We start from the raw sequence: 54,582 nt of genomic DNA on the forward strand, positions 1-54,582 counted from the left end.
TAAGGGAAAAAGTGTTTATTTTGAGGGAGATTTTCGGGCGTTTTCATCAATAGCAAGAAGAACAAGTTTTATTGGCAAATGTAAAATGCTCTCAAAATAATGATAATAGAATACTTCATCCCAAGAATTTGTCGATGCAATCAAAACACTAGCGTTTTAACCTTTCTAAAATTTGTGCTGTTTTTATAAACAAAATTTACAAAAAACAATCTAAAAATACACAAAAAAGTAGCGAAAAAAATTTTAGTAATTATAATTTATTTGATCAAAAAACGGATCGAACAAGCGATATTATACGCAGAAGTAGTAATTAATATAAAACAAAATATTATGTAATAGGAAAAACGTAATGAGGTGTTCTTTTAGTCCTCAGCTTGGTCTTCAATCTTTTCGCTAGCTTCAAAAATTACTTTTATATATGCAATTCAATTAAACCCACAAAATCAAACTTTTCGTTAAGGCAAAAATGGTTATTGTTACCGTGGCTGTTGTTATGTTCATTGACTGCACAGGCACTATCGGCAAAAAGCACGAACATTATAGAGGGTAGTGCGCCGTATTTGACATTCGACGGTGGGCGGACAAAGGCCACAAATATGGATATGTTGTTAAGTATCAAGTTATCAGACGATCGAGTTTTACCCCTCAAACAAATACTTCAAGTGCCACGAATCCTATCATGTTACCTAATATTGGTGAGAGTTTTGCTAACATTGACATGTTTGTGCCAGTTAATACTAATTTAATCGCTTTAAACTCACTTATCGGTCCGCCTAATAATTATTGGCGTGATGATGGTGACGGTCAGGGAGTTAATGAGGTTAGTGCGACTGGAGCGCTAACCGTCTCAATTACGGATAAAAATAACCAATTAGTAGTGCGTAATAAGGTATTAACAGTGCATGATGCTCCTTATAAAGTAATATTAGCCCAAAGGTATCACCGCAGGTGAGCTTTGTACGTCCTTATTTAAAATATGGTAATGGAGAGAATGCGGGGCCGCCATCCATATGGAATCCTGATAAGGGTTTTCTCGTCCAGTCTACTAACCCATCATCTTATGATTTAAACTTTCCTACTACTGGGGCACATTATTTGTTCTTTGATTTAGATATTGTTGGTAGTGAACCGTTATCATGGGATTCTGTCACCCATAGTGGCATTACTGCAATAATGACGCCTGATCTATCAGGTACAAGCGTACGTGTCACTTTAATTGGCCCTCACGCTACTTCAACGGAGTGGAATTCAAGTTCTCCAGGTAATATACTTCGCCCGTCTTTACCTGCAACATTCGAGTTAGTCGGCCGAGATAGTGGTGGTAACGCCGTTATCAAGTATGGATTTGTATTAAAGCAGTGGTTCGTCAACCGTGGAAGTAAATATGATTCGGCTTCTAATCAAGAAGCTTGGTGTAATAGCATAGGTTATAGTCTGCCTAGGGTAAGAGATTTAACTAATGCGAGTGATTTGTATGGTGATGGCTTCATTGGTGCTACTCCTTCTTCTTCAGATAATTATTACCAGCGCCACATTAATGCTGGCTTTTTCACCGAGTGGGGTAGCATGGGCTCTTACCCGAGTGCTCGTTTTACCTACTACGGTTGCTGGACTAGTGACACGGCGGGTAGCTCTCAGTTCGATGTGTTATCGAACATTGGTGAAGTCAGCAAGGGCGAACCGAAAAGCAATCGTTTTGTTGTTTGCGCTTCGTCCCTTAGACCTTAGTCCTTATTTTTTAATCCTTGGACGTGAGGAGATAGCGCAAATAGGGTTAAGTCGCTAGTGAATAATTGCATCGTCAAAAGTAAATTTTGAGCTTAAGCTTACGAAGCTGGCGAGTAAAATAAAGCATTTGGTTGCGTAAGCGACCAAATTGCGCAACCGATAATGCAATTTGGCTGTGTTGGCTTGGGGAAAATGGATTATTAGGTTGATATGCGCACTTCAATTGCCGTGGATAAGAATGTGGTTGAGGATAATACCTTTCTGAGTGATTACAGAAAGTGGATAAACCGTCCTGTTGGTAAGCTGATTACAATATCAATATTTACCCTTTTTATTTTCATCATAGAGAAATTTTTCCTTTTTAACTATACTATTTTATAGGAAGATAGCTATTCAATCATTACTAAAGGGAAAAAGACCAAAATAGCTAATAAGGTGAAATGTATGAAAGAATATAGTTGGGTTTGGGTTTTTAAGAAAGACGGAGTATCAACGGTATCTGCTGTTTTTTCATCACTTGAAAATGCGGACAATTGGATAAAATTTAATAAATTAACGGGCATGTTAACTAAGATGCCAATAGATATTGGTGGTTATGATTGGTGTATTGAAAATAATGAGCCAATGCTTGAGCACTACCATTACCAAAAAGGTGTTAGATAATCGTCATGTTAAGGTTATTTAGGTCATTGTTATTTAGGAGATTGTTATTTGGGAGATTGCAATTTAAGCCATTATAGGCATTAGCAAATATGATAGCTAGTGTAAATATAGCTGGTGTAAATGTTGTAAGGAAAATAACATGCAAGAAGAGCAACGTGTTGATAATATGTTGAACTGTGAAGTAAGGTTTTTAGCAACAACCGTTAATTGCTATACCGAAGATGAAGTGCTTATTATTGGAATGGGTAACGATCCTGTATCACCAGATCATTATTTGATTCTTTCTAGATTTAATGATGGTGAAGTAGATAAGTCAATAGGCATTCAAACACATCTAACTGAAATGGAAATATCTAGTGCAATTAACAGTATTGTGTTGAAAGCCAATATACTTACTATAGCAATAAATAAGCATAAAGTTGATGAAGTGAAAGCCAAAAAAATAGTGATTGAATTTGGCCAAATAGATCAAACTTTGTTAATAAAATATATTAACGATATTTTTCTTAATAGTTCAGTAAAAGTAATGATTAATAGATAAAAATTAATAGTTTTTTGGCAAATTTTATTGGTATTAAAAAAATAGGTATTAACGATAATTGCTGGAAATTATTCTTTATTGTTCAATATTCACTCAATACTATTAATAATTATAATCATGTTTGTATTTCGCTGAATTATCAATCACGTTATTTTTAGGTAATTGAGGCGCTTTATCATATAGTTTGTAATCAATAAGATAAGATCCCCAAAAATTACTTTTAATGGTTACCAATAATTTTTTAGGGTAAATATCAGCGTCATTTTTTGTAAATGGTAGAAAAAATTTTTTTGATGTATATGGATCATGAATTTTTATACCGTTAGCGTAGCGATGATAGTGCCGTTTTTGGGGCCCTGGTGTTGTAATTTCATAATCTGTCAAATACTCATATGTATTTCCCGGGTAGAGATGAACTAAATTGATTGGTAGGCAAATTGTAATAAAAAGCGAGCATAGAAAAAATTGAAAAAAATGCCCTAGCAAGAATTTAATTCTTTCCCACCGTGGTATTGGAACTTTCACCGCAATTAAATTTGGTTTAGTCATTAAATAAAAGAAGAGAGCGATAATAAAACTAATTACTATCGAAAAAATGCAGTAACTAGTATTAAAAAAATCTGAAAGAATTGTTTCCCTACCTACTTTGAATGAGCAATAAATCCAGTTAATGACTAGTAAAATATAAAAAGCAATCATTATAATTTTATATACAGCATTATATCGAAATCGAATATTTCCATCGCTGGAAAGTGGCTTAAAGGTTTTTTTTTGAATGTTATCAATAGCATCAATACGATAATTTTTAAATTTTTGTTCCATAAATTTTCACGACTTATTTTAATCTATGTATTTTAATCTATGTTTATTCAGCTAAATTTCCATCATTTTCCATTTCTAATTCAATCTTGTTAATGGCTTGTTCACAGCGGTAGATGCGATTATCAAGTGCAGCAATTTTGCTTTGGTTGATCACATCAGGTGATAATTCTAGTTCATATTTCATCTCTTGTAATCGACGTAAATAATCTAAATGGCGCATGTGTTTTTGGGCTAATGTCTCTTCAAAAATGATTTTTAGATCTTTGCGACGTAAGTTGTGGGTAGCAAGTTCGCGTGTTAGAGCGGCAATTTGGTTGACTAATGTGTCTGATAAAAAGGTGATTTGTTCAACTTTTTCTGATTTGATATTAGCCATTAACGCTCGATATGTTTGTTTGATCTTTGCAAGATAAAATGCTTTGTCTGTGACAATGTTATTGGTTTGAAATAATTGTTCGTCAAAATAAGGCTCTTGATATTGTTGTTCGTTGGCTAAACTGATTTGTTGTTCAAGTCGGTCAATTTGATTTTGTAGAGTATTAATTAAATCTGCCATGGATGTTAGCCTTTATCATAAGGTGAGTTATCATTATCTTGACCAAAATAATCACCTAAATGTTCTTTTGCAAGTTTGATCAGTTTCATAAATTCTTCAAACGTTAATTTGTTGACTTCAGGGCTATTCTCAGCGACGATTTTTTTCGCAACTAATTTCGCTTTTAACTGGTTGTAGCAGTCAATTAAATTAAGTGGAAGTGGTGATAGCGCTCGTTTACCTAGCCAATATATCCCTTGTAGCGGTAAGCTTAAAGTAAATAGTACGGTTATTGCTGTTACCGCAATTTGTGCTGGCATGTAATATTGCCAAACTAGCAAACCAATAACGATTGGTGGTAAGTATTTGCTTGTAGTTTTTATGTAGTTAATGATTTTTAATTCAGGAAATGAATATGCTAATTGTTTATCTGTCGGGCAAAGCTTTATATATCGTTGACCTGCTTTAAATGTGCTTATTACATTCATATTTTTCCGACTCCTCGACATTCACTTGTTATTATCTTAAAATAGTACCATTCAAATTGGGGACTCTCATTATTCTATCTCAAAAAGTAAGATACCAGAAGTCACCTTAGCGTAGTCACATTGATTTTAAATCATGTGCTTAGTTACCAATTTTGATTGGTATATATCTTTTTATTCAATCTATAGGAATTACTATGTCATCAAGTAATAACGCTCTTGTTCTTAATTGCGGAAGCTCATCATTAAAATTTGCTATTATAAACCCTGAAAACGGTGATGAGTTTCTTTCTGGATTAGCCGAATGTTTTAACCTGCCTGATGCACGCATTAAGTGGAAACTTGATGGTGTTAAAGGTGAAGCATCTTTAGGTGCAGGCGCTGCACATAGTGAAGCAATTAAATTTATCGTTAATAGTATCTTCCCACAAAAACCAGAATTATTAGGTAGTATTAAGTCTATTGGTCATCGAATTGTTCACGGCGGTGAAAAATATACACAATCAGTTGTGATTGATGATTCAGTATTAAAAGGTATTGAAGATGCAGCAGCTTTTGCTCCGTTACATAATCCAGCTCATTTAATCGGTATTCGTGAGGCATTTGAAGCTTTTCCACACTTAAAAAATAAAAATGTGGCTGTGTTTGATACCGCATTCCATACAACAATGCCAAAAGAAGCTTATTTATATGCTCTTCCTAACGAGCTTTATACTAAACATGGCGTTCGTCGTTATGGTGCGCACGGTACTAGCCATTATTATGTTAGCCGTGAAGCGGCAAGATTATTAAATAAACCTGTTGACCAAACGAATGTGATCACTTGTCATTTAGGTAATGGCGCATCAATTACTGCCGTTAAAAATGGCGAATGTGTTGAAACTTCAATGGGGTTAACGCCACTCGAAGGTTTAGTTATGGGTACGCGCAGCGGTGATATCGATCCTGCTATTATGTTCTTCTTACACGACAATTTAAAAATGTCAGTTGCCGATATTAACAATCTTTTAAACAAAAAATCAGGTTTATTAGGTTTGACAGGTGTAAGCAGTGACTGCCGTTATGTCACCGATAATTATGATACTAATGAAGATGCCAAAAATGCTTTAGATGTTTTTGTTCATCGTTTAGTAAAATATATCGGTGGTTATGCAATGTTATTAGACGGTCGTTTAGATGCTATCGTCTTTACTGGCGGTATTGGGGAAAATTCTGAAGAAGTTCGTCGTATGGCATTACAAAAATTAAGCATTCTTGGCTTTGAACTTGATCAAGAGCGTAATCTTGCTGCTCGTTTTGGCCAAGGTGGTACAATTACTAAAGAGGGTTCTGCAATTGCGATGGTTATTCCAACCAATGAAGAACTTGTTATTGCTCAAGATGCTGCGCGTCTAACCGCGTAATAAATATTTAAAACCGCCTAAATGGCGGTTTGTTTTTATATAATGAAGAATTAAGAGGTAACAATTATGTCTCGTACAATTATGCTCATTCCAACTGGCACCAATGTTGGTTTAACTGGTGTGAGCCTTGGTGTTATTCGAGCTATGGAGCGTCAAGGTATTAACTTAAATGTATTTAAGCCCGTTGCACAGCCAAGAGCTGGTGGTGATGCGCCAGATAATACGACAACTTTAGTTAGCCACAACACATCAATTCCAGCGCTAAAACCGCTTAAAATGAGCCATGTTGAAAACCTATTAGGTTTAAATCAACAAGATGTATTAATGGAAGAAATCGTTGCCCTTTATGCTGAAAACACGAAAGGTGCTGATGTTGTTTTAGTTGAAGGTATTGTGCCAACATCGGATTATCCATTTGCTAACGAGCTTAATAATAATATCGCTAAAACCCTTGGCGCCGAAATTATTTTTGTCGTTAATATGGGTAAAGATACACCAGAACAGCTTAGAGATCGTATTGAAATTGCGCGTTCTAACTTTGGTGGTATTAAAAACGAAAAAATCGTTGGTGTGATTGTTAATAAAGTGAATGCGCCAGTTGAAGAACAAAATCTTGCTCGCCCAGATGTTGCCGAAATTTATCATACCCCTAAATTTGACGATAAAAAAATCACCATTAAAGATTTAAGTGCGCATAGCCCACTTCCTGTTCTGGGTTGTATTCCTTGGAATATAGATTTAAGTGCTTGCCGTTCTATTGATATTGCTAAACATTTTGATGCAAAAATTATTAATGAAGGCGATATCAAAAACCGTCGAATCAAACATATTTCTTTCTGCTCACGTAGTGTGCCTAATATTATTAGCCATTTACAACCTAATGCACTGTTAGTGACTTCAGCTGATCGTGCTGATGTATTAGTTGCTATTAGTTTAGCTGCCATGAATGGTGTGGCTATTGGTGGTGTGCTTTTAACGGGCGGTTATGATATTGATGAAAAGATCGCAAAATTATGCCAACCAGCTTTTGATACAGGTTTACCAGTATTTACTGTGCAAACTAATACTTTCCAAACATCTATTAATTTACAGCAATTTAATTTAGAAATTCCAGTTGACGATAAAGAGCGAATGGAAAGCACACAAAATTTTGTGGCTGATCATATTGATGCAAATTGGATCAAATCATTAAATGAAGTGATTAATTCTGCTCGTCGCTTATCTCCACCAGCTTTCCGTTATCAATTAACAGAGCTTGCACGTAATGCTAAGAAAGTGGTTGTATTGCCAGAAGGGGATGAACCCAGAACGGTTAAAGCAGCCGCAATTTGTGCTGAGCGTAATATCGCTAAATGTGTATTAATAGGGAATCCGGACGAAGTGCGTAAAGTTGCCGCTTCACAAGGCGTCACTTTAGGTCAAGGTGTTGAAATTGTTGATCCTGAATTAATTCGTGAAAAGTATGTACCTCGTTTAGTTGAATTACGTAAAAATAAAGGTATGACAGAAGTAATTGCTCGTGAGCAATTAGCTGATAACGTAGTACTTGGTACAATGATGCTTGAAGCAAATGAAGTTGATGGTTTAGTGTCAGGTGCTGTGCATACAACCGCTAATACTATCCGTCCACCATTACAATTAATTAAAACTGCCCCAGGTAGTTCACTTGTTTCATCAGTATTCTTTATGTTAATGCCAGATCAAGTGTATATTTATGGTGACTGTGCAATTAATCCAGATCCAAATGCACAAGAATTGGCTGAAATTGCGATTCAATCAGCTGATACAGCAATCGCCTTTGGTATTGAACCACGCGTTGCGATGATCTCTTACTCAACAGGTAGCTCGGGTCAAGGTGCTGATGTTGAAAAAGTGAAAGAAGCAACTCGCATTGCTCAAGAAAAACGTCCAGATCTTATGATCGATGGTCCATTGCAATATGATGCCGCGGTAATGCCAGATGTAGCAAAATCGAAAGCGCCAAATTCACAAGTAGCAGGTAAAGCAACAGTATTTATCTTCCCTGATCTTAATACCGGTAATACGACTTATAAAGCTGTACAGCGTTCAGCGGATCTTGTTTCGATTGGCCCAATGTTACAAGGTATGCGTAAACCAGTTAATGACTTATCTCGTGGTGCATTAGTTGATGATATTGTTTACACTATTGCTTTAACTGCGATTCAATCAGCTCAAGAACAAAATGCGACAAAATAAGTTTAGCAAAACGTTCTAACTATAGATAAAAGGTGATGTAATATCACCTTTTTTAATTAAATTTAGTCAAGTAATGAGCTTTAACAGCTTGAGTTATAACGATTTAGTTTTAAAGTATTTTGTTCTAGAAATTTGAGACAAAGTCTTCAAAAACTTATTTTAAGTCAAGTTGATGCATTCAAAGTTGATAAAAACAATAAATAATAAAAATTTATAAATGATTTTATCCCTTCATGTTGGTTTTTAATAGTGTTAATAACATTTCCATAAATTGTTCTTTATCACCTTGTAATGTTGAAAAAAAATCTTTATCTATTTGTTCAACCAAAGGTACAGTTTCATTTGCTTTATTCAATCCTTTTTGTGTTAATTGAATGGATTTTGCTCGACTATCTTTAATTGAGCAAGAGCGTTTTATATAATCTTTTTTTTCTAAATTCTCTAATATTTGGGAAATTGTCATCACATCGATATTTGTTTTATTTGATAAAATAACTTGTGTTATTTCGTCTGGTTGCTGTGATAGATAAGCAAGCGTTGCAAGCACTATAAATTGAGGATGAGTGATAGACTGTTTTTTCAAGCAATTTTTGATATTCGTATGCCAGGACGAATAAGTTTTCATAAAAATAAAACCAATAGATTCAGAATCAGTTTGGAATTGAGTCAAAAACTTATTGTCCTTTGTCATAATTTACCCTTCAACTAAGCCATTTAATTTGTAAGTTTTATCTATAATATCATCTGAAATCTGTTTTATAAAATCATAGGATGCTTTAGTATCCATTTTTGGATCCGGTTTTAGAGAAATTTCTGATTTTAATGCATATTGATTATGCGATATTTCAATAATTTGATGTGAGAAAAACAGTAAACCTATTTCAGGCATATCAAATTGTTCTGTAAATTCTTGCTCATCAATAATCTTTGATAAAGTCACTTCCATTTCCGGTATATTTTGTAATTTGAAAATACCTTTAGACCCTGTTTTTAAGTCACCAAATATACGAAAGTCTTCAAGATCAGTTTCCCATAATTTTCTTAAATTAAGATCAGTATAGTATTGCCAAATTTGAGTTGGCTTAGCTTTGGTTGGTAATATGAAAGAAATTGAAATGGTATTCATAGTGTCTCCTTTTAATAAGTTATCTTGTCATAAGTTTGCTTATTATAAGTTTACTTATTAATTAAGTAAAGAAAATTCAAGTTTTTGATTTGTTGACTTATTACAAGGTTAATTTGATGACTAGATATTGGACTTTGTAATAAGATGATTTCAAAATTATTAATAATATAAAATATTTATAATTGTTTTTAATTAATACTCTCAATTTAATTGGTAAATGGTACAATATCAGCCTAATTTTGTATTAGTTCATAGTTTAGGAATAAAATTGATGAAAAAAGACATCCACCAGCAGCGTATTTTAATTCTTGATTTTGGTTCTCAAGTTACTCAGTTAATTGCTCGACGAATTCGTGAAATTGGTGTGTATTGTGAACTTTGGCCATGGGATGTGTCAGAAGAAAAAATTAAAAAATTCAATCCTAAAGGTATCATTTTATCAGGTGGACCAGAAAGCACGACCGAAGCTAACAGCCCACGAGCACCTGAATATGTTTTTAATGCTGGCGTACCTGTACTTGGGATCTGTTATGGTATGCAAACGATGGCAATTCAAGTAGGGCAGGGGGGACAAGTTACCGCTTCTAATCAGCGTGAATTTGGTTACGCGAAAGTTGATCTTGTTGCAAAATCTAAATTAACTGAAGGCATTTTAGATAGTATAAGCGATGTGGGTACTGAGCAACTTGATGTTTGGATGAGCCATGGTGATAAAGTCACATCATTACCCGATACTTTTACCTTAATCGGTCAAACAGAAACTTGCCCATATGCGATTATGGCAAATGATGAAAAACAGTTTTATGGTGTGCAATTCCATCCAGAAGTCACTCATACGGTGAAAGGTTTTGAACTATTGCAACGTTTTGTAATTGATATTTGCCATTGTGAAAAATTATGGACGCCATCTTCAATTATTACCGATGCTATTGCTCGAATTAAAGAACAGGTTGGTAATGACAAAGTCTTACTCGGTTTATCGGGTGGGGTGGATTCTTCTGTTACAGCATTATTATTGCACCAAGCGATTGGCGATCAATTAACTTGTGTATTTGTTGATCATGGCTTATTACGTTTGAACGAAGCGCAACAGGTTATGGACATGTTTGGTAATAAATTTGGCTTAAACATTATTGCCGTAAATGCCGAAGATCGCTTTTTAGCTGCACTAAAAGGTGAAGCTGATCCTGAAGCTAAACGCAAAATTATTGGACGTGAATTTGTTGCTGTATTTGATGAAGAAGCAGCAAAATTAAAAGATGTAAAATGGCTGGCTCAAGGTACTATCTATCCTGATGTTATTGAATCGGCCGCTGCTGATACTGGTAAAGCCCATGTGATCAAATCACATCATAATGTTGGTGGCTTACCCGAAGATATGAAAATGGGCTTGGTCGAACCTTTGCGAGAACTATTTAAAGACGAAGTCCGCAAAGTGGGTTTAGAACTTGGTTTACCTTATGACATGCTTTACCGCCACCCATTTCCAGGCCCAGGTCTTGGCGTTCGTGTGCTTGGTGAAGTAAAAAAAGAGTATTGTGACTTATTACGCAAGGCCGATGCTATCTTTATCGAAGAACTTTACAAAGCCGAGTTATATCACAAAGTAAGCCAAGCGTTTACCGTATTTCTACCGGTACGCTCTGTTGGTGTGATGGGCGATGGGCGTAAATATGATTGGGTTGTTTCACTGCGTGCCGTTGAAACTATCGACTTTATGACAGCTCATTGGGCTCATTTACCTTATGACTTCTTAGGACGCGTATCAAACCGTATAATCAACGAAGTCAACGGTATATCGCGTGTTGTGTATGATATAAGTGGAAAGCCCCCTGCGACGATAGAATGGGAGTAATTGCAATCCATCTTATAGGATCTTATTATAGTCTTTTTTATTAATATTAAGCCTTGTATAACAAGGCTTTTTAGCCTCAATCAATCTTATATCTTCTTATTTTAGCTTATATTTTTTGTCAGTAATTTTGATAGTATTAACGTTTGATATAAACATCTTATCAAAAGTACCGACAATGCTGACGGTATCCGAGGTGTTTTATGTTAACAGAAACAAAGCTAAAATGAATAAAACCTAAAGATAAGTAGTATAAAATTCCAGACCCTGACTGTTTGTATGTTGTAGTATTAAAAACGGAGACAATAGTGCTTCGTTATGATTATCGTATTAACGAAAGAAGAGAAATAATGATGTTTGGAAAACAGGGTGAAATTTCACTATCTGAAGCTAGAGATAAATTACTAGAAGTTAAAGAATATTGGCAAATAATATTTCTCTGCGAGGGAAAGCAACTTAGAAAACCATCATGAATAATGACGTGTTTGGTTATTGACTAGAACGTTGGTTTGCGGATGTTGATTATACAGATAGAACGCATGATGTTACTAGCGGGATAATTAATAGAGATGTTGCACCGAAATTCGAAAAGTTATTATTGTCGGAAATAACGCTTGATGTATTACGGTAATATTGTGAGAAGTTAAAAGCAAGAGTGCTAGTTACGACAGTAAGCGCGCGATATTAATTAGTATATTTTTTACATATGCAAAGGCGAGAGGGGCTCTAATTATGAAAATTCTGCCGATCATGAGAAAGGGGCATCAATAGCTACTTTTTTGCTGTACTATTTTAGGTGGTAGTTACACTGCTTAAAGTTATTTGATAACATAAGGAATATTTTCTAATTTTTATTATTTACATCATTGTTATAAGGCTGTAATTATTATTAATTAACTTTGAAGATTATTTTTATTTAAATGTATTGAACCACTAAATTTTTTGCCACGCATAATTAGGTTATAAAAAATAAGTTAAAAACAACGTGACTGCTGTAATTATAATCTATTTAATCTTGACGATTATTTAAGGCAGTGCTACTATTTACAGCCTATTCAGACAGACCACTAAGGCGCGTTGGCAGAGTGGCCATGCTGCGGATTGCAAATCCGTCTACCTCGGTTCGACTCCGGGACGCGCCTCCATATTTCATCAATAAAATCAAAAAGATAAAATCTTGTCATTTTAAAACAATCAATACTTAGAATTGACTTAGAATATACAGTTAGAATAAATCTTCTTTTTTTTGCGGGTTTAACGTCGGGGTTACTTTCACTTTTCGATCGTATGTATTAACCTGAGCTTCTGTCTTATGACCACTAAATAGCTGTTTATCTTTAGTTGCTCCGTCATAGTCCGAAATGGCTTTGGCTTTTATATCATGAAATGTGCAGTTGATTTTTCTACCTAGCTTCTCTTCTGCTTTTCGTTTTGCATCCAACCAATACGAGTTAAACGTTTTTTGGATTAGTTTGCCTCCTGATTTATTTTGTAGCACGAGAGAGTCGGGGGAGGATGGGGGGAACAGTTTTTTAGCTAAATTAATTGCGTCCGTTAGTCGTTCTGTCCATTGTTTGATTTGTCGTTTTCCTGTTTTACCTTGTTTTATGTAAATACCCTCTTTAAGTATTTGACTGTGCTTAAGTTTAAATATATCACCCTCCCGAACTGCGCACAGATACGATATTTCCATGGCCACTTTTAGTATATCGATCGCTTCATCATAAATTGTGTAATACTCTATGTCTTCAATATATTTATCTCTCGCTTGAATGCTGAATTTTTTAACCCCAGAACACGGATTTATTTTGCAATACCCACGCTCATAGCCCCAGCCAAACGCCACCGACATATAAGATAATTCGTGATTTGCCTGTACTTTGCTTTGCTCACCCCTGATATCCATGTAGCGTCTTATATGTTCAGGTCTAATATTGTTAACGTTTATATGTCCAAAAACGGGTAATATTTTTTTTGCTCCTCGTAATTTATCCTCTTGTGAGCGTGATGACAGTTTATGAAAAGCAGCGCTATTTAAGTGCATGCTCCACAGCTTGCTAAACGTCATTTCCTCTTTTTGTTCAGCAATAACCCCTTCATACCTCGCCCATAACTCGACCATGCTCATATTGATCGAGCCTAGTGTGACGGTTTTGTTTTCTCTTGTTTTGAGGTAGTATGAATATTTATTTTTTGATACGCGAGGAGGGAGGATGTTGTCTTTTTTATCTTTACGGTTCCTTGCCATTTAAAGCTCCAAAATCAGGCTCTTGCTGTTGTTTTTGCTCAATGCTTACTTTTTGATTCAATGATGAACGTAAGATTACTGGTTTACCAAGCAAATTGATATGAAAGCAAAATTTGTTTTCTTTTAACCATTGTATTTGTAAATTTTTTCTTTTTTTGCCTGTTAAAATATGTAATTCATCATCTGTTAATATAATTGATTCCGCCATGCTTACACCTCTCTATCAACCACAATAATGCCTCTTGCTGTCCCTTTGATGATTTTTATGTGCCCCTTTTTCTGACATCGAGCAACGTCCATAAAATACTCTGATTTAATTTTTAATTCGTGTGTAGTCATTATCTTTCCTAATTCTGTTTTATAAATGTCATCCAGTGCGTATTTGAACGTTTTCCGCTAATGTGGCCAAACACCGGTTTATACTCTGTTAGCGCTAAAATAGATTTAACCGGTATATCTGTTTCATTCCATTTGAATATTAGTGTTCCGTTGTTTTTTAGCACGCGAAAACACTCACAGAATCCCATTTTTAAATCCTCTTGCCACGTTAATTTATTGAGTTGGCCATATTTTTTAGCTAGCCAACTATTGCGCCCAACTTTAACTAAATGCGGCGGGTCAAAACAAACTAGATGAAATGATTCATCTGAAAATGGCAGTGCTGTAAAATCAAGTTCCACGTCAGGATTAACCTCTAGTACTCTACCGTCACATAAAATGTGACGCTCATTCCGCTTATCACAAAACAAAACTCTGTCATCGAGTTTGTTAAAATAGAACATTCGAGATCCGCAGCAGACGTCTAGTACTGTTTTTGGATTATTCATTGTAAAACCTCAGTTAATAATTTATTGCTCGTAAAATATGTGCTATAACGTCAACCGTCCAACCGTTGCCCAGACATTTATAACGCTGTGAATTACTAATGCCTGCTGTGTAATTATCCGGTAGAGTTTGCAGACGTTCGCACTCAACTGGCGTTAGTTTTCTGAATGTTTTATCATCAATTTGATAAAAATTACCGTTCCAGCTAGCGTACTGCCGAGCTGTTAGCGTGATAGACTTTGGTTCATCATTGCATAATTGAGAATATTTTTTCTGTTGTTGATGCTCTTTATTTTCATTCCACCATTTAATCCAACCAGCGGAGCAAATAACATTATTATGCTCCCACGATCTGCTGGTCATGGATGAGCTTTTTTCTGTTAGAATTGAACCCTCGTTTTTACCTCGTGGACGTTGAAAAATCGCTCGTGATTTATCGGTTAACGCCGTATCATCAATAATGTCTTTTAATAAAATTAATTTATCTTCGGGTTGTTCAAACGCCCAATTTGCCCAATATAAACGTTTGCGATTCTGTGCGGAGACTAACGCACTATTAATTAGAACAGGTTCAACGCCGACGACTGATGTAATTACATGTTCAAACTCTTTTTTCATTCTGACGTTCTCGAGTAAAAATTTGACGTTTTGATTTAGTGATTGAACATGCGATAATATTTCTGCAAATCTAAAAAATAATGCAGATCGTTTGTCGTCAAATGCTAGCTGTTTGCCAGCAAATGAAAAACCCTGACACGGTGAGCCAGCTAATATTAAATCGATACTGGACCAATCTATATCCCAGTTTTCCCAGTTATTTATATCGCCTAGTCTGATAATATCTGGGTAATTATTTTGGCTAACCTGTATTGCGTATTTGTCAATTTCGCTAGCGTAGTATTTTATTACATTAATATTTGCACGTTCGAGCGCAACACGACCACAGCTTATGCCGTCGAATAGTGATAGTACGTTCATGATTTTTACCAATAGAACAGGGTGGTTGTTCAGTGAGTTGTTAACAGATTTTGTGGGTAAATGTTATGCAGCTAGTTGTTTGAAAAAATTGGCTAGTTCATTTTCCTCTACTTTATAGTCAAACCATTTGCTCTTTCCTGATTTTGGTATTGATATTGTAGTCGCATTTGTAACTATCTCATTTGGCATGAGGAATACATGCTCAGTTTCTAAATCATCATTTAATGCGTAAAAAACGAATAAATCGGCGATATCTTTTTGTTTATTTACGCAGTACGCCCATCTTTCCGATGATCTGTTGTTTGGTTGTTTATGTTGTAATTTTGATGTTTTTACGTCAACAGTTAGATTGTTAATGCTAAAATCAACCGACGCCTGAAATTGCAAATCATTATTATCTATGGCAAATGGTACGGCTTTTTTAAAACGTTGCTCTCCAATAACAGCAACTCTATCTGTAGCTGAACCATATCTAGCCTTGTCGCCAGTCACGGCGACTCCTGAGCGTTTTAGATATACATAAACTGTTTGCCACGGAATACCAACCTCAAGACCAACTAATTTTAAATTTTTTAACCTTGAGTATGATTCAATACACTGTTCAATTATATTTTGTTTATTCATAAAATACCTACCAAGGGATATCATCATCAAACGTATCTTGATGCTGTGTTGTTTGTTGCTGTTGTTTTTGCTGTGTCTGACTAGCGTTATTATTGTCACGACCGCCTAAAATTTGCAATGTACCACCAATTGGGTTAACTACAACTTCAGTTGTGTAATGATCTTGTCCTGATTGATCTTGCCATTTTCTTGTTTGTAATTGACCTTCAATATACACTTGAGTGCCTTTTTTTATGTACTCACCTGCAATTTCGGCTAATTTACCAAAAACAACAACTCGATGCCATTCAGTGCGCTCACGAGTTTCGCCAGTTTGTTTATCTTTCCAGGATTCTGATGTCGCTAAACTAAGATTAGCAACCGCGTTACCATTCGGCATGTAACGAACTTCTGGGTCTTGTCCGACGTTGCCGACTAAAATTACTTTATTTATTCCTCTACTTGCCATTTTTTTTGCTCCAGCGTTATTTCCGTTTTTTCTATTGTAAAATCATTATTCATGGATTGTAATATTGACAAAATCACCTCATTCTCCGCCTCTGTTGCCGTGTTCATTCCGTCAATTTTGAAATTGACATCACCATCTTGTTCTTCAATTATTAAACTAATCACAATAACCTCTCTTATAATTAATTATCACATTACCACATTTAAACGGTACAATTAGAACTAAACACGTTTCAAAATTACAGCTATTCGCTGATTTTTTGCCGTTCGGCAATAAATATTGATAACGACCATCTGGTACGTAAATAATACAGTTTTGCCCGTGTATATTGTCGTGCCACGCTTTTGTTACAGGAGTGTACGGTAGCACCATTAAAACTTGATTCTTCCATTTATTAACTTGTTCTACTGCTTTTTGGAAAAACTCCCATTTTTTAGAAAATGGTGGATTACAAAATGAGGTGTTACTTGGGTTACCAGACAAAAACCATAAATTACTCTCTAACGCATTGTCAGATTCTGTTATATAACAAGTGGCGTTATTTATTTTCACGCTCTCATTCGAGCAACACACATCAGTATCAAAACTTTTTATATTCAGCAATTTTAACGCATCATTGATCAATAATTCTGATGTTCGCCAGTAATCTTTATTCTGCTTCTCTGTTTGTGATTTGTTTAGAATAGCCATTTTAAAACTCTCTGATGTAGTGATTTTGGTAGGTGCCACTCTGTCGCCAACGGCGTGGCTACCGCCTGTCAAATAATCGGCTTGCATATTTCAAATTAGTGGGCTAACTGTAATTGCGGACAGCATCTCTGCTAACACTAATTATCGGCGCATATACCAGACGCTATTTTGTTATTCTTTCGTTATGCCAAGTTTTTTGTTTAAATCGTCAACAACAACGGCAGGTAAATTAGTTTTAATAACATCTGCTTGTATACCGTCTAAAAAGTTGACTGACTCTGGCCATATTTCTTGTAATTTTTTGAGAGTTGAACAGCTATTCAGAATGGCCATAATCTCATGATTTAAATCTGTTTTTTGTTTTTCTAGATTTTCCCGCTGACTTTGTAATGATAAATATTGTTTTGAAAACTCATGATCAGCTGGATATGCTGGCTTTTCGTCTAATTCATAAAAATCCCGATCCGGCGGCAATGCTAGATATGCACTGAACCCATTAAAGTAACACCGCACATCACGGTTAATTCGAAAAGAGAAATAATAATTAAATGGCAAGCTCTTACCTCTAGCTCTTATCTCATCCGCTTCTTTGAGCTGTTCAGCAGTTACGTTATCGTTATAAACGTCAAGAGCTAATTTGGATAAATTTTCATTCGCTATTTCTAGCTCTTTAGTTACTGGCGATTGTTTAATTGCATTTTTACAAATTTGTTCTTTGATAGTTTTAGTTAATCTAGTCATAATTATTCCCAACAAAATTGTCACTTGAACGGTTGTAATTAACTTGCATTCTGAAATGTCATGCGCTTATGTATTAATCTAACTTTCTCAACGTCGGCAGCACAATAATCTGCAACCTGTTTTATTTTCCCTTCTCGCACCAAATCCCAGACTTTTGAGCCATCGACATCATCGGATTTTGGCTCTATACCAAGCGCCAAACAAACTTCATTTAATGACGCATAATTACGTTTACCCGCCCACTCTGTCATAGAATCAAATATGTACATATTGTTATATGATTTGTTATTTAGCGGTAAAAATGCCGGAGGTATAACATCTAAAACGATTGCGCGCTGATAAATAAATCGAAGATCGAAATTTTCGATATTATGCCCAATAAAATGCGGGGTTATATCTGAACTGGGTCTATAACGCTCAATTAAATCATTAAAAAATGATTGCAATATTTGTTTTTCAGATGATACCCAGTCATCAAAATAAATTACTCGCACATTCTCATCATTGATTGCATAACCAATACAAACAATTTGACCAAAACCGCCGTTTAAAGCGGTTTTTCGGTAAACAATATCTTTGTGCTCTTCAATCCACGCATCAATCGCCTCTTGTTTCTTGTAATTACTAGGTGGAGTTAAATTATTTTGAATATGAGTTTTTAACTGCTTGGATTGCGTCGGAATAGTTTCTATATCAAAATAGATGTTAAATTTCCTCATTGCTATTTACTCTCTAGTTTGTATTTATATTTATCACTCAATGACTTAAGCCGATCATCCGCACCTATTACAACGCAGCGATTGTAATATTTTGTATAAATCGCTTTTAATTCATCCATAGATTTGCAATTAATAGCGTCACTCTCGAATAGTGATAAAATATACTCAACTGGCAACGCCCAATCTGGGAGCGTTGGAGTCTCCCACCAAATATACTTACTATCTTTTGTTTTCGTTCTATTCCAGCCATCAACCTTTTCCAGCGAAGTTTTAGCAAAACCCTCTTCTAAATCATAAAGATATCTGCCAATTCCCCATTGGACGCCTGCTCGTTTCATTGCTCCAGATATACCGCCTTTAACAGCTTCTATCTGAGTGTTTTCTGCACCATCTTTTTTCGTTATCCACTCGCCATTAATTTTGATTTTAATGCTGCACATAACCCCACCATCTGGCGCAGGGTGATAATCGTTTTGCCAGTTTTCTTTTCCGCAAACTTCATCAAGTCGTTGCTGAATAGCTCTGTTTGTTACATACGCTAAAACCATACACCATGGCTTGTTATTAGAGATACCGCACTGTTGTACTCTCCACTCAATGTCTTTAGGGTGGAAAGGCGCGTCTAATTTAGCTAACTCCATGAATCACCTCATTTAAATGTGTGTTACTCTCTTGTTTTTGAACTTGTAAATTTGCTAATTCAGTTAAATCAACACGATATGCTTCTGCTATATCAATGATCATTCTTGATTGAATTGACAGCGAACTATAAACCTCTTCCCATGTCATAATTATTACTCCGTAGCAATATGTAACATCCAACGGAATAGCATAAATAATCCGCCGAACGATAAAATTAGGGTACAAAAAAAGGCGTATATTTTTTCGCCTTTATTTAGTGTGTAATTAATGTTAAATCGGTCTGTTTCATGTACATTACAGCCGACGCGATCAATCGGTATTTTGTTCATTTAGACGTCCTTTGGACGTTTAGTTAGCGACTGTTTCCAGTTAATACCCTCGATATTAATAGCTAATGCACACCCGACAGTGTGTGCACTGTCATTGCCCCATGATTTAAAGACCATATCGATGTGCGGTTTAATATTATAAAAAAACACTCTGCCATCTTTATCCATTGCTGCATAGTTCCATTTTTTATCAATCATCGCCCACATCTCACGTGAGAGAGATAGAGGAGTTAGCTTTGGTGCAATGCGATACTCTGAATCTAAAAAAATGTCACTAGGGTTTGACCATCCCCAAATATTTTTTATTTTGCTTTCAACAGTTAATCCTTGCATTTTTGCTAATAAAATCTGCACCATGTGCTCTTGATGTTCATTCTGCGGTGTTAATTTTTCCATTATTCATTCCTCAGCTCTTCGAAAAACCAATCTGTTATGTCTTCGTTATTTTTACTAATGCGAAATGGTTCCAGATCATCCCAACACAAACCGCACCCATATTCCGCATCGTGCCCAATAAATAAAGGCTTTTCCTGTAACATCAGATCAGGTAAGTACGACGCAGACGCTCCATGAGACCAGTTAACTTCTGCATCCAAGCAAGCGTTTAATACTAATGCCACTTCGTGCTCAGTTTCACATTTAATAAACCAGTTTTGTTTTTGTAATCGTTCAATAATTTTTTGACTTGTCATTGTTTAATCCTTAGTTTTTGTATTGCTATTTACGTTAGTTGCTGTCGTAATTTTCATCACAAAATGTCTCGTTAACCAACACATTACCTCGATTATTGAGGTAGGTATGAGTAAAATTAACACTACAATCGACACTAGAACAAACGACATAATCATGACTAGATTAACTACCACATCTAAAACTTGATCAGCCGCTGACGCTAGCACTATGACTAGCAGTATTACTGTAATCATCATTATCATTGATATCTCCGCAAGATTATTAATCTATTCAGATAATTCATAAAAAAGCCCTCTTTTGAGGGCGAATGGATATAGATGCCCGTCTTTCCGAGCTGTCAGAATTTATCCCCATAACTGATTAGCTAATTCGTAAAGTTTTTTAAATTTATTGGCTTCTTTTTTTGCATACTCTAATGAACACATATGAGCGCGAGGAATTTTCCCGCTTTTCATGTCTGCGTGAAATTTTTCAGTCTCTTCAAATTTATATTTATATAATTCAAGTGATTCAGGCATTGATATATTGATATCATTTTCACGACTGGCCCAATATTCGGCTTTTTCTTCGTGTCGTTCTGCTTTTTTTCTAAGTTCCGATGATTTTCTCATTCGCTCATGATTTCGCTCAATTAGAGCACGATGTCGTCTTCCGCTATAATGATCTGTTTTGATCGGTTCGCCTAATGCTAAAAAATCTTTACCTTCATTTGCTTCTTGCTGTAAATATCTGCTTTGACCGATAGCAGAATTCGCCCACTGTGTATATCTATTAGCCCTTGCTTTTGCTCTCTCCTGTACGTTAAAACCATCAGCACGGATTATTGAATAATAAAAAAATCCGTCTTTTTCGAATACTAAATTATAAACAATGCTTTCATTATCTTTCCCGTATTTCGTAGTAACTTCTATAACATCGCCTTTATTGTGTTTTTCTGTGCATTTTGCTAAAAATACGTTTGATGCATATTTGTGATATGTATTCATAAAAGTATCCTTATTTGTTAATTCTAAATAACGCAGCAGCCCGTCTTTCCGAGCTGTTAAAATTCGTTAGCTTAATAAAATGATTTTTTATTTTTTTCATTAAAATGGAATTCAGCTTTTTCATAACATATGAGCTTTAATGCTTTTTGAACTGAATCAGTGTCAACATCATCCCAACCAAACACTTTCATTATTTTTTCTTCAATTTCTAGATAATCATCATCGCTGAGCTTGTCATAAAGTTCGTTTGACTGAGCTTTGATTTCTGCTTCTTTATCGTCTTGCATTTCGATATTGTTTATCATGTTGCAATAAGCATTTTCGTAACTATTTTCTACAGCTCTATGTAACATCATCTATCTCCTTTCTTATTTCAAATTCAAGCGCACTTGTTTAAATGCGCTTTGATTTGAATGCTGGTACATACCCCAGCAGGTAATGCGCTCCCTTACTCCGTGCTATCTTTTCATCAGCTTAGAGGGAGCTAGGCATTTCGTTCTAAGATGAGCTTTGCTTTCACACTGTCTACTTGAATAACACTTTATAAGTTGTTCCGACTTTCCGAATTTTTAAAGAGCTTCAACTTTTGGTAAGTTGATTTGTTTTGATGTGATAATAATAACTTTAGTTATCAAATTAGTCAATAACAAAAGTTATCAATATTTAAATAAAAGTTATCGTTTGGTTGTTTTTTAATCTGTTTGGTGGGTTTTTTTGGGGAGGTATAAAAAAAGCCCTTATTGGGCTTTGAAATAAATTAAAATAAAAGTTTATTTTCTTTTGAAATTTTCATCATTTTTTGTGTATTCATATGCGTCAAGAATCAATCCAGATATTCTTAATACGTTTTCAGGTTTATCAATAATAATTTGATCTCCTGAGCCAATTTCTAATCCAGCTCTCTTAACTTCGTCTTTTATGTTGTCTGTTAGCTCAATGGGCAATTGAATTGATGGGCGTTGTTTATTATCAAAATATCTGACCATCCATCTGTTGGATTTATTTTGATAAAGCACGCTAAAATATGATTCGGTATCTTTGTATGTTAATTCATCGTCATTTGTTATCGAATGTATGTGATCGAACAAAACTCTTTCAGAGTAAGTTGTGATAATTTTATTATTTTCAGGATCTACAATATCGGCTTTTTCATCAATTATTGTTGTTTGTTCTTGGTCGCTTGGTGTATCGTCTGAAATTTCTTTTTTTCCTGTTAGACCCACAACCACCATATTGCTTACAGCTCTTTCAATTGCATTTTTTACAATTGGTGTAATACTATCAAGAAATTTTTGATTTAGTTGTCTTGATATGTTTGATTTGTTTGCTACATATTTAACAAAATCAATCGGAGCTTCTCTCAAGGTTGAAGTTATTGTTTTAGTGAATAATGAAAAATAAATACTTTCTTCTGCTAATGTTCTTAATGCTTCTGGTTTGAATTGATCGTATCTAAATTGATAAAGTTGTTCATAATCATTATCTTGTAATTCTTCGATCTTAATTTTTAAGAAAGGGCTTGAGTCCATAATGTTTTTTTGTTCTAAATCTGTAAAAAATCTCCATTCTCTACCATTTGTTATTGCCGCCACAGCTACTTCTGGGGTTGCATTAAAATATCTTGAAAGTTGTGGGCAGTGATTTGTTAATTCTTCATTCCATGATTTTGCCTCTATGAACATTACAGGTAAATCTTGGCAGAAAAGAGCATAATCAACTCGCTCATTAGCTTTTTCTCCGGGAAAATCAGCTTTAAATTCTGCTTTTACTTTTGTTGGGTCGTATGGTGTAAAACCTAATATATCCAAAAGTGGTAATATTAAAGCTTGTTTTGTCGTTTCTTCTGTAGTGCAGTGATTGCCAACTTTTTTTACATGCTCCGAGTGATTATTTAGTTTACTTTTGAAGGTATTCATATTTATTGCCTTATATTATGGGATTATCTGTTTTATTTTTATAAAAATTTTAAATTACTTCTATAATGCTAATAATTATTATTGTTTTCACGTAAATATTCTATTTTTAATAACCGCTTTATAGGCGGTTATCTATTATACTTACTTTTAAGGTTAGATATCATGAACATCAATAAATCTTGATGATTTAACAATTGCGGCTACATACATAACTTTATCTACTAATTCATCACTAATTGTAATTGGAGGGTGATCTTGGTTGATGCTAGTGAAACGATATTCAGAATCTCTATGATACTCAAGTTTTTTTATCATATTTCTTCCATCTTTCAGCCTGACAAAAACTTCATCTCCTGACGCTGGCATGACTTTTGGTTCGATGACAACAAACTCTCCAGAGTTTATTCTAGGAAACATTGAATCGCCCTTTACTCGTAAGCCGAACGCGCTAGGATCGTCACTATAAAATTTTAAATAACCATTTAAAGATTCGTCCATTTCAAAAGCTCCATTAGCTCCCATTACAGCCTCTCCTTTAACTTTTACTGCTCCATTCTTAACTGTGCCTACAAATTCAAATTGTTGATCATCTAGTCCAGAATCGCCCGTTCCAGCTGACAACCATTCTAAATTTACTTTTAGAGCCTGAGCTAACTCAGATATTTTTCTAAAACTTTTTGACTCACCTGCCACCAACTTTCTGATTGCTGGTTGAGAAACATTAACTGCCTTGGCTAAATCGTGCTGTGATAAACCAGATTTATCAAATGCAATTTTAAAACGTTCATTAAATGTATTCATAACGACTCCTTATGTTTTGATTATATAACTTTTGTTATAAAAAATAAAAAAACATAAGTTATCACAATGTTGACTTGATCAATAACTTTAGTTATCATTAATTTAGTTTTAATTAAGGAGAAAAAAATGGAGCCTTTAAAAAAAGCAATAACTACAGTTGGAGGGCAGAGAGAGCTAGCTCGAATCTGCGGAGTTAGTCAAGTAGCGGTAAGTAAATGGCTGAATGGGGTTAGTAAAATCGGAGAAGATAAAGCTATTTTGCTGGAGCAAGCACTGAACGGACTAGTAACGTGCGAAGAGCTGCGTCCCGATGTCAACTGGTCAGTAATTAGAGGTCGAGCATGAGCACATTAAACAATGAAACGTGGAGGTTAATGTGAATCCAACTGATTTTATTTTTAAAAATATCACTGATCTTTTAGTAAAAGATGGTTACAGCAGGGAAATAGCATTAGCGTCTGCAAATGTTGGGGTTGATGAATATTATCGTCGCCCATGTCCAACACAAAAAGGAAAGATTTTTGATGATTGTTTGGATAGAGCAAAAAAACACGCTAAGGGATTAATTAAATCGACTCACTAGTTGCACCTAGTGAGCGTAACGATTTAAGGAATAATAACATGAGAAAGAATAAATCATATTACAGAACATGTCAACGGGCTGAAAAACCCGACGAGTTAGCTATGGTCGCATTACATAATCGAGGATTTGGAAAGCGATTTGTAGAAGTGTTTCAAGCAGCTAAAGAGGGTAAATCATGTCCACGGCAAAAGTAATCGATTTTCAGCCTAGAGAGGGGCGTATGGCTAATTTAGATGATGGCTATACCAGAATTGCTAACGATTTATTGGAAAAAATAATCTCTTTTCCGTTCACTTTGCGCCAGCAAAATTTATTGTTATCGATTGCGCGTAAAACTTACGGTTATAACAAAAAAATAGACTGGATAGGTAATAAACAATTATCAGAATTAACAGGTTATCCAGAAACGAGATGTTCAACCATAAAAAACGAGCTGATCAAGATGGATGTTCTAGTAACAAAAGGGCGTGAAGTGGGAATAAATAAAAATCTTGGTGAGTGGAAAAGTGATATTACCCAAACCAGTAAAACATTTACCAAATCAGTAAAGAAAACCTTTACCAAAACGGTAAATCACTCTTTACCAAAAGAGGTAAACACAAAAGACAATACTACAAAAGACAATAAAGACAATAATATATTGCTCGATTCTGCATTTGAAATTTTTTACAAAGCAGGGCTACCAAAAGTTGGAAAATCAAAAGCAATTACCAGCTTCAAAACAGCATACAAAAATTGGAAATCAGAAAATAAAACGCCTGAGGTGTTTGCTCAAATGTTGGCAGGTGACATCCAGTGCAGGCTAAAAGCCAATATCTTTGGGTTTGCTAATTTGCATCCAACGACCTACCTAAACCAATCCCGATGGGAAGATGAGTTACCAGCTAATGCAAGGCGATCTCAATCGCAAATGACACCCGAACAGCAGCGTGAATATGATCTGTATATGTTTATGCAGGGCGATAGTTAATGCGTAGGCAAATAAAAAAATTGCTCATTGTTGGGTATGGGTACGGAGTTTTTAGTCAGTCATTTGTTGATTATTGGTTTAAAAAATTGGAGTTAAAAGCGCTATGAACATCAAAGAATTATCAAATAAGTTATGGGAGCGTGCGGAAGATGTGGCTAGGCATTTGTTGCCAAATGGTAAAAAAATTCATGGCGAATGGTGTGTTGGCGATCTGCAAGGCGATAAGGGACAAAGCCTAAAAATCAACGTCAATGGCAAACGAGTTTGGTGTGAATTTAATGGTGGTTTAGGCGGTGATTTATTAGATTTATGGGTTGCTGTTAGAAGCGTATCAATGCACATAGCTATTCAAGAAGCTAAAGAATTTTTAGGAATTCGTGATGAAAATTCTTATTTTGAAAAACCTAAAAAACAATTTAAGAAACCAGAGAAAAAAGGGATTTTACCAAGCAGGCAGTGTTATTCGTATTTAGCTTCAAGGGGTATTTCTGAGGCAACAGCACGAGCATTCAAGGTTGTTGACGCTAAGGTATTTAATCATGAAAGCAAGACGGAAGTTGATGCGATAGCATTTCCATATATTCGAGATGGTGAAACGTTGCAAATCAAACGACTAGGCTTGGAGCGTAACGGGAATAAAAAAATAATTATGGCTGAGGCAGATTGTGAACCGTGCCTATTCGGTTGGCAGGCAATTAGCAATAGCGAAAGAAACATGGTTGTTTTATGCGAGGGTGAAATCGATGCAATGACCATTAATCAATATGGACTACCTGCATTATCCGTGCCGTTCGGTGGTGGCTCTGGAGCAAAACAACAATGGATAGATTACGAATATGAAAATCTTGAACGATTTGAAGAAATATTTATTTGCATGGATGACGACGAAGCGGGGCAATTAGCTACAAAGGAAATTGCAACAAGACTAGGTTATCACCGTTGTAATTTTGTTCATTTACCAAAAGGGTTTAAGGACGCTAACGAATGTTTAATGAAAGGTGTGTCACGAGACGAGTTTATTCAATGCGTTATCAGTGCTGAAAAGTTAGATCCTACAGAGCTAAAAAGAGCAGGTGATTTCAAGCAAGGTGTTATTGATGCTTTTTTTGCTCCTGAACAATACATGTTCACATCAAGCATTGAGGGATTAGCTGAGAAGCTAAAGTTTCGTAGCCATGAAGTGACAGCGGTTAACGGTGTTAATGGGCATGGTAAATCTCAATTAGTCGGTAATTTCTCACTAGATGCCATCAAATCAGGGTTAAGAGTTTGCATTGCATCATTAGAGCTTAGACCTGCAATACTGTTAAAAAGGCTGGTTCGCCAAGGTATTTGCACACCAGAGCCAGAGCGTGAAGATGTTGAAAAAATCATGGACAAGCTTAACGACTCTTTGTGGGTATTCAACGTAACAGGTAAAGCTAAAACAGAAAGGCTGCTAACTGTATTTAAGTACGCACACAAACGATATGGCGTAAAAGTTTTTATCATCGATTCATTGATGATGTGCGGCATGGCAGAAGATGATTATAACGGTCAAAAAGCGTTTATCGAGCAATTGTGTGATTTTAAAAATCAAAATGATGTACATGTGTTTTTAGTTACTCACCCAAGAAAAGGGGAAAGCGAAGAAAAACCAGTAGGCAAAATGGACGTAAAAGGGACTGGGGCAATTACAGACTTATTAGACAATCTAGTAACAGTTTGGCGCAACAAGAAAAAAGAGGAGCTTAACGAAAGGATTAACAGATTTCCTAATATTGAGCTAAACGAAAAAGACGAAAAATTATTAGCATCTCCAAACACATTGCTATCAGTTGATAAACAAAGAGAGGGTGAGGGTTGGTGTGGAAAAGTACCAGTTGAATTTAATGCCTATACAAATCAGTTTTTATCTAGTGATAAGCACACTCCATTTAACTATTTATATAACCGACCTCAAAACGAGGTGTTATCACTAAAAAAACAGAGTAAAGCATGCGAAAGCCGTTAGTTAACCACTGCCCACTCGGTATTAATCACATGCTCGACAAAATAGCGTATGACTATGTGAGAGCGATAAGAGAACCAGAAGCAAATACGGCAAAGATTAAACAGCAGTTAGCAGAACGAGTTAAAAAATATTCAGAAGAAGACAAGGAAAAATTACGGGAGTTAATACAAAAATGGCTTACAAAATAACAGCAGAAGTTAAAAAAGGTTGGCAAGAGTGGGGAACAATCGTATTGCATCGTGATTCAAAACTCACAGAAAAAGGTTTAATTAAAACGCTGGCTACAGTTAAAAACTCATTCGGCAATACTAAAGTTGATGTGTTGGTCCGTAATTTTGAGTGTGTGAGGGTTTAGGGATGTTTGAAGATTTTACTAGACGCTCTAAAGCGGTTATTAACGGTCTAGTTTCTTGGTTAATCGTTATTGCGTTAGCTGTCAACGTTTCAGTAGCTAGCATTAACATCATTAATTCATTTTTTTCAAACAATGAGTTGATACAAGCTGGAAAATTTCTTGACTCAATAAAAAACAGGGTTAACGAAAACGGGGTAATTTTTTATGAAACAGCTAATCATCGCATCATAGTTACAACAAAAGAATGATACGAAAATAATCATAGGTAATTAATAAATGAATAACAACGTAAAAAATCCAAAACATTATCAAATAATTAGCGGTATCGAATCAATCGATATCATCGCACGTAGCATGACAGTTGAGCAATTCCAAGGTTTCTGCCTCGGAAATATTCTGAAATATAGAATCAGGGCAGGCAAAAAAGATGCGTTAGAGCAAGATATTGCCAAGGCTAACGAGTACGAGAAGATTTTTGATAATAAAAAACATCTATGTATAGGTGCGTAATGGAAGACGTTTGCTTACATAAATCAAACATTAAAGTCGTTTTTAAATTATTGTCCGATCTTGTTTTAAGCGATAAACGATATCGGCTAATAATAAAAATTTGGAAAGACAAGCGGAGCATTGATCAAAACTCGCTATCTCACATGTGGTACGACGATATAGCAAAACAGGCCAACAGGAGATCAAAAAAAGATGTTTACACACTGGAAAGTGTGAAAGCGGACTTTAAAAAAATGTTCTTAGGTTATCAGGAGGTTGAACATAAAAACGTTATAACAGGTGAAATAACTACAACTCAAGAGTTGGTTAAAACATCTGAATTAGATGTTGGCGAAATGCATTTTTATTTACAGCAGATTGAAACATGGTCATATCAAAACGGGTTTGAACTGAGAATACCGCGAGATAGTGAATATCAAAAACTAAAAAACAAACAGGTTGAATAACAATGAAATTAAACGAATATTTGGAACAACTGAAACGATACGATGATACAGAACAAGCATTAGAGCGAGCAATAGCAGTAGTTAGAGAACAACGCAGAGAATACATTAATCAGCATAATTTAAATAGAGTTAATGATGCCGAGAAAACACAAATTAATTAAAACTGATTTTAAATGCCCAGAATGCGCTGGGGCATGTTTATATAACGTCGATTTAGATTTATTTGTCTGTAACAGACCGTTAGTCGGCGTTAGCGGTGAGGTAAAAGGCTCTTGCGGTAGATTCTATGCTAATAAAAGGAAGGCGAACAAATGAGTAAACTAACTAGAGAGGCGCGAGGTAGAGAGTGTCAAATACGGTTGCCATGTTGCAATCATAATCCAGAAACTACAGTGTTAGCTCACTATCGATTAGCAGGAACGTGCGGTGTAGGTATGAAACCAAACGACTTACAAGGCGCATGGGCGTGCTCAGCTTGTCATGATGAAATCGACCGCAGGACAAGAAATCACGAGCATGAATTCGTTAGATTAGCGCACGCTGAGGGGGTTATTAGAACACAAGACATACTGATCAAGGAAGGAAAAATAAGAGCATGATTTATAACATTACTCCAGTTCCTAAACCGCGGATGACACAGCGCGACAGGTGGGCAAAGAGGAAACCAGTATTGCAATATTTTGCATTTAAAGACGAATGCAAAGCAAGCGGCGTAACGCTGCCAGAAAGTCATTATCACATTATTTTTGTTATACCTATGCCGAAATCGTGGAGCAATAAAAAACGAGCTGAAATGGACGGAAAACCGCATCAGCAACGACCAGACAAAGACAATCTAGAAAAAGGTTTGTTGGACGCTATTTTTGGCGAGGATTGTCGAGTTTGGGACGGTCGAGTAACAAAAATTTGGGGTAATGTCGGTCAAATAATAATTAAAAATATCGAGGAATAATAATGCTAGCTGAATATGTATACGTTGATGATGAGCCAAAAAAAGAGATGCAAACAGTTAAAAACGCAAGATTTGTTGTTAATTATGATATTACAGAGGTTTGCACTAGATTCGGTAATTGGTCTAGAAAAAATCTATATTTAAAGCAAAACACGCCATCTTATTATCACTGTCAACCCAAAAAAATGAAAGAGGTTTGCTCTGATAGTGATGCTCAATTGATTAATAAGGCGTTTTTGTCTATTTTGATGTTAAACGGACAGCAATCAAAGGATATTTATGATACGTTAATTTTATTCTACTTCGGTGAAAAGCAGGTAATTACTGATTATATTGCAACAGAGGGATATGTAAGAAATGAATGGAAGAGACATGCAAATGGCATCCATGGGGCTTCATCAAAACAGATAGCTAACGGCATTAGAGTTGACAATATTTATATAGTTAAACCTCTGTCAGTGCAAGATATTGCAAGAAAAATGGGAGCAAATTGGAATGCTGTGGACAAACTAAAAAAAAGAGGCGAAGACTATTTAAATGGCTATTTTTCAGCATTAAAATTGAGCGCAGGGATAGAGTTAGATATGATCAAAGATAGAATTATTTAATAACATAAAAAAAGATAAAATAATAGTTGACTAATGGCGCGCGTCATTATATTATATATTCAGAGTTAAGAAATAACTCAACTGGCTCGGCAGTTTCCGAGTTTACTTAAAAGGTAAATTATTATGGCTACACTTGCAGAATTAAAATCTACTATTAATAAATTAGATTTGTTAATTGAATCAACTAATCGAAAAATAAATCTATATCAAAAAAGAATCAAAAAATATCAAGATTGCATTGATTTGCTCAATAACAAACAAGCCGCTTTATCAATTCTAGAAGCTAAACACAGTAAAATCAAAATTGAAACAGAGTCGAAAAAAGAAGTTCTTGTTGATAAATTAAAACGAGTTATCAGTATTGATGAAATACTGAAATCAATAAGCATCATGTCTAGAACAATCAAAATTCAACGAGCTAATGCTAAGCGTGAATTCTGGGATGCTCAAAAGATTATTGAAAATGCTATCATTCAACTCAGAGAGGCTGGTATATCAAGTAAAGGTTTAGATAAATTAGCTGACATGAATTATAATCGACCGGATCGCGACTTCCCATCTCTCATCGGATTAGATGAGGTGCTTTCTCTAAAAGAAATTAACATAATCAGAGAGAGTGAATAATATGATTATTTGTCGCGACTGGTTATCACAATATGAGAGAATTTTACTAAAAAAGAATTTGAATGTTCGAACAATATATGAAAAACAACGATTTTTAAGGGTTGTTGATAATAAGATCGGAGATTTAAAATTAAATGATGTAAAGCCGATCCACTTAAAAGAAATCATCAATAACTATGTGTTGGCAGACAAGTCAAGTGCTGCAAAATCCATGCATTCATTATTAAAAGATGCGTTTAATGAGGCTATTATTTATGGGTATATAGACAGCAACCCTATTTGGCCATTGAAATACCCGGCTCAACGAGTAAAGCGAGCAAGATTATTGTTTGATGAATTTTTGACATTAGCAGATCGAGCAAGGCAAGATTGTCACGAATATTTATATAATATGCTAATGCTGACAATAATTACAGCGCAGCGTCCATCGGATGTGTTGAAAATGGGCGTGAACCAAGAAGATTATTTTATTAAAGATGATCATTTATTTATTCATCAGCAAAAAGGCAGAAAATATATAAATATTGATGGAGAGCAAAAATTAATAAAATTTGGTAGTAAGATTGCGTTACCTCTTGATTTACGACTAAATGTGATTGATATGTCACTACGTGATATAATAGAAATCTCAGACGGAGAACAATATTTTATTGAATACAAAAATAAATCAGTCGAGTACTGGCGAGTTAATCGAGATTTTTGTAAACTTAGAGATAAAATATTTTCGAAAGACTATTGGCGTGACTATAACCCACCTTCTTTTTTTGAAATTAGATCATTAGCAGAAAGGTTATATAGGCAACAAGGCGTTAACACGCAAGTTTTGCTTGGGCACAAATACAGCACGACAACAGAGCTTTATAACGATTTGAGGGGAAGAGAGTGGCAGCATCTACGAATTTAAAAACATACAGAGTCTACGTATTAAAGCAACGGAAAGGCGGTAGTGAAATTCTCTCAGAAACAAGGACTAATACTACCAACTTTGAGATAGCAAAAGCGGCTTTTTGGCAACTGTATCATCAACATTATGATAACAAACATCTTTTATTAATGACTTGTAACAGTAAAAAAATTAATGTATATCGTTATCAATCGAAAACGGGTGACGAATGCTACATTTCTGCAGATGTTGAGTTGAATAATGAATAGAGAAAAGCAACGGAAAAACGAACAAGCATATCGATCTCGCAATGCCGGAAGACCGCGTCTATCTGGCACGTATTTGACAGAAGAGGAAAGCTTGTTGTTAAAAGAATTGGCTGTCATTTGCGGTTCTCAAAAAGCCGCAATATTTGAAGGTTTAAAAATTTTAAAAGAAAAATTAAAAAAAGATAAAATAATAGTTGACTAATGGCGCGCGTCATTATATTATATATTCAGAGTTAAGAAATAACTCAACTGGCTCGGCAGTTTCCGAGTTTACTTAAAAGGTAAATTGTTATGAAAGGTTTTAAATTCTCGCATTACATTTCAAGAATGGCTTTAAATGGTACTTCTGTTGCAGTATATTGCAATAAAGATCAATCTGTTTATCGATTAATTGCGGAAAGGGGTGGTTGCAAGATTAGATCTTCTATTGAAGTTCATTTAACAAATGAAGAATATGAAGAATATGAAGAATATGAAGAATATGAAGAATATGAAGAATTGCCGCACGACCCTTACAATTTAATGGATAGGTTTTTACACACAGCATCAATGTGTGGAATTTATTTTCATTAAATGTTATAATCTATAAGTGCTATTACTATCGAATAGATAGTTTAGAAAGTGACCTGTTCACTCGTTATCGCTGAATAAGTGATTTTTTTAAAAAGTCTTGATTTCTTAAGAGCGCGGTGGTATAAAGTACTCAGACTGGAATTTTTGTATCCAAATTGTTTTCAAATTAAGCTCAACTTAATCGGTTGAGCTTTTTTATTGCCTAATTTATGCAAAACACATCAACAAAAGAATTAGCGGATTTGCAAGACAAATATTTAAACGATATTTTGGATGCGCTAAACAGCTCTAAAAAATCGGGTTCGCTAGAAGTTCCGATTTCCGCATTAGAAAGCGATGAGTCTATGCTGGTTTGAATTATGTCGCTTTAATCACTATTACAAATAAGTCCACCTACAACCTCTGCGCGTTACGTTTGGGGCATTCACAGAATCGACAGCAAAGCTAGACACGCACACATAACTAACAATAGCTAGTACGCTGTCACATCATTAACTCATATGAAGATATTTAACATGGAAAGATACTCATCACCGATATCTTATTTCTGGGGCGCTATATGCACGCTTTTAGGCGCACTTAGCTTAAATGATATTGCCATTATTGTAGGTATTATCTTATCAATAGCGACATTTATTATTAATTGGTTGTATAAGCGCCGAGATTTTTATCATAAAAAAAACTTGAGAGAGCAATATTATGCGAAATACCACAAAAATAGCGACGAGTGCGATTTGTAGTGTTTCGGTAATAATCGGTATTGTTATTACCAACTACTCAGATGACATAAGAACAAGCCAATCGGGTCTGGAAATAATCGGTAACGCTGAATCCTGCTTACGAGAGCCTTATTATTGCCCAGCTAACATATTAACGGTTGGGATTGGCTCAACGGGTAATCATATTGAACAAAAAATTTATACTGATGATGAGATAGCAAAGCGTTGGGTCGATGACATAAAAACGGCTGAACAATGTGTTAATCGCTATGCTAAAGGCTTTCATCTTCCCCAGTCTGTTTTTGACGCTGTGACCTCAATTACCTTTAACGTTGGATGTACAAAAATGCGAACATCAACAATGTATAAGCATCTGAATAACGGTGATTATAAGGCGGCTTGTAATGAATTCCCAAGGTGGAATAAAGCAGGCGGTAAGGTTCTAAAAGGTTTAGTAATCAGACGAGAAAAGGAGAAGGCGTTATGTCTATCTTATGCTTCATCATCGCATCAATAATGGCGGTTAAAGGTGTTAACGGTTGGTTTTTATTTGTCTCGTTATTGTTGAGTGATTCATCATGTTCAAATTGTCAAAAGTAAAAAGTAAATATGTTTTAGCTTCAGGACATAATTACGAAATAGCGCTAGAAACCGAGCGCAATTCACTAGAAGTGCTTATAGTAGAGTGCGTTTCGTGGCTTGTGGCTACAATTGTTACCGTTGGTTTTTTTTGTTTATATACAAAATTTGTCTGTCCTGAGGTGTGGAGTTACATCGTTATGAATAAATCAAGTATGGCGAGCATAGCATTAATCGTTGCCGCTTTTGTCTTTGCTGTCCATTTCGGTTACAACAACTATCACGAGAAAAAACGACTGCAAATTGAAAACGCTGAACTGTTCGGAAAAATCGAACAGTTAGAGCAGAGTATCGCTAAAAACAATCAAATCATAGCTGATAACGAGCAAAGTAAGCGTGAACTAGAAAACGAATCTATTAAACGGCAGGAGCAAATTAATGAGCAGCTTAAAAATAATAATTGTGCTAATGAGTATGTGCCTGTTTCTATCGCTGACAGCTTGTACAACAGAGCGAAAAGTTTACGTCAATCAGTCGATACCAGCGAATCTACTTATCGACAGTATCCCAAATCTACCGCCAAAATCCATGAAATTCGGCGGTAGTTTGAGGTATAACGAACATTTATTAAATGTTATTGAAAAGTGTAATGCGGATAAAAGGGCGATAAGGAAAATTAGTAATTAGTGCTGTACTGGTTCAGATAAATAATTTATAATAAATATGTGGTTAGGGTAACACGCTCAAATAAAGTTATTAAGCAGTTTGTTACATTTCTATCATGTTTAATTTCTTTGCTCAAGGGGAGTTGGTTCGCGGTCGGCAAACTTAGAAGCCATATCCCCTTAAAACTACTAACTTAGATACTTCTCATTAAATAAGCTATCATCCAAATGATCTTAGGGTAACTCACTTTCTATACGGTGATCGGGGTAACCTTAATATTCAGTGGTGGTACACTGAACTCTTTAAGGCTCTTAATTGAGCCTTTCTCATATTTATTCACTTTTACTGCATAAACTATAAAAATCCTCGGGCGTTTATTTTTAGATTAAATTTTGTCTAGCAATCTATTGTACTTAGCTCTTAATTCTAAATATGCAATAGCCCACCGTGGCACTCCAGTTTTGTTCCAATTACTAATCTGTCGCGTTGAAACTCCAGAAATTCTAGATAATTCAGCTCTAGTTAACTGAGCCTCTTTTAATAAATTATTTAAAAAAAGTTTATTTTCTTCTTGCATAATGGAAATTATTACTATAATATATGGTTATTGATTCTTATTTTACAGTATGGAGATAGAAATGGCAAATCCTTTATCTGGTCTTGAAACTATTCAAGCGGTCAGGGAAAAACAAAATAAAACTTTGCTTGCGTTTTCAACTGGTAAAGATGCAATTGCTGCATGGTTAGCTATTCGAGAACACTTTGATGAAGTTATACCGTATTATTTGTATCTAATCCCAGATCTTGAGTTTGTGGAAGAGTCTCTCTCATATTATGAGAAATTCTTTGGCGTAAAGATAGCTCGCTTACCGCATCCGACACTGCACAGATGGTTGAATGAACTTATTCATCAACCGCCGCAAAATTGTTTGTGCATAGAGCAGGCTAGACTCCCGGATTTTGATTACATTCATATCCAGCAGGCTATGGTTCAAATGCATAAACTCCCGAGTGAAACTTTAGTTGCTGATGGTGTGAGAGCTGCCGATAGTCCGATGAGGCGAGTTGCCATGCTCAAACACGGGACAATCAGTTATAACCAGTTAAAGTACCACCCGATTTGGGACTGGAAAAAAAGGGACTTGATTGATTGTTTTAATAAACACAAAATTAAACTTTCAATTGATTACAAATTATTTGGTAGATCATTTGATGGGTTGGATTTAAGGTTTTTAATGCCTCTTAAAAAACATCTGCCGAATGATTATAAAAAAATTCTTGAATGGTTCCCGTTAGCAGAACTTGAAATATTTCGATATGAGAGGTCACTAAATGCCTAAATTAACAGTAGAAGAGAAACAAGCAGCAAAAGAAAAAGCGGTGAAAAAAGCAAGAGCTTTAAAGGAAAAAGCTGCGAACAAAAAGAAAAACATCCCGCAGGTTTACAGCATGCCAGAGCAAACGGGTAACCCAGAGATTGATTCTAAGTCTGATTTAAATGAGGTGCAAGCGGCATTTAGAAAGCGCATGAAAATGGAAAATGCGAGATTTCAAAATACGACTGACAGTGAATACTGGTTTGCCATGTGTTTTCAAACAAGAGCGCAGAAAGAGGCGTTTTTGAGAGCAATGGATTTATTTTTGTTGGGTGATAAATATTTGGATGGCGTAGAGGTCGCCGAAAAATTAGGGATAGATATCCCAGATGCTAATATTAAATATTTGCCTGACGGCAAGATTGATAAAGATTTTGCCAAATTTGTAGAGTAATTAATAATTGATTTTAAACACAACCGCCGTTAATTGGCGGTTTTTATTTTGGAGGAATGTATGCGCGGATTTTATGATTATGAGGAAAGAGTGGGGAGAGCATCTGCGAGAATTGGCAAGGCTTTACTATCCGGTTCGTCAACAAGGGCGTCTTACCGCCGTGGTTTTTAAAAACACCCCATGCAATCAATTTTAGAGGTTTAAGATGGCGAACTTGTGCGGGGCAAAAACCCGTAGCGGTTGCCCCTGTAAATCCAAAGCCATGACAAACGGCAGGTGTCGAATGCATGGCGGAAAAGCAACAACAACACACAAAAATAATAGAAACGCAGTTAAAGCTGGCGGCATTTACTCTAAATTCTTCACTGATGAAGAAAAACAGCTATCAGCAGAACTTGAGCTGGGTTCTCTTGATGATGAGTTGCGGCTAACTAAAATTCGTCTAATGAGAGCGCTAAAAGCTGAAGCTGAACAACAAGAGCGGCTTGATGAACTTGAGCTTGATTCTTATTCTGAATCGCCAGCTATTATTAGTGGATTTCCTGATAACGATGAAATTGTTAGGGTGAAGCAGTTCAAGCGCCGAGATTATGTATCAATCATTGATAGATTAACTGCAAGAATCGAATCGCTCGAGGTTAGAAGGGCATCACTTGTGCAAATGTCGTTAGATGTTGAGCGTAAACAGCTTGAAAATAAAGAGCTTTCTGATGCGATCGCAAATATATCTAAAGATGAGCCGATAGCTGAAATGGAGGTGATCATTGTCCGGTCGGAAAATACGGGTAACAATGACAGAGCCACAGGCTAAGTTTTTTACACTTGGTTGCAAATATCCAGCTTTTGTTGGTGGTTTTGGTACAGGTAAAACGGAAACGTTAGCTATCTCGGCGTTTAGAGATGCTCGAGCTTCCAGTAGCGCTTTAATTGCGTTATATGAACCAACCTATGATCTTATCAGATTGATCTTGGCACCTCGAATGGAGGATAAGCTTAGTGAGTACGGAGTTAGGTATAAATATAACAAGTCTGAAAATATAATCTATACATCATCTGGTGGTATTGGTGATTTTGTTTTAAGAACGTTAGATAATCCAGCTAGAATCATCGGTTATGAATCATACAGGGCACATGTTGACGAAATTGACACCCTTAAAAAACTAAAAGCCCAAGAAGCTTGGGTTAAAATCATTGCGCGTAATAGACAGAAGCCTAAAGGGTTGTCTAATCCATTTAATAGAGTTAGTGCATACACTACGCCTGAGGGGTTTAATTTCGTTTATGAGAAATGGAAGAAAAACCCAGAGGATGGCTATAGGATGATTCAAGCATCAACCTTGTCTAACCCGTTCTTGCCGAGTGATTACGTTGATTCGCTCAGAAAATCATATCCAGCTCAACTTATTGATGCTTATATAAATGGGCAATTTGTTAATCTGAAAACAGGGACTATTTACCATCAATTTAACCGCAAATTAAATCATTCAGATGAGGATATGACGGATAAAGATACGTTATATATCGGCATGGATTTTAATGTTGGCAAAATGGCTGGAATTGTTCACATTAAGAGAGATGGTCGCCCAATTGCTGTTGATGAGCTGATCAATATCTATGACACGCCTGCAATCATTAATGCAATCAAAGAACGATATTGGAAATACAACGGCAATAATTACATTAAAAGCCGTGAAATATATATTTATCCCGATGCGTCAGGCGATTCAAGAAAAACGGTTAAGGCGAGCAAAACCGATATAGCTCAACTTCGAGAGGCAGGCTTCACGGTAATTGTGAACGCGTCAAATCCTCCAGTTAAAGATCGGATAAATGCTATGAATGCCATGCTGTTAAATGCTGATGGTGAACGTCGGTATTTAATAAATACGAACAAGTGTAAGCGGTATGTTGAATGCCTCGAAGAACAGGCTTGGGCAAGTAATGGAGAGCCTGATAAATCATCGGATAACGACCATCCAAATGACGCTGCCGGGTATTTCATAGTGAAAGATTACCCAATAGTTAAACCAGCCTTCACAATTCAAATGGAAACAACATTCTAATGAATAATGACATCACCTTTATTCGGCCGGAGTTCAAACAGGCATCAATCAACTGGGAAAAAATGCGAGATGTTTGTGCTGGCGCTGAAGTAATAAAATCAAAAGGTAATCAGTATTTACCTTTTTTAGATCCAACTGACAAAAGTGAGCGAAACAAAAAGCGCAACCAAGATTATGTGTCCAGAGCCGTTTTTTATAATATTACTGGGCATAGCAAAATCGGATTAATCGGTATGGCTTTTCGAAAAGATCCTGTTGTTAGCGTGCCTGATAAATTAGACTATCTCAAAATCAACGCGGATGGTGCAGGAACCAGCATTTATCAACAATCACAGTCAACACTCGAATCAGTGTTAGAGGTCGGCAGACATGGGTTATATGTTGATTATAATTCTGATTCTAATGAAACCGTGATATTGACGTATAAAGCTGAAGACATCATCAACTGGCGCACTGAACGAATTAATGGGAAAGATAAATTAGTCCTTGTTGTTCTTCGTGAGGTTGTAGAAATTCCCGACGGGTATGGTTTTAAAGACATCACGCAATACAGAGAATTAGCACTAGAAGATAGCGCGTTTATTTGTCGAGTGTGGAGGCGAAAAAGTGATAGCTCTAGTGGTCCATATGAGATAAGTTCCGAGTACAAACCAACGCCAGCAGGGAAGGGGAAATGGGAAGAAATACCGTTCACTTTCGTAGGCGCTCAAAACAACGACCCAACAATTGATGATTCCCCTTTATCTTCATTAATTGAAATCAATTTAGGACACTATCGTAATAGTGCTGATTATGAAGATAGTTTGTTCTTTTGCGGTCAGGTTCAGCCTGCAATAAGCGGACTGGATACGGAATGGCGCGATTTTTTGCAAAAGAATGGTATTAAGTTGGGTTCTCGCGCTCCCTTGTTGCTCCCTCAAGGTGGTAATTTTGTTTATGCACAAGCGCAGCCCAACACGCTTGCAAAGGAAGGTATGGACACTAAGCGAGATTACATGGTTGCGCTTGGCGCGAGATTAATTGAGCAGAATTCCTCTGTAAAAACCGCAACACAAGCAAACGGAGATCAAACGGCATCGACATCGGTACTTGGCATTTGTTGTTCAAATGTCTCTGAGGCTTACACTATCGCTATTAAATGGTGTGCTCATTATTTAGGGTTAGCGGCGGATGATGCGATTTACTCTATTAATCAGGAGTTTATAGCTAAAGTGGCAGATTCAGGCATGATCACATCGATTGTAAGTTCATGGCAATCTGGTGCTATTCGTGACGAAGATATGGTTCGTGCAATGCAAAAAATAGACCTAATTGATCCTAGCGCTGACCCTAATGATGTAATGCAAGAGCTGAAAGACGCTGAACCTCAACTATGAGGTAATTTATGACAATCAATAAAAGGCTTCGTGATGAGGCCCTTTTTCATCGTGTGAATCTTGTTGGTTATGAAAATAACCTAATAAAAGAATCATTAAAATTGCTGAATATTGTTGATAAACAATTAACAGCGCAGCTTTATGTAGCATTAGAGGATATGACAGCCAGTGAATTTAAAATATCACGGCTAGAATCAATGCTCAGTAGTGTTAAATCATTAAATTCATTTTCCGATTATTTATTGGGTGAATTGAATTTATTTTGTGAGTATGAAAGCAATTATCAATATTCATTATTTGAATCGTTGCTACCAGATAACGTTTTAGCCAAATATCCACTCATGCAAATATCGCCAAATCAATTATTTACAGCGGTAAAAACCAAGCCTTTTCAGGGGCGTTTGTTGTGTGAATGGGTGAGCAATATTGAGGATGATAGGCTTAAACGTGTTACCAATGCCGTTAGAACTGGTTATGCAACAGGTGAAACCACCGAACAGATTATCAAGAGAGTTAGAGGGACAAAAAAGAATAATTATAAAGATGGTGTGTTAGAAATAAGCAAGAGAAATGCATCATCATTAATTCATTCTGCTATATCTCATACTGCTGCGGTATCTCGTAATGAGTTCAGTCAAGCCAATAGTGATTTGATAAAAGGCAAGCAATGGTTATCTACGCTGGATACAAGCACTACGCCAATGTGCATGATCCGCGATTTAAAGGTTTATTCACTGGACAACAAACCTATTGATCATGATATTCCGTATGGCGATGGTCCGGGCAGACTTCACTTTTGTTGTCGTTCTGTTGAAACATTTATTCTGAAAAGCTATCGAGAGCTTGGAATTGATATTGACGAAACACCAATAGGTACGAGAGCATCAATGGATGGACAGGTTCCTGCTAAAACCTCATATCTTGAATGGTTGAAGAGCCAATCAAAAGAGCGGCAAGAGCAGATATTAGGAGTGGAACGAGCTAGGTTATTAAGAAGTGGCGAAATCGCACCAGAAAAATTCTTTACTCGTGACGGGCATCTTTTAACAATCAATGAGTTAAATAAGCAACTTGGCAATCAACTATCGAGCTTGAAAACGGTTGAAGATGTTGAAAATTGGATGCAAGGTAAAAATATAGCCGCTAATGTTAAGTTTCCAAAAAATACATCGCTGAATAGCGCCAAAGAAGTTGCTGAAATATCAGAAGATATTATTAAGAGGTTTAATTTATCTAAACTTTCTTGGCTGGGAACATACGATAACTTCTCGGAAACTGCTGCTGGTGCTTATAATTTATCTCAAAACTCAATTCACATGGCGCAATGGATGTTAGACCCAAGCGAATGGGAGGCAATTGCCGAAAATGCAGCTATGCTTGGATTTAAGGATATGGCTGTTTATGAAATTGATTTATCTCCAGATAAAAAACAGCTAGCACGGGTAATGGCTAACTTGGATGTTTTACCTTACGCATCAGTTCAAAGCATAAAAGGAACAATAGCTCATGAGTTTGGGCATTATCTATATTATCAAGATGAGAAGTATTTATCTAAAATCACTCAAATTGCATATAATGACAAATGGGCACATGTGCTAAGTTATTATTCTTCTGATTCAAATAAAGAGCTTTTTTCTGAAAGCTTTGCTTTGTATATGCTTGGCGATACTAAATCAAGAAAGAGAATTCATCCTTTAATACTAGAATGGTTAATAAAACATGACAAACGATAATCTAAGAAAAGTTCACGATTTAATACAAAAGAAGCCATGGGATGATGACATCCTACTAAAAATACAACGGCTCATTGATAATGAGCCAAATTTAGCCATCAAACGCATGATGGCTATGAGCATGAGCGCAGTTACCCATAAAATGGAAAACAGCAAAATAATAGATAAATAAATATTCATTAACATCCACAAGGTCGCTATATGCGGCCTTTTTTATTTTAAGAGCAAAGCTCAATTCTAAGGAAAAATTATGTTATTTAGAGAAATCAACCGAAAGTTTTATTCAGAAGCGCAAGAAGGCGGCGATGCTGGTGGTGGCGCAACAATTACCCCAGAAGTGCAAGCCCTAATTGATAAAGCAGTTGCCGAAAACACGCAAGGCTTAAAGAATAAAAACACCGAATTACTAGGTAAGCAAAAGGTATTGTCAGAAAAACTTAAGCAGTTTGAAGGGATTGACCCTGAGGCTGTACGAACGATTTTACAGCGATTTTCTGATGACGAAGAAGCAAAACTGATTTCGGCGGGCAAGATCGACGAAGTTTTAAGTAAGCGAACTGAGCGATTTAGAAATGAGTTTGATAAAAAGCTGAAAGCTGAACAAGAACGAGCTGATAGCGCCCAAAAGAAAGCCGAAAAGTATAGCAGTATTGTGCTTAGCAACAAAATGACTAATGCGGCATTGAAAGCAGGCGCTTTACCTGAAGCATTAGAAGACATTAGTTTACGTGCCAAAGGCATGTTTATTTTAAGTGATGACGGCGAGGCTGTCGCAATTGGACAAGATGGCGAACCACTACTTGGGAAAGACGGCAAGACTCCGTTGACGCCTCAGGAGTGGGTGGAATCATTAAAAGATAACGCTCCTCATTTATTTCCTCGAGCCGAAGGCACAGGAAGTGGAGGGCACAAATCGGGTGGCGCAAATCTAGTCCGTTCAAAAATGACCAGTACGGAAAAACACAACTACATCCAAAAATATGGTCAACAAGCATATTTAAAATTACCAAAAGATTAAGAGGAAGTTAAATAATGGCAACAACAGTAAATACAGATTTAATTATTTATGATGATTTAGCACAAACTGCTTTTTTGGAACGACGCCAAGATAATCTTGATGTGTTCAATACCGCATCAAACGGGGCGATTTTGATTGATAATGAATTAATTGAAGGCGATTTCCGAAAACGCGCGTTCTATAAAGTGAACGGCTCTATTGATCCGCGTGATGTTAATTCCGCCAACTCTATTACAGGAAAAAAAATCGGCGCAGGCGAAGCAGTGGGTGTCAAAGTGCCATGGAAATATGGACCTTATGAAACAACCGAAGAAGCCTTCAAGCGTCGTGGACGTGATATTTCTGAATTTTCAGAGGTGATTGGCGTTGATGTTGCTGATGCTACGTTAGAGGGTTACATCAAATATGCGATTAATTCATTAATGGCCGCCGTCGGTGCTAACACTGACATGACAGTAACCGCAGATATCGCGACCGATGGGAAGAAAACATTAACCAAAGGGTTACGTAAATACGGCGACAAATTCAATCGTGTTGCTTTATTTGTTATGCATTCTACAACCTATTTTGACATTGTAGATCAGGCAATGGATAACAAGCTATACGAAGAAGCTGGTGTTGTGGTTTATGGTGGCCAACCGGGAACATTAGGCAAACCTGTATTAGTTACAGATTCTGCGCCAGTTGATGCGATTTTAGGTTTAGTTGCAAGTGCTGTAAAAATCACTGAATCACAAGCTCCGGGATTCCGTTCTTATGACATCAACGACCAAGAGAACTTGGCTGTAGGTTATCGTGCCGAGGGTGCAGTTAATGTTGATTTACTCGGGTATAGTTGGGATACATCAAAAGGCGCGAACCCAGACTTAACCAAGCTTGGCAACGGCGCTAACTGGAAAAAACACTTTGATAGCAACAAATCAACCGCTGGTGTTTTAATTAAATTAGCGCCGTCTGGATATAGCCTAGAAACGCCAGAAGCAGAAGCTGACAAAAAAGGCAAAAAAGGCAAAAAAGGCAGTGAAGGTAGTGAAGGCAGTGAAGGTAGTGAATAAAATAAGGGCTTTACGCCCTTTTTTGGAGCGATGAATGATAACTACAGATCATAATTCCAACTCTTTTAATAGTTATGCCAGCGTTGATGATTTAGAGAATTTTGCTGACGCAAGAGGTATACAATTACCAGAAAACAAGGAGCCGTTACTCATTAAAGCAATGGATTATTTGAATGGATTAAATTGGGCAGGGCAAAAAGCAAAGTTCGATCAGCCATTACCTTTTCCTCGCAAAGATATGGTAATTGACGGCTATTTTTTACCTAGTGGAATCATTCCCGTTCAAGTTGTTACCGCTCAATGTATGCTAGCTGTCGAGGCTATTTCGGGTGATTTATTACCTAGCGTACGTGAAGCTCCAGTAAAATCGGAATCTTTAGCCGGTGCGCTTGCGGTATCTTATGCAGTGGATGAATCTGGCTTTAAACCGCAGTATACGGCTGTTATGTCAATATTGGGCGATTTGGTTGTTAGCAGTGGGTTCTCAATAAATTGTATTGCCGAGAGGTCGTGATGGTGAACTTTTATGAACGTTCATTTAATACAGCCTTGAAGCTCCTTTCAAAATACGGAATGGAATACTCAGTATTAAGAAAGGGTAAGGTATCGATTGTTAACGGCAAGGAAGTCATTACTGGGAATCAAACGTTTACAGCAATTGGCGTAAAAACTAACTATAACCCGATTGAAATTGACGGAACAGTCATTCTATCGGGAGATATTCAAATGATTTTTGCCGCTAATATTGAGCTGAAAATTAATGATATTGTAACTGTTGATGATGAAAAATATCTAATTAAACAGCCTAATCCCGTAAAACCTGCGGATACGCTCATCTGTTACAAGGCGCAACTAAGGAGGGCTTAAATGTCAAATAGCAACAACTTTATATCATCTATAAATGCGTTTGTAGACAAAGCGAAAGCCAAAAATGAGCTTGTAGTTAAAAAGGCCAGCCTCGAAATATTACAGGACATTATCAGAATGTCGCCTATCGGGCAACCAGAATTATGGCAAGGTTATGCTCCCAAAGGCTATGTCGGTGGACGTTTTCGTGGTAACTGGCAAGTTACCTTTAATGTGCCTGCATCTGTTGAACTAGATAGAATTGATCCATCAGGAATGGACACGTTAAAAGATGGTATCGAGCAGATTGGGCGGTATACAAATGGTGTTCAGTCAATCTACTTTACTAACAACCTACCTTACAGTGTGAGATTAGAGTTTGGACACTCTAAACAAGCGCCTAACGGCATTGTTAGGGTAGCGGCGCTAAACGCTCAGGCTCACTTTGAAAACGCCGCAAGAGGAGGCTAATAATTGATTTCAACCATCTCTGAATTGCTCGAATCGCATTTAGATATCATTGCCAACCAGCTAGGTTTACCAATCATTTATGAAAACATCAAAGCAACACCTAATGACGAAATCTACTTAAAATCTAATATATTGCCAGCAATCACAACCAGCTTTGATTTGGGCGGTAATTCAAGGATTTACAAAGGAGTTTATCAAGTTAGCGTAGTTGCTCCAATCAATACTGGTAAATCACGCTCTCAACTGATATCAGAAGCGATTATTAAGCATTTTCAACTCAACACAGAGTTAACCAAAGATAATTTTTCACTTTACATCAACTCAATACCAAGCGTTTATCCAGCTATCACGGATAAAACCACTTACACCATACCAATTAGCATGAATTACCGTGCTGATACATTAATTTAATTAGGAGTTTTACTATGGGTTTTGCATTACCTAACGGCGCACGTGTTTACGTGCAAAAATCAAAAGGCGAGGCTTTAGCATTTGAAACTATTACAAACGCCAAAGAAGCGGTTGTTACATTGAAAGCGAATCACGGGCTTGTGGTCGGTGATGAGGTTCTAATTGCTTCGGGTTGGACAAAATTAAATAATGCAGTTGCTAAAGTATCGAAAGTCAATAATTTAGAGGTTACTCTTGGCAATATTAACACGACAAATGCCAGTGCATTTCCTGCTGATGAAGGTAGCGGAACATTAACCAAAATTACAGCGTGGGAAAGATTACCACAGGTAAAAGAGGTTGCTACTGAGGGCGGTGAACAACAATTTGTTCAAATTCAATTTTTGGATGATGATACAGAACGACAATTACCAACCATTAAATCAGCAAAAAGCAAAAGCTTTACCATTGCTCATGACAGCTCTTTGCCGATCTATTCGCTATTACAGGAATTAGATCAGACGAACGATGTGGTAGCAATGAAAATGTATGTACCAAAAGCAAAAGAAACTCGCTACGACGCTGTACGTGTGTCATTTGACCCAACACCTGAAACAGCTATTAACGAAATTGAAACTGTAAAAATCAATACAACAGTCGAATCACCCGCAATCACATTTTACAAAGATAAATAAGGATAACTAAATGGCAAAATTTAAATTAGTCGCAGAACCAACGTTTAAGTGTAATGTCTTAATTCCTCGTGCAGGTCAAGAGGACGGGCAAATCGAACTCACTTTTAAACATTACTCAGCAGATAAGCTCGCTAAACTTGAAGATGAAGTTAAAGATAAACAAATCGTCGATCTTGTCATGAAAATAGTTCAAGGTTGGAGTTTGGATGAAGAATTTAATCAAGAAAATATGCAAATCTTATTAAATAACTATCCTGCTGCTTGGCGTGCGATAACCGATACATACTATAAAGAAATGTTAGGTCAACGCGAAAAAAACTAATTGAACTTGCCATTGCTCTATATACCCCCGAGCCGTCAAAAGATGAACTGGCGGCATTCGGTCTAACCGAAGATGATTACGCTGATGAGTATGTAGAAATATGGCAAGACAATTTAGATGTTTTTAAGCTATTTAAAGCAATGTCCACCCAGTGGCGTACAAGCATGGGTGGCGTTACAGGGCTTGATTACAATTGTTTGCCATGGGTTATGAAAGTTAACAATATAGCTGAAAACGAGACTATTTTTAATGATATTCAAATAATGGAAAGCGAAGCCCTGAAATTAATGCACAAATCAAAATAATTGTTAGTTTAAAGGGTAACATTTGAAAAGTCACCCATCAGTCAAACCACCTGCGGGTGGTTTTTTATTGCCCTAAATTATTAAATAACATACCATTAACAAAAACTTTAAGGAGAATGGTATGAAAAGAATTTTACTAATTAGTCTAGTTAGCCTAGCTTTATTTGGCTGTGAAGAAAAAAAAGTAACCGAGGAAATGCTTATTGGGGATTGGAGATGTGATTTTGCGCAACAAATTGCTAAATGGAAAGATGGGGCTTTTCAGGATTACGGCAAGATTGAAAGAGGTAAAGATTTAATAAAATATTTTATGAAAGATGGAACTCTGTATTTTAATTTTGGGAATCCGACTTCTTACCCATTTAACCTAGCTTCCTATTATGATCAATCGGAAATTATTAAGTTTCTCGATAATCATAATATAAAACAACAAAAATCTATAACGTACATTTCTCATGACAAATATGAAACTGTAGATGTAATGGAAGACATTTACACCAATAATAGTGAAAATATTAAAACAAAAACCAAATTAGTTTGCGAGCGAGTTCAACAATAAAAAATTACATATTTGTTGACTAACAGATAAAATTAATTGTATATTTTGAATTGAGGTGTCGAAACCTTATCAAGAAGCGGACATATCGCCCCGTTAGTGTGATTTTTTTATGCTCAAAATCTATGCCGAGAGGGTGAGGAATAAAATACCAGCAATGGGAATAACTCCAGCCGACTTCTTGCGGTTTTCGAACCTCTTGGCGCCCAACAAACAAAAATAAAATAAGTTGGGAGTTTAATTCGAAAATAACAAGAGGATATAGTATGTCAAACTTAACAATTTTTAACTTTCATCAATCTCAAGTTCGTATCCAATTATTAAATAATGAACCTTTATTTTGTCTTACCGATGTTACTAATATTTTAAATGTTAAAAACGCCAATGCTAGTCGTTTCAATATGTCCGAGGCTGGTATACATAAAATGTATATCAGGTCAGGAGGGCAAAATAGAGAGATAACTTTTATAAATGAGCCAAACCTATATCGTGTAATTTTCAGAAGTAATAAAAAAGAAGCCGTAGATTTCCAAAACTGGGTATTTGAGGAAGTTTTGCCGACAATCCGCAAAACTGGATCATATTCGTTAACAATTAACGCCGAGCAACAACAGCAAATCAAGCAAGCAGTAAACGAGCGTTCTTACCGAACAGGTGAGCATTATCAAGCGATTTATACTAAGTTATATGAACAATTTAAAATCCCTCGATACCAAGATTTACCAGCTAGCAAGTTCGACGAAGCTATTAAGTGGCTGGGCGGTGTACATTCTCGAAGCGGTTTATCTGATGAGGATTGGTATAAATTAGCTAGATTATTATTTGTTGCTAATTATATGAGAGAAAAAATACAGTTAATCGAACCAGCGTTAAGAATAATTGATTCATCTTATAGAGGTGCTTTTTATTCTATGGGTGTTGAATTTAAAAGAGACATTGAATCAGCGCGATTGATTATCAAAAGGGAAACAATGCATATTATTACAAATCATCTTACTGCAAACTGGAATAGAGTATTACCAGTCATTCGATATCACTAATCAAATAATATTTAAATATAACCACCTTCGGGTGGTTTTTTATTATCTGGAGAAATTATGGCGGAAGAAATTACTTCACTACAACTTAAAATTGATGTACAAAGCGTTGATGAAGCCAATAAAAAGCTAGATGTTTTTAGCAAAAAAGCAGAAGAAGCGGCATCGGCTACTGACGACTTGACAGAGGCCAAAAAACGCGGCTTAAAAGTAACCGATGAAGAACTGAGGGATTTTGAACGAGTTTATCAAAATGCTGTAAAAGGCGCAAAAGCATCACGAATTAAAGCTGAACAAGAAAGAAAGCTTATTGCAACTAGAAAGCAGCTTGCGGCGTCTAGCGATAGATTATATGTCGGTTTTAGAAATCAGCTTGATAGTTTGAAAGATGTTAATACTGCATCAAAAGAATTGGAAAAAATAAGTAGTAGTGTCAGCAAAGCATTCAGAAACAACGAGCTTGACCTTGGTAACTACACGCAATTACTACGAGATGTTGCAACAAAGCAAAGAGAAGTGACGACCGCTGAAAATATCGCAACAAAAGTAAAAACTGATTTTTTAAACAAATTAAAAGCACAAGTAGCAGCTCAAAATCTATCTAAAGAGCAGTTATTGCGATATCAAGCTGCACAACTTGGAGTTAGCTCATCTGCTGATGTTTATATTCGAAAACTAACGCAAGCAACGAAAGAAACCCAAAAATTAGGCACAGCGTCTTTAGCTACTAAGCACCAGTTAGCTACAATGACGACACAGATGATGCGAGGAAATTTCACAGGTCTACAAACTTCTAGTATGTCTATGATCATGAAAAATGGCATAGGCAATACTTTTAGTACCCTGTTAACCTCGTTAAACCCTGTAAATATTGGTATCTCAGCAATGGTTGGGCTACTCGGTAGCATGATACCAAAGCTTTTTGAAACTGAATCTGCAACTGATAAATTAGCAGCAGCGCAAGACCGCCTAAACAAAGTATTGAATACGGACAAGAGTACAGGGCTTACTTTTTTGTCTGATGATATGGTGCGATTACTTAAAAAGGATCGCTCATTAGTTGAAGCGGCATTGAAATCTAGTGAAAAAGATTTAAAGACAACTATTTCAAATATAAAGAGTGAGTTGCAACACAGTTTTATTGATATAGAAGAATTTAAAAGAGAATATCGTACTCTTCAAGGAACCGACAGCCAATCTGGTTTAAAAGATGTCTTAAAACGAATTCAGCAAATTACTGAAAGTGGGCAAGATTTAAATACAATGCTAAAAGCTAACGACCGGGCAACATATGAATTCGTCAGTGGCATTCAGGGGAAAATTGAAAATTATGCTGAATATTTTGGTATAACAAAAGAACAAGCTCAAGATTTGCTTGTTGAGTTATCCAGCATACAATCAGAAACAGACTCAATTAAAGTAGAAGAAAAAATAAGCAATTTAATAAAGGAGTTGAGTAGGCTATATGTTACATCAGACAACAGTCCCGACAAGTTTAAATCTTTGATTGACGGGCTTCTTGAAATAGCAAATAAAGCAAGTGATGCAGCGTTTAAAGTTAAATTTTTAAAATCATTAACTAACGTAGGTAATGCTGTAGACCCCAAGAAAAGTCCGTTTTATCAATATCGTCTAATGTCTATGAATCGAGAACAGCGCATAAAAGCTGAAATCGAGAAAATGCAAGCAGACGCAAAAAGATCTAATGAAATAAATCCGGGCTCAGTGACAGAAAAAGATATAGCAGACGCGGCAGCAGCAATTAGAGCGAGAAATGCCGAAAAAACAAGCTCAGCAACCAATTTATTACGCACATCACAACAGCAAGAAATCAGCTTGAAAAATCAACTTCAAGCCTTGCGTGAGCAAAGTTCAACAGTTAACACTATCACATCCGAGCGTAAGAAGTACTTTGATTTGCAAGCTCAGATTCAAACACTAGAAAGTACTGGCAATAAAGCAAGAATGTCAGCGCATGAAAAGTATGTGCTTGCGCATAAAGATGCTTTGCTTGCTCAGTTCGCTAAAAATGCAGCTATTAGTGAAGAAATTTCACAATACGAAACAGCGACTAAAGCGCTTCAAAAAATGCAAGAGTACACTACAAACTTAATTGCAAGCACACAAATCAAGCAAGCGACGTTTGGCATGACGTCAAAACAAACTGGCAGACAAACTGAGCTGATGCAATTAGATAAAAATCAAAAAGATGAATTATCAAAAATTACAGATCAATATCAAATAGAGCAAATAACACAAAAATACATAGAGGCAAAACAAGCACTACAACAAAGCTGGCAACAGGAAGACATCAATCAAACTGATTGGTTTGCAGGGCTGAAAGTTGGACTTAACGAATTTTCAGAGGCTTCAAAAAATATGTTTGATGCTTTTCGCGATGTAGGGCAACAAACACTTGGTTCGGTTAGTCATTCATTAACTGAATTTGTTACGACTGGGAAAATGAGCTTTAAAAGTCTTACTAAGTCAATTCTCACCAACATTATCGAAATCATCAACAAGTTGCTAGTTGCTCAAGCAATACAATCAGCCATGGGGTGGTTTGGAATGGCTAGCGCTGGTGCTGGTGCCGCAACAGGAGGGCTACAGCAGGCTTATAGTGGCGGCTTAATTCGTGGGTATGCAACTGGTGGGGATGTTGGATACAGTATTAAATCGTGTGGTTTCACAGGACGAGGCAACAAGTATGAACCAGCAGGAATTGTACACAAGGGCGAATTTGTTTTTACAAAAGAGGCAACTAAACGACTTGGTGTCGGCAATCTTTATGCGCTGATGAACGACGCTCAAAGAGGATACGCAAGTGGTGGTGCAGTTAATCTTGGTCATGCCTCACCAATTGCTTTTACTCGTAAATCAAGCGGTTCATCTAACGCCGTAAACGTTACAGCTAACGTAACAGTGAATATGCCGTCTACCAACAATGATACGTCAGGCGTTAAAAGTGGTATTGATGCTCAATCAGCTCAAAAACAGATTGGCGCAGTCATTCAAAAGGAGATGAATGAAATGTTTAAAAAATCCGTTTCTCCCGGAGGGGAGCTATATAACATAATGAAAACAATGAGGTAATATGGAACTAGATATATTTAAATGGAAAACAATGGGCAATCCAAAAAATACAGATTCATCAAGCATTAACGAAGCTGGGTTTGGCGACGGATATGTCCAGTTATCCAGTAATGGTATTAATAATGCCAGTGAATCGTGGGACTTAACTTATACTGGATGCGTCAACGAAATAAAAGAAGTTCGTGATTTTTTAAACACGCATATTATAAAGTCGTTTTTGTGGAAAAACCCGTACGGCGAAGAAAAATTATATCGAGTTGTGAATAAATCTATCGAATCCGAATTTGTTGGCGGCAAGGTTGTTTCATTATCATTCAAATTTATTCAAGCTTATTCACCTTGATTAAAAATCATTCAGAAAAGCCATTAATTTTATTAAATTTTTTCTGGCGTTTTTTGAGGGGAAACTCAACAACCCTTTTTTAACTTTCTTTCTAATTTATTGAAAAATATAGATTAATTGAAGCACTAGAAAAAAGGGTTATTTTCGGGGAGATGGTTAAAATTTAGTTAAAACAAAAGGCTATGTTTGATATAATCTAGATTACCGCTGCATAAGCGGTTTAGAAAGAAATTACCGCGGGTCCGCAGACGCAGGATACGATTACCGCTGCATAAGCGGTTTAGAAATAAATGGATTACCGCCGAGTAGGCGGTTTTTTATTGCACTTAACGTAATGATCACATAATATCAATATTCATATTGTGGATATTTGGATTTTTTATGGAGCACCTAAATAAAAATTATAAATTAAAGCTAATTATAGATTTTATTTATACTCATTCTGAAACCAATCTTAATAAGATTGGTTATAGTTTGGGGCTTGGTGCAAATCTCATAACAGGATTGTTTTTAATATTAGAAAAAGCAGGTGTTGTTTTACTTAAAAACGAGGTTATCTTAAAAAAGATTGAAGACAAAGGCGCAGCAGAAAAAATAATAGATAGTTTTTTGAAAAGAAATGAACTATATCATTCATATCAATCCAACGGCTTATCTTTCAATGAGTTATTAAAGGAAGCGACAAAGTTAAAAAAGGACAAACAATATATTGATGCGTATCAATTATTACGAGCAACTTTAGAAAACGCTCCTAAAGGTCAAAGTATTGATCCTAGGGTTATTGTGAGACTACCATATTATTTAGAATTAAATGGAAATTTAGAAGAAGCATTAAATGAGTGTTCAAGGCTTCTAAATAAATCGAAAAAGGGATATTTTAGGGTTACTGAAGAAAAAGCAAATACATATAACAGTGAGTTTCTAAAATTCGATAGCATTTTTACTAGCGTTCCGATATTAACAAAAATGTCATCTATATTTGAAAAACTAGGGCGCTTTGATGAGTCGCTGTATTGTGAAATACAAATTTATGTTATGCTTGGAAAATATTACTACCATTTTATAGAAAATATCGTCTCTAACGCAGATGATTACGCAAACAGTAAATACATGGAATTTGATTCATATGACGGCGGGAAAATATTAATTGAACGACTTCCTCCCAGCAATCAACAGGTACTAGCCTATACCGAAAAAGGTAATCCAATTCATGATATTACTTATAACTACATTCTAAAATGTAGAAATAATTATTTATCTATAAGTAATATGGAAAAATCTTTTAGAAAAAACTGCTATAAAATAGGTATTAATTATTTATTAGAAAATATAATTGAAAAAGTGACAGACTTAATAATTGATAAAGAATTAACAGACCTAGAATGGCTCGATGAATTAGAACGCTGGTTTGAAATAACAGTTTTTAAAGTAACTAAGAATAGGACGTGATATGAAAAATTTATTGTTAATAAGCTTACTTGGATTAACATTAATTGGTTGTGAAGAAAAAAAAGTAACTGAGGAAATGCTTATTGGGGATTGGGAGTGTAGTGCAACCGAACAAAGAGCAAAATGGAAGAATGGGGTATTTCAAAACTATTCAACAACAATTGACCACGGAAAATCATTAGTTACGTATTTAAAAGAAAATGATAGTCTTTTTGTAAAGCTGCCTGATAGTGATGAAAAAATAAAGCAGGATTTCAAAAAATTAAACGAAAGTTACGAAGATTCTTTGGGTGACAGAAGAATAGTCGGCTTTTCCAAACTTGAATATATATCAGATAATGAGTTTAAACTTACTTCTGAGTCCACTAGAACGCAAGATAAACAAGAGGACAATGAGAAAATTAAAACCTTAATGCACTGTACCAGAATCAAATAACCATAAAGCCCGAAAAGGCTTATTTAAATTTAGTCAATTTGTTATTGACTACCAAAGCAATTTAATTGTATATTCTTGTTCAGGTCTCAAAACCTAAACAAAGCGGACACCGCCCCGATAGCATGCGGATTTTTTACGTCTAAAATTCAATGTCGAGAGGGCGAGGAATAAAATACCTTAGGGGAATAACTCCAGCCTTTCTTTGTTAGGCTTTTGAGCCTCTCGACACCCATTTAAATGGGTAATAATCTCAAAAAAATAAACAAAGGATATAGCATGTCAAACACAAAATTAGAAACAATTCAGTTTCACAATCAACAATTAATCGTTCTTAATCACCAAAGCAAACCTTATATTGCAATGAAACCAGTTTGTGAAAATATTGGTTTGGATTGGCACGCACAACTAAATAGAATTAATAGACATCACGTATTAAGTCAAGGTGTCGCCATGATAGCGACCCCCACAAAAGGTGGTTTACAAAAGTACGCTTGCCTCCCAATTTCAATGATCAACGGTTGGTTATTCGGCATTGAAACTAGTCGAGTAAAACCAGAAATAAGAGCAACACTTGAACAATATCAGCTTGAATGTTTCGATGTACTTTATAACCACTTTATGCCGAAAGTAGCCCGAGATTTTCCTAACACTATTTCACCTGAACAACAACAGCAAATCCAACAGGCTGTCAACGAGCGAGTTTATCGAACGGGTGAACGACATCAAGCAATCTACACAAAACTACATCAGCAATTTAAAATCCCACGCTACCAAGATTTACCAGCTAGCAAGTTCGACGAAGCTATTAAGTGGCTGGGTGGTGTAAGCGTTCGGAGTGGATTATCTGATGAAGACTTATACATCTTAGCAAGATTGTATTGT

The 54,582-nt window shown here is 36.0% G+C and carries 80 protein-coding genes, 1 tRNA gene and 1 pseudogene (1 of these 82 only partly in view); 56 read left to right on the plus strand and 26 right to left on the minus strand.

The window, feature by feature from the left end; genetic code table 11:
• Positions 1-679 precede the first annotated feature (679 nt).
• The 4 genes from A9G42_RS05330 to A9G42_RS05345 all read left to right on the plus strand — a co-directional run bounded on the left by A9G42_RS05330 (position 680) and on the right by A9G42_RS05345 (position 2,932).
• Positions 680-952 carry a hypothetical protein gene (locus tag A9G42_RS05330; protein WP_065652837.1) on the plus strand — a complete coding sequence of 91 codons (273 nt, stop codon included), beginning with the start codon at positions 680-682 and terminating at the stop codon, positions 950-952.
• Positions 949-1,728, plus strand: a complete 780-nt coding sequence (locus A9G42_RS05335; RefSeq protein WP_065652838.1) for a hypothetical protein — start codon at positions 949-951, stop codon at positions 1,726-1,728. The genes A9G42_RS05330 and A9G42_RS05335 overlap by 4 nt, the downstream gene beginning before the upstream one ends.
• Before the next feature lie 444 nt (positions 1,729-2,172).
• Positions 2,173-2,391: a DUF7710 domain-containing protein gene (locus A9G42_RS05340; RefSeq protein ID WP_065567577.1), complete on the plus strand. Its 219-nt coding sequence runs from the start codon at positions 2,173-2,175 to the stop codon at positions 2,389-2,391.
• Positions 2,392-2,530: 139 nt separating this feature from the next.
• Positions 2,531-2,932 (plus strand): hypothetical protein, encoded by a 402-nt coding sequence (locus A9G42_RS05345; protein WP_065652839.1) that lies wholly within the window; start codon positions 2,531-2,533, stop codon positions 2,930-2,932.
• 102 nt (positions 2,933-3,034) lie between these two features.
• On the opposite strand, the gene A9G42_RS05350 is transcribed toward A9G42_RS05345, so the two are convergent.
• Genes A9G42_RS05350 through yfbV form a run of 3 tightly spaced genes read right to left on the minus strand, consistent with a single transcriptional unit; the run spans position 3,035 to position 4,777 of the window.
• Positions 3,035-3,754 carry a hypothetical protein gene (locus A9G42_RS05350; RefSeq protein WP_065652840.1) on the minus strand — a complete coding sequence of 240 codons (720 nt, stop codon included), beginning with the start codon at positions 3,752-3,754 and terminating at the stop codon, positions 3,035-3,037.
• A 43-nt stretch (positions 3,755-3,797) separates the two neighbouring features.
• Positions 3,798-4,310 (minus strand): primosomal replication protein PriC, encoded by a 513-nt coding sequence (gene priC, locus A9G42_RS05355; RefSeq protein ID WP_065652841.1) that lies wholly within the window; start codon positions 4,308-4,310, stop codon positions 3,798-3,800.
• A 5-nt stretch (positions 4,311-4,315) separates the two neighbouring features.
• Positions 4,316-4,777 (minus strand): terminus macrodomain insulation protein YfbV, encoded by a 462-nt coding sequence (yfbV, locus tag A9G42_RS05360; RefSeq protein ID WP_065581857.1) that lies wholly within the window; start codon positions 4,775-4,777, stop codon positions 4,316-4,318.
• A 194-nt stretch (positions 4,778-4,971) separates the two neighbouring features.
• Here yfbV and A9G42_RS05365 point away from each other — a divergent pair, with 194 nt between their 5' ends.
• Positions 4,972-6,177, plus strand: coding sequence for an acetate kinase (locus tag A9G42_RS05365; protein WP_065652842.1), 1,206 nt, complete (start codon positions 4,972-4,974; stop codon positions 6,175-6,177).
• A gap of 66 nt (positions 6,178-6,243) precedes the next feature.
• A complete protein-coding gene (gene pta / locus A9G42_RS05370; RefSeq protein ID WP_065587712.1) occupies positions 6,244-8,394 on the plus strand; it encodes a phosphate acetyltransferase in 2,151 nt (716 codons plus the stop codon).
• Between the two features lie 223 nt (positions 8,395-8,617).
• On the opposite strand, the gene A9G42_RS05375 is transcribed toward pta, so the two are convergent.
• Positions 8,618-9,085, minus strand: a complete 468-nt coding sequence (locus tag A9G42_RS05375) for a MarR family winged helix-turn-helix transcriptional regulator (RefSeq protein WP_065567571.1) — start codon at positions 9,083-9,085, stop codon at positions 8,618-8,620.
• Between the two features lie 3 nt (positions 9,086-9,088).
• Entirely contained in the window at positions 9,089-9,520 is a 432-nt protein-coding gene (locus A9G42_RS05380) for a hypothetical protein (RefSeq protein WP_065567570.1), read from the minus strand.
• A 271-nt stretch (positions 9,521-9,791) separates the two neighbouring features.
• Here A9G42_RS05380 and guaA point away from each other — a divergent pair, with 271 nt between their 5' ends.
• The 3 genes from guaA to A9G42_RS05390 all read left to right on the plus strand — a co-directional run bounded on the left by guaA (position 9,792) and on the right by A9G42_RS05390 (position 12,517).
• Positions 9,792-11,375 (plus strand): glutamine-hydrolyzing GMP synthase, encoded by a 1,584-nt coding sequence (gene guaA, locus A9G42_RS05385; protein WP_065652843.1) that lies wholly within the window; start codon positions 9,792-9,794, stop codon positions 11,373-11,375.
• 254 nt (positions 11,376-11,629) lie between these two features.
• Entirely contained in the window at positions 11,630-11,845 is a 216-nt protein-coding gene (locus tag A9G42_RS13615; protein WP_335340074.1) for an Arm DNA-binding domain-containing protein, read from the plus strand.
• Positions 11,846-12,443: 598 nt separating this feature from the next.
• Positions 12,444-12,517 (plus strand) — tRNA-Cys (locus A9G42_RS05390).
• Between the two features lie 80 nt (positions 12,518-12,597).
• On the opposite strand, the gene A9G42_RS05395 is transcribed toward A9G42_RS05390, so the two are convergent.
• From A9G42_RS05395 to A9G42_RS05480, 20 genes are all read right to left on the minus strand, one after another.
• On the minus strand, positions 12,598-13,620 hold the full coding sequence (locus A9G42_RS05395) for an integrase (protein WP_065652844.1): 1,023 nt from the start codon (positions 13,618-13,620) through the stop codon (positions 12,598-12,600).
• Positions 13,604-13,828 carry a DUF4224 domain-containing protein gene (locus tag A9G42_RS05400; RefSeq protein WP_065560894.1) on the minus strand — a complete coding sequence of 75 codons (225 nt, stop codon included), beginning with the start codon at positions 13,826-13,828 and terminating at the stop codon, positions 13,604-13,606. The genes A9G42_RS05395 and A9G42_RS05400 overlap by 17 nt, the downstream gene beginning before the upstream one ends.
• Before the next feature lie 2 nt (positions 13,829-13,830).
• A complete protein-coding gene (locus A9G42_RS14295) occupies positions 13,831-13,959 on the minus strand; it encodes a hypothetical protein (RefSeq protein WP_257006365.1) in 129 nt (42 codons plus the stop codon).
• Between the two features lie 8 nt (positions 13,960-13,967).
• Positions 13,968-14,447 (minus strand): class I SAM-dependent methyltransferase, encoded by a 480-nt coding sequence (locus tag A9G42_RS05405; protein ID WP_065652845.1) that lies wholly within the window; start codon positions 14,445-14,447, stop codon positions 13,968-13,970.
• A 13-nt stretch (positions 14,448-14,460) separates the two neighbouring features.
• Positions 14,461-15,423: a DNA (cytosine-5-)-methyltransferase gene (gene dcm / locus A9G42_RS05410; protein ID WP_065652846.1), complete on the minus strand. Its 963-nt coding sequence runs from the start codon at positions 15,421-15,423 to the stop codon at positions 14,461-14,463.
• A gap of 63 nt (positions 15,424-15,486) precedes the next feature.
• Positions 15,487-16,047 (minus strand): hypothetical protein, encoded by a 561-nt coding sequence (locus A9G42_RS05415; RefSeq protein WP_065652847.1) that lies wholly within the window; start codon positions 16,045-16,047, stop codon positions 15,487-15,489.
• A 7-nt stretch (positions 16,048-16,054) separates the two neighbouring features.
• A complete protein-coding gene (ssb, locus tag A9G42_RS05420) occupies positions 16,055-16,495 on the minus strand; it encodes a single-stranded DNA-binding protein (RefSeq protein ID WP_065652848.1) in 441 nt (146 codons plus the stop codon).
• On the minus strand, positions 16,477-16,659 hold the full coding sequence (locus A9G42_RS05425) for a hypothetical protein (protein WP_065652849.1): 183 nt from the start codon (positions 16,657-16,659) through the stop codon (positions 16,477-16,479). The genes ssb and A9G42_RS05425 overlap by 19 nt, the downstream gene beginning before the upstream one ends.
• Positions 16,652-17,185, minus strand: coding sequence for a DNA N-6-adenine-methyltransferase (locus A9G42_RS05430; RefSeq protein ID WP_179854610.1), 534 nt, complete (start codon positions 17,183-17,185; stop codon positions 16,652-16,654). The genes A9G42_RS05425 and A9G42_RS05430 overlap by 8 nt, the downstream gene beginning before the upstream one ends.
• 171 nt (positions 17,186-17,356) lie before the next feature.
• Complete coding sequence (locus A9G42_RS05435) at positions 17,357-17,926, minus strand: Nmad5 family putative nucleotide modification protein (RefSeq protein WP_065652851.1); 570 nt, start codon at positions 17,924-17,926, stop codon at positions 17,357-17,359.
• Positions 17,927-17,964: 38 nt separating this feature from the next.
• Positions 17,965-18,645: a ribonuclease H-like domain-containing protein gene (locus tag A9G42_RS05440; RefSeq protein WP_065652852.1), complete on the minus strand. Its 681-nt coding sequence runs from the start codon at positions 18,643-18,645 to the stop codon at positions 17,965-17,967.
• Between the two features lie 2 nt (positions 18,646-18,647).
• Positions 18,648-19,286, minus strand: coding sequence for a Rad52/Rad22 family DNA repair protein (locus A9G42_RS05445; protein WP_065652853.1), 639 nt, complete (start codon positions 19,284-19,286; stop codon positions 18,648-18,650).
• The gene (locus A9G42_RS13855; RefSeq protein WP_176700457.1) at positions 19,273-19,434 is read right to left on the minus strand and encodes a hypothetical protein; all 162 of its coding nucleotides are present in this window, start codon (positions 19,432-19,434) and stop codon (positions 19,273-19,275) included. The genes A9G42_RS05445 and A9G42_RS13855 overlap by 14 nt, the downstream gene beginning before the upstream one ends.
• Before the next feature lie 5 nt (positions 19,435-19,439).
• Complete coding sequence (locus A9G42_RS13860; protein WP_179854611.1) at positions 19,440-19,616, minus strand: hypothetical protein; 177 nt, start codon at positions 19,614-19,616, stop codon at positions 19,440-19,442.
• Positions 19,617-20,012, minus strand: a complete 396-nt coding sequence (locus A9G42_RS05450) for a hypothetical protein (protein WP_065652854.1) — start codon at positions 20,010-20,012, stop codon at positions 19,617-19,619.
• Positions 20,012-20,308, minus strand: coding sequence for a hypothetical protein (locus A9G42_RS05455; RefSeq protein ID WP_065652855.1), 297 nt, complete (start codon positions 20,306-20,308; stop codon positions 20,012-20,014). Before A9G42_RS05455 ends, A9G42_RS05450 begins: the two co-directional genes overlap by 1 nt.
• Before the next feature lie 345 nt (positions 20,309-20,653).
• Positions 20,654-21,295: a DUF3560 domain-containing protein gene (locus A9G42_RS05465; protein ID WP_065652857.1), complete on the minus strand. Its 642-nt coding sequence runs from the start codon at positions 21,293-21,295 to the stop codon at positions 20,654-20,656.
• Between the two features lie 71 nt (positions 21,296-21,366).
• On the minus strand, positions 21,367-21,651 hold the full coding sequence (locus A9G42_RS05470) for a hypothetical protein (RefSeq protein WP_141675281.1): 285 nt from the start codon (positions 21,649-21,651) through the stop codon (positions 21,367-21,369).
• 414 nt (positions 21,652-22,065) lie between these two features.
• Entirely contained in the window at positions 22,066-23,211 is a 1,146-nt protein-coding gene (locus tag A9G42_RS05475) for a type I restriction endonuclease (protein WP_179854612.1), read from the minus strand.
• A gap of 153 nt (positions 23,212-23,364) precedes the next feature.
• Complete coding sequence (locus A9G42_RS05480) at positions 23,365-24,012, minus strand: LexA family transcriptional regulator (protein ID WP_065652859.1); 648 nt, start codon at positions 24,010-24,012, stop codon at positions 23,365-23,367.
• Positions 24,013-24,138: 126 nt separating this feature from the next.
• Between A9G42_RS05480 and A9G42_RS05485 the strand changes: the two genes are divergently transcribed.
• The 24 genes from A9G42_RS05485 to A9G42_RS14710 all read left to right on the plus strand — a co-directional run bounded on the left by A9G42_RS05485 (position 24,139) and on the right by A9G42_RS14710 (position 34,763).
• Positions 24,139-24,357 (plus strand): transcriptional regulator, encoded by a 219-nt coding sequence (locus tag A9G42_RS05485; RefSeq protein ID WP_065652860.1) that lies wholly within the window; start codon positions 24,139-24,141, stop codon positions 24,355-24,357.
• Positions 24,358-24,388: 31 nt separating this feature from the next.
• Positions 24,389-24,595 (plus strand): hypothetical protein, encoded by a 207-nt coding sequence (locus tag A9G42_RS05490; RefSeq protein ID WP_065652861.1) that lies wholly within the window; start codon positions 24,389-24,391, stop codon positions 24,593-24,595.
• A gap of 38 nt (positions 24,596-24,633) precedes the next feature.
• Positions 24,634-24,789, plus strand: a complete 156-nt coding sequence (locus A9G42_RS13865; RefSeq protein ID WP_179854613.1) for a hypothetical protein — start codon at positions 24,634-24,636, stop codon at positions 24,787-24,789.
• Complete coding sequence (locus A9G42_RS05495) at positions 24,771-25,565, plus strand: replication protein (RefSeq protein WP_143426108.1); 795 nt, start codon at positions 24,771-24,773, stop codon at positions 25,563-25,565. The genes A9G42_RS13865 and A9G42_RS05495 overlap by 19 nt, the downstream gene beginning before the upstream one ends.
• Positions 25,566-25,668: 103 nt before the next feature.
• Positions 25,669-27,558, plus strand: a complete 1,890-nt coding sequence (locus A9G42_RS05500) for a bifunctional DNA primase/helicase (RefSeq protein ID WP_065652862.1) — start codon at positions 25,669-25,671, stop codon at positions 27,556-27,558.
• Positions 27,543-27,746 carry a hypothetical protein gene (locus A9G42_RS05505; protein ID WP_065652863.1) on the plus strand — a complete coding sequence of 68 codons (204 nt, stop codon included), beginning with the start codon at positions 27,543-27,545 and terminating at the stop codon, positions 27,744-27,746. The genes A9G42_RS05500 and A9G42_RS05505 overlap by 16 nt, the downstream gene beginning before the upstream one ends.
• The gene (locus A9G42_RS05510; RefSeq protein WP_065583504.1) at positions 27,731-27,913 is read left to right on the plus strand and encodes a hypothetical protein; all 183 of its coding nucleotides are present in this window, start codon (positions 27,731-27,733) and stop codon (positions 27,911-27,913) included. The genes A9G42_RS05505 and A9G42_RS05510 overlap by 16 nt, the downstream gene beginning before the upstream one ends.
• A 2-nt stretch (positions 27,914-27,915) precedes the next feature.
• A complete protein-coding gene (locus tag A9G42_RS05515) occupies positions 27,916-28,161 on the plus strand; it encodes a hypothetical protein (RefSeq protein WP_065583503.1) in 246 nt (81 codons plus the stop codon).
• Positions 28,162-28,189: 28 nt separating this feature from the next.
• Positions 28,190-28,423, plus strand: coding sequence for a DUF3310 domain-containing protein (locus A9G42_RS05520; RefSeq protein ID WP_065652864.1), 234 nt, complete (start codon positions 28,190-28,192; stop codon positions 28,421-28,423).
• Positions 28,423-28,869: a recombination protein NinB gene (locus A9G42_RS05525; RefSeq protein ID WP_065652865.1), complete on the plus strand. Its 447-nt coding sequence runs from the start codon at positions 28,423-28,425 to the stop codon at positions 28,867-28,869. Before A9G42_RS05520 ends, A9G42_RS05525 begins: the two co-directional genes overlap by 1 nt.
• A gap of 2 nt (positions 28,870-28,871) precedes the next feature.
• Positions 28,872-29,030 (plus strand): hypothetical protein, encoded by a 159-nt coding sequence (locus tag A9G42_RS13870; RefSeq protein ID WP_179854614.1) that lies wholly within the window; start codon positions 28,872-28,874, stop codon positions 29,028-29,030.
• 150 nt (positions 29,031-29,180) lie between these two features.
• Positions 29,181-29,468 carry a DUF1364 domain-containing protein gene (locus A9G42_RS05530; RefSeq protein WP_065652866.1) on the plus strand — a complete coding sequence of 96 codons (288 nt, stop codon included), beginning with the start codon at positions 29,181-29,183 and terminating at the stop codon, positions 29,466-29,468.
• The gene (locus A9G42_RS05535) at positions 29,465-29,821 is read left to right on the plus strand and encodes a RusA family crossover junction endodeoxyribonuclease (RefSeq protein WP_065652867.1); all 357 of its coding nucleotides are present in this window, start codon (positions 29,465-29,467) and stop codon (positions 29,819-29,821) included. The genes A9G42_RS05530 and A9G42_RS05535 overlap by 4 nt, the downstream gene beginning before the upstream one ends.
• A 2-nt stretch (positions 29,822-29,823) precedes the next feature.
• Positions 29,824-30,429: a hypothetical protein gene (locus A9G42_RS05540; protein WP_065652868.1), complete on the plus strand. Its 606-nt coding sequence runs from the start codon at positions 29,824-29,826 to the stop codon at positions 30,427-30,429.
• 123 nt (positions 30,430-30,552) lie between these two features.
• Positions 30,553-31,053 carry a hypothetical protein gene (locus A9G42_RS05545; RefSeq protein WP_065652869.1) on the plus strand — a complete coding sequence of 167 codons (501 nt, stop codon included), beginning with the start codon at positions 30,553-30,555 and terminating at the stop codon, positions 31,051-31,053.
• Position 31,054: 1 nt separating this feature from the next.
• Positions 31,055-31,957 (plus strand): tyrosine-type recombinase/integrase, encoded by a 903-nt coding sequence (locus tag A9G42_RS05550; RefSeq protein WP_218837770.1) that lies wholly within the window; start codon positions 31,055-31,057, stop codon positions 31,955-31,957.
• Entirely contained in the window at positions 31,936-32,205 is a 270-nt protein-coding gene (locus A9G42_RS05555; RefSeq protein ID WP_065652871.1) for a hypothetical protein, read from the plus strand. Before A9G42_RS05550 ends, A9G42_RS05555 begins: the two co-directional genes overlap by 22 nt.
• Positions 32,198-32,407, plus strand: coding sequence for a hypothetical protein (locus A9G42_RS05560; RefSeq protein WP_065652872.1), 210 nt, complete (start codon positions 32,198-32,200; stop codon positions 32,405-32,407). Before A9G42_RS05555 ends, A9G42_RS05560 begins: the two co-directional genes overlap by 8 nt.
• A gap of 89 nt (positions 32,408-32,496) precedes the next feature.
• A complete protein-coding gene (locus A9G42_RS05565) occupies positions 32,497-32,778 on the plus strand; it encodes a hypothetical protein (protein ID WP_065652873.1) in 282 nt (93 codons plus the stop codon).
• Between the two features lie 209 nt (positions 32,779-32,987).
• The gene (locus A9G42_RS13875; protein ID WP_179854615.1) at positions 32,988-33,134 is read left to right on the plus strand and encodes a hypothetical protein; all 147 of its coding nucleotides are present in this window, start codon (positions 32,988-32,990) and stop codon (positions 33,132-33,134) included.
• 159 nt (positions 33,135-33,293) lie between these two features.
• Positions 33,294-33,518, plus strand: a complete 225-nt coding sequence (locus tag A9G42_RS14705) for a phage holin family protein (RefSeq protein WP_081301583.1) — start codon at positions 33,294-33,296, stop codon at positions 33,516-33,518.
• The gene (locus A9G42_RS05570) at positions 33,478-34,014 is read left to right on the plus strand and encodes a lysozyme (RefSeq protein ID WP_065652874.1); all 537 of its coding nucleotides are present in this window, start codon (positions 33,478-33,480) and stop codon (positions 34,012-34,014) included. Before A9G42_RS14705 ends, A9G42_RS05570 begins: the two co-directional genes overlap by 41 nt.
• Before the next feature lie 262 nt (positions 34,015-34,276).
• Positions 34,277-34,681 carry a hypothetical protein gene (locus A9G42_RS13620; protein ID WP_179854616.1) on the plus strand — a complete coding sequence of 135 codons (405 nt, stop codon included), beginning with the start codon at positions 34,277-34,279 and terminating at the stop codon, positions 34,679-34,681.
• Positions 34,614-34,763 carry a hypothetical protein gene (locus tag A9G42_RS14710; RefSeq protein WP_442903192.1) on the plus strand — a complete coding sequence of 50 codons (150 nt, stop codon included), beginning with the start codon at positions 34,614-34,616 and terminating at the stop codon, positions 34,761-34,763. Before A9G42_RS13620 ends, A9G42_RS14710 begins: the two co-directional genes overlap by 68 nt.
• A 364-nt stretch (positions 34,764-35,127) precedes the next feature.
• Here A9G42_RS14710 and A9G42_RS05580 read toward each other — a convergent pair whose 3' ends face one another.
• On the minus strand, positions 35,128-35,319 hold the full coding sequence (locus tag A9G42_RS05580; protein ID WP_065652876.1) for a helix-turn-helix domain-containing protein: 192 nt from the start codon (positions 35,317-35,319) through the stop codon (positions 35,128-35,130).
• Positions 35,320-35,380: 61 nt separating this feature from the next.
• Here A9G42_RS05580 and A9G42_RS05585 point away from each other — a divergent pair, with 61 nt between their 5' ends.
• The 23 genes and pseudogenes from A9G42_RS05585 to A9G42_RS13885 form a co-directional block, all read left to right on the plus strand.
• Entirely contained in the window at positions 35,381-36,082 is a 702-nt protein-coding gene (locus tag A9G42_RS05585) for a phosphoadenosine phosphosulfate reductase (protein WP_065652877.1), read from the plus strand.
• Positions 36,075-36,512, plus strand: a complete 438-nt coding sequence (locus tag A9G42_RS05590) for a hypothetical protein (RefSeq protein WP_065652878.1) — start codon at positions 36,075-36,077, stop codon at positions 36,510-36,512. Before A9G42_RS05585 ends, A9G42_RS05590 begins: the two co-directional genes overlap by 8 nt.
• Positions 36,513-36,717: 205 nt before the next feature.
• The gene (locus A9G42_RS05595; protein WP_065652879.1) at positions 36,718-37,323 is read left to right on the plus strand and encodes an HGGxSTG domain-containing protein; all 606 of its coding nucleotides are present in this window, start codon (positions 36,718-36,720) and stop codon (positions 37,321-37,323) included.
• Complete coding sequence (locus A9G42_RS05600) at positions 37,304-38,575, plus strand: terminase large subunit domain-containing protein (protein ID WP_065652880.1); 1,272 nt, start codon at positions 37,304-37,306, stop codon at positions 38,573-38,575. The genes A9G42_RS05595 and A9G42_RS05600 overlap by 20 nt, the downstream gene beginning before the upstream one ends.
• On the plus strand, positions 38,575-39,951 hold the full coding sequence (locus A9G42_RS05605; RefSeq protein WP_065568173.1) for a DUF4055 domain-containing protein: 1,377 nt from the start codon (positions 38,575-38,577) through the stop codon (positions 39,949-39,951). The genes A9G42_RS05600 and A9G42_RS05605 overlap by 1 nt, the downstream gene beginning before the upstream one ends.
• An 8-nt stretch (positions 39,952-39,959) precedes the next feature.
• Positions 39,960-41,684: a hypothetical protein gene (locus A9G42_RS14115; RefSeq protein WP_065652881.1), complete on the plus strand. Its 1,725-nt coding sequence runs from the start codon at positions 39,960-39,962 to the stop codon at positions 41,682-41,684.
• Positions 41,671-41,856 (plus strand): hypothetical protein, encoded by a 186-nt coding sequence (locus tag A9G42_RS05615; RefSeq protein ID WP_065652882.1) that lies wholly within the window; start codon positions 41,671-41,673, stop codon positions 41,854-41,856. Before A9G42_RS14115 ends, A9G42_RS05615 begins: the two co-directional genes overlap by 14 nt.
• A gap of 78 nt (positions 41,857-41,934) precedes the next feature.
• A complete protein-coding gene (locus tag A9G42_RS05620) occupies positions 41,935-42,702 on the plus strand; it encodes a hypothetical protein (protein ID WP_065652883.1) in 768 nt (255 codons plus the stop codon).
• A gap of 14 nt (positions 42,703-42,716) precedes the next feature.
• Positions 42,717-43,649: pseudogene (locus A9G42_RS05625) on the plus strand (major capsid protein); the annotation flags it as partial.
• Between the two features lie 142 nt (positions 43,650-43,791).
• Positions 43,792-44,271 (plus strand): DnaT-like ssDNA-binding protein, encoded by a 480-nt coding sequence (locus A9G42_RS05630; protein WP_065652884.1) that lies wholly within the window; start codon positions 43,792-43,794, stop codon positions 44,269-44,271.
• A gap of 2 nt (positions 44,272-44,273) precedes the next feature.
• Positions 44,274-44,624, plus strand: coding sequence for a hypothetical protein (locus A9G42_RS05635; protein ID WP_218837772.1), 351 nt, complete (start codon positions 44,274-44,276; stop codon positions 44,622-44,624).
• The gene (locus A9G42_RS05640; protein WP_065652886.1) at positions 44,625-45,074 is read left to right on the plus strand and encodes a hypothetical protein; all 450 of its coding nucleotides are present in this window, start codon (positions 44,625-44,627) and stop codon (positions 45,072-45,074) included.
• Between the two features lie 3 nt (positions 45,075-45,077).
• Positions 45,078-45,485, plus strand: coding sequence for a phage tail terminator-like protein (locus A9G42_RS05645; RefSeq protein WP_082211956.1), 408 nt, complete (start codon positions 45,078-45,080; stop codon positions 45,483-45,485).
• 14 nt (positions 45,486-45,499) lie between these two features.
• Positions 45,500-46,159: a phage tail protein gene (locus A9G42_RS05650; RefSeq protein ID WP_065652887.1), complete on the plus strand. Its 660-nt coding sequence runs from the start codon at positions 45,500-45,502 to the stop codon at positions 46,157-46,159.
• A gap of 10 nt (positions 46,160-46,169) precedes the next feature.
• Complete coding sequence (locus A9G42_RS05655) at positions 46,170-46,481, plus strand: phage tail assembly chaperone (protein WP_034910063.1); 312 nt, start codon at positions 46,170-46,172, stop codon at positions 46,479-46,481.
• A gap of 47 nt (positions 46,482-46,528) precedes the next feature.
• A complete protein-coding gene (locus tag A9G42_RS05660; RefSeq protein WP_080702287.1) occupies positions 46,529-46,786 on the plus strand; it encodes a DUF1799 domain-containing protein in 258 nt (85 codons plus the stop codon).
• Positions 46,787-46,907: 121 nt separating this feature from the next.
• A complete protein-coding gene (locus tag A9G42_RS05665) occupies positions 46,908-47,345 on the plus strand; it encodes a hypothetical protein (RefSeq protein WP_065652888.1) in 438 nt (145 codons plus the stop codon).
• A gap of 263 nt (positions 47,346-47,608) precedes the next feature.
• On the plus strand, positions 47,609-48,382 hold the full coding sequence (locus A9G42_RS13880) for a BRO family protein (protein ID WP_065652889.1): 774 nt from the start codon (positions 47,609-47,611) through the stop codon (positions 48,380-48,382).
• Positions 48,383-48,439: 57 nt separating this feature from the next.
• Positions 48,440-51,472, plus strand: coding sequence for a phage tail tape measure protein (locus A9G42_RS05675; RefSeq protein ID WP_065652890.1), 3,033 nt, complete (start codon positions 48,440-48,442; stop codon positions 51,470-51,472).
• Between the two features lies 1 nt (position 51,473).
• The gene (locus A9G42_RS05680; protein ID WP_065652891.1) at positions 51,474-51,815 is read left to right on the plus strand and encodes a phage tail protein; all 342 of its coding nucleotides are present in this window, start codon (positions 51,474-51,476) and stop codon (positions 51,813-51,815) included.
• Positions 51,816-52,196: 381 nt separating this feature from the next.
• The gene (locus A9G42_RS05685; RefSeq protein ID WP_065652892.1) at positions 52,197-53,264 is read left to right on the plus strand and encodes a hypothetical protein; all 1,068 of its coding nucleotides are present in this window, start codon (positions 52,197-52,199) and stop codon (positions 53,262-53,264) included.
• 1 nt (position 53,265) lies between these two features.
• Positions 53,266-53,700: a hypothetical protein gene (locus tag A9G42_RS05690; RefSeq protein ID WP_065652893.1), complete on the plus strand. Its 435-nt coding sequence runs from the start codon at positions 53,266-53,268 to the stop codon at positions 53,698-53,700.
• A 276-nt stretch (positions 53,701-53,976) separates the two neighbouring features.
• Positions 53,977-54,582, plus strand: partial view of a phage antirepressor N-terminal domain-containing protein gene (locus tag A9G42_RS13885; protein ID WP_065652894.1) — the 5' portion only. It continues 225 nt past the right edge of the window; the window shows 606 of its 831 coding nt (coding positions 1-606); the start codon lies at positions 53,977-53,979; the stop codon falls past the right edge of the window.

Origin of the sequence: Gilliamella sp. Nev6-6 (assembly GCF_001690605.1) — a bacterium.
Classification (GTDB): Bacteria; Pseudomonadota; Gammaproteobacteria; order Enterobacterales; family Orbaceae; genus Gilliamella; species Gilliamella apicola_C.

Coding starts and splice junctions, on each gene's coding strand:
- A9G42_RS14295 (WP_257006365.1), bottom strand. CDS start 13,959: ATGACTACACACGAATTAAAAATTAAATCAGAGTATTTTATGGACGTT.
- A9G42_RS05590 (WP_065652878.1), top strand. CDS start 36,075: ATGCCTAAATTAACAGTAGAAGAGAAACAAGCAGCAAAAGAAAAAGCG.
- A9G42_RS13620 (WP_179854616.1), top strand. CDS start 34,277: ATGAATAAATCAAGTATGGCGAGCATAGCATTAATCGTTGCCGCTTTT.
- A9G42_RS05365 (WP_065652842.1), top strand. CDS start 4,972: ATGTCATCAAGTAATAACGCTCTTGTTCTTAATTGCGGAAGCTCATCA.
- A9G42_RS14115 (WP_065652881.1), top strand. CDS start 39,960: ATGACAATCAATAAAAGGCTTCGTGATGAGGCCCTTTTTCATCGTGTG.
- A9G42_RS05620 (WP_065652883.1), top strand. CDS start 41,935: ATGTTATTTAGAGAAATCAACCGAAAGTTTTATTCAGAAGCGCAAGAA.
- A9G42_RS14705 (WP_081301583.1), top strand. CDS start 33,294: ATGGAAAGATACTCATCACCGATATCTTATTTCTGGGGCGCTATATGC.
- A9G42_RS05405 (WP_065652845.1), bottom strand. CDS start 14,447: ATGAATAATCCAAAAACAGTACTAGACGTCTGCTGCGGATCTCGAATG.
- A9G42_RS05600 (WP_065652880.1), top strand. CDS start 37,304: ATGACAGAGCCACAGGCTAAGTTTTTTACACTTGGTTGCAAATATCCA.
- A9G42_RS05350 (WP_065652840.1), bottom strand. CDS start 3,754: ATGGAACAAAAATTTAAAAATTATCGTATTGATGCTATTGATAACATT.
- A9G42_RS13880 (WP_065652889.1), top strand. CDS start 47,609: ATGTCAAACTTAACAATTTTTAACTTTCATCAATCTCAAGTTCGTATC.
- A9G42_RS05480 (WP_065652859.1), bottom strand. CDS start 24,012: ATGAATACATTTAATGAACGTTTTAAAATTGCATTTGATAAATCTGGT.
- A9G42_RS05400 (WP_065560894.1), bottom strand. CDS start 13,828: ATGGCGGAATCAATTATATTAACAGATGATGAATTACATATTTTAACA.
- dcm (WP_065652846.1), bottom strand. CDS start 15,423: ATGAACGTACTATCACTATTCGACGGCATAAGCTGTGGTCGTGTTGCG.
- A9G42_RS05500 (WP_065652862.1), top strand. CDS start 25,669: ATGAACATCAAAGAATTATCAAATAAGTTATGGGAGCGTGCGGAAGAT.
- A9G42_RS05340 (WP_065567577.1), top strand. CDS start 2,173: ATGAAAGAATATAGTTGGGTTTGGGTTTTTAAGAAAGACGGAGTATCA.
- A9G42_RS05570 (WP_065652874.1), top strand. CDS start 33,478: ATGCGAAATACCACAAAAATAGCGACGAGTGCGATTTGTAGTGTTTCG.
- A9G42_RS05475 (WP_179854612.1), bottom strand. CDS start 23,211: ATGAATACCTTCAAAAGTAAACTAAATAATCACTCGGAGCATGTAAAA.
- A9G42_RS05565 (WP_065652873.1), top strand. CDS start 32,497: ATGAAAGGTTTTAAATTCTCGCATTACATTTCAAGAATGGCTTTAAAT.
- A9G42_RS13855 (WP_176700457.1), bottom strand. CDS start 19,434: ATGACATGGGAAGAGGTTTATAGTTCGCTGTCAATTCAATCAAGAATG.
- A9G42_RS05445 (WP_065652853.1), bottom strand. CDS start 19,286: ATGGAGTTAGCTAAATTAGACGCGCCTTTCCACCCTAAAGACATTGAG.
- A9G42_RS05485 (WP_065652860.1), top strand. CDS start 24,139: ATGGAGCCTTTAAAAAAAGCAATAACTACAGTTGGAGGGCAGAGAGAG.
- A9G42_RS05455 (WP_065652855.1), bottom strand. CDS start 20,308: ATGACAAGTCAAAAAATTATTGAACGATTACAAAAACAAAACTGGTTT.
- A9G42_RS05465 (WP_065652857.1), bottom strand. CDS start 21,295: ATGAATACATATCACAAATATGCATCAAACGTATTTTTAGCAAAATGC.
- A9G42_RS05580 (WP_065652876.1), bottom strand. CDS start 35,319: ATGCAAGAAGAAAATAAACTTTTTTTAAATAATTTATTAAAAGAGGCT.
- A9G42_RS13865 (WP_179854613.1), top strand. CDS start 24,634: ATGAGAAAGAATAAATCATATTACAGAACATGTCAACGGGCTGAAAAA.
- A9G42_RS05520 (WP_065652864.1), top strand. CDS start 28,190: ATGAATAACAACGTAAAAAATCCAAAACATTATCAAATAATTAGCGGT.
- A9G42_RS13870 (WP_179854614.1), top strand. CDS start 28,872: ATGAAATTAAACGAATATTTGGAACAACTGAAACGATACGATGATACA.
- A9G42_RS05495 (WP_143426108.1), top strand. CDS start 24,771: ATGTCCACGGCAAAAGTAATCGATTTTCAGCCTAGAGAGGGGCGTATG.
- A9G42_RS13875 (WP_179854615.1), top strand. CDS start 32,988: ATGCAAAACACATCAACAAAAGAATTAGCGGATTTGCAAGACAAATAT.
- pta (WP_065587712.1), top strand. CDS start 6,244: ATGTCTCGTACAATTATGCTCATTCCAACTGGCACCAATGTTGGTTTA.
- A9G42_RS05470 (WP_141675281.1), bottom strand. CDS start 21,651: ATGATGTTACATAGAGCTGTAGAAAATAGTTACGAAAATGCTTATTGC.
- A9G42_RS05675 (WP_065652890.1), top strand. CDS start 48,440: ATGGCGGAAGAAATTACTTCACTACAACTTAAAATTGATGTACAAAGC.
- A9G42_RS05545 (WP_065652869.1), top strand. CDS start 30,553: ATGGCTACACTTGCAGAATTAAAATCTACTATTAATAAATTAGATTTG.
- A9G42_RS05435 (WP_065652851.1), bottom strand. CDS start 17,926: ATGACTAGATTAACTAAAACTATCAAAGAACAAATTTGTAAAAATGCA.
- A9G42_RS05550 (WP_218837770.1), top strand. CDS start 31,055: ATGATTATTTGTCGCGACTGGTTATCACAATATGAGAGAATTTTACTA.
- A9G42_RS05430 (WP_179854610.1), bottom strand. CDS start 17,185: ATGGCTATTCTAAACAAATCACAAACAGAGAAGCAGAATAAAGATTAC.
- A9G42_RS05375 (WP_065567571.1), bottom strand. CDS start 9,085: ATGACAAAGGACAATAAGTTTTTGACTCAATTCCAAACTGATTCTGAA.
- priC (WP_065652841.1), bottom strand. CDS start 4,310: ATGGCAGATTTAATTAATACTCTACAAAATCAAATTGACCGACTTGAA.
- A9G42_RS05615 (WP_065652882.1), top strand. CDS start 41,671: ATGACAAACGATAATCTAAGAAAAGTTCACGATTTAATACAAAAGAAG.
- A9G42_RS05515 (WP_065583503.1), top strand. CDS start 27,916: ATGTTTGAAGATTTTACTAGACGCTCTAAAGCGGTTATTAACGGTCTA.
- A9G42_RS05330 (WP_065652837.1), top strand. CDS start 680: ATGTTACCTAATATTGGTGAGAGTTTTGCTAACATTGACATGTTTGTG.
- A9G42_RS05535 (WP_065652867.1), top strand. CDS start 29,465: ATGATTTATAACATTACTCCAGTTCCTAAACCGCGGATGACACAGCGC.
- A9G42_RS05680 (WP_065652891.1), top strand. CDS start 51,474: ATGGAACTAGATATATTTAAATGGAAAACAATGGGCAATCCAAAAAAT.
- A9G42_RS05415 (WP_065652847.1), bottom strand. CDS start 16,047: ATGAATAAACAAAATATAATTGAACAGTGTATTGAATCATACTCAAGG.
- A9G42_RS05395 (WP_065652844.1), bottom strand. CDS start 13,620: ATGGCAAGGAACCGTAAAGATAAAAAAGACAACATCCTCCCTCCTCGC.
- A9G42_RS05530 (WP_065652866.1), top strand. CDS start 29,181: ATGAGTAAACTAACTAGAGAGGCGCGAGGTAGAGAGTGTCAAATACGG.
- A9G42_RS05440 (WP_065652852.1), bottom strand. CDS start 18,645: ATGAGGAAATTTAACATCTATTTTGATATAGAAACTATTCCGACGCAA.
- A9G42_RS05655 (WP_034910063.1), top strand. CDS start 46,170: ATGGCAAAATTTAAATTAGTCGCAGAACCAACGTTTAAGTGTAATGTC.
- A9G42_RS05630 (WP_065652884.1), top strand. CDS start 43,792: ATGATAACTACAGATCATAATTCCAACTCTTTTAATAGTTATGCCAGC.
- A9G42_RS05585 (WP_065652877.1), top strand. CDS start 35,381: ATGGCAAATCCTTTATCTGGTCTTGAAACTATTCAAGCGGTCAGGGAA.
- A9G42_RS05450 (WP_065652854.1), bottom strand. CDS start 20,012: ATGGAAAAATTAACACCGCAGAATGAACATCAAGAGCACATGGTGCAG.
- A9G42_RS05690 (WP_065652893.1), top strand. CDS start 53,266: ATGAAAAATTTATTGTTAATAAGCTTACTTGGATTAACATTAATTGGT.
- A9G42_RS05650 (WP_065652887.1), top strand. CDS start 45,500: ATGGGTTTTGCATTACCTAACGGCGCACGTGTTTACGTGCAAAAATCA.
- A9G42_RS05665 (WP_065652888.1), top strand. CDS start 46,908: ATGAAAAGAATTTTACTAATTAGTCTAGTTAGCCTAGCTTTATTTGGC.
- A9G42_RS05685 (WP_065652892.1), top strand. CDS start 52,197: ATGGAGCACCTAAATAAAAATTATAAATTAAAGCTAATTATAGATTTT.
- ssb (WP_065652848.1), bottom strand. CDS start 16,495: ATGGCAAGTAGAGGAATAAATAAAGTAATTTTAGTCGGCAACGTCGGA.
- yfbV (WP_065581857.1), bottom strand. CDS start 4,777: ATGAATGTAATAAGCACATTTAAAGCAGGTCAACGATATATAAAGCTT.
- A9G42_RS05345 (WP_065652839.1), top strand. CDS start 2,531: ATGCAAGAAGAGCAACGTGTTGATAATATGTTGAACTGTGAAGTAAGG.
- A9G42_RS05525 (WP_065652865.1), top strand. CDS start 28,423: ATGGAAGACGTTTGCTTACATAAATCAAACATTAAAGTCGTTTTTAAA.
- A9G42_RS05505 (WP_065652863.1), top strand. CDS start 27,543: ATGCGAAAGCCGTTAGTTAACCACTGCCCACTCGGTATTAATCACATG.
- A9G42_RS05640 (WP_065652886.1), top strand. CDS start 44,625: ATGTCAAATAGCAACAACTTTATATCATCTATAAATGCGTTTGTAGAC.
- A9G42_RS05540 (WP_065652868.1), top strand. CDS start 29,824: ATGCTAGCTGAATATGTATACGTTGATGATGAGCCAAAAAAAGAGATG.
- guaA (WP_065652843.1), top strand. CDS start 9,792: ATGAAAAAAGACATCCACCAGCAGCGTATTTTAATTCTTGATTTTGGT.
- A9G42_RS05510 (WP_065583504.1), top strand. CDS start 27,731: ATGGCTTACAAAATAACAGCAGAAGTTAAAAAAGGTTGGCAAGAGTGG.
- A9G42_RS13860 (WP_179854611.1), bottom strand. CDS start 19,616: ATGAACAAAATACCGATTGATCGCGTCGGCTGTAATGTACATGAAACA.
- A9G42_RS05560 (WP_065652872.1), top strand. CDS start 32,198: ATGAATAGAGAAAAGCAACGGAAAAACGAACAAGCATATCGATCTCGC.
- A9G42_RS05595 (WP_065652879.1), top strand. CDS start 36,718: ATGGCGAACTTGTGCGGGGCAAAAACCCGTAGCGGTTGCCCCTGTAAA.
- A9G42_RS05605 (WP_065568173.1), top strand. CDS start 38,575: ATGAATAATGACATCACCTTTATTCGGCCGGAGTTCAAACAGGCATCA.
- A9G42_RS05380 (WP_065567570.1), bottom strand. CDS start 9,520: ATGAATACCATTTCAATTTCTTTCATATTACCAACCAAAGCTAAGCCA.